The sequence below is a fragment of the Bergeyella cardium genome (assembly GCF_009914665.1).
GTDB classification, from domain to species: domain Bacteria; phylum Bacteroidota; class Bacteroidia; order Flavobacteriales; family Weeksellaceae; genus Bergeyella_A; species Bergeyella_A cardium.
In genome coordinates this window covers 57,672-115,342 of record NZ_CP029149.1, presented here as the reverse complement: position 1 = coordinate 115,342, position 57,671 = coordinate 57,672, and the positions used below count along the sequence as shown (strand labels likewise).

At 39.4% G+C, this 57,671-nt stretch carries 54 protein-coding genes and 1 tRNA gene (2 of these 55 cut by a window edge); 29 read left to right on the top strand and 26 right to left on the bottom strand.

The genetic code is table 11. The features are described from left to right. From DBX24_RS00535 to obgE, 4 genes are all read left to right on the top strand, one after another. Positions 1 to 199, top strand: the 3' portion of a protein-coding gene (locus tag DBX24_RS00535; protein WP_120488821.1) for a hypothetical protein. Its footprint begins 17 nt before the window's first position; 199 of the gene's 216 nt are visible here — the last part of the coding sequence; its start codon lies beyond the left edge, outside the window; its stop codon occupies positions 197 to 199. Then, on the top strand, positions 196 to 471 hold the full coding sequence (locus tag DBX24_RS00530; protein ID WP_120488822.1) for a Txe/YoeB family addiction module toxin: 276 nt from the start codon (positions 196 to 198) through the stop codon (positions 469 to 471). The genes DBX24_RS00535 and DBX24_RS00530 overlap by 4 nt, the downstream gene beginning before the upstream one ends. A 48-nt stretch (positions 472 to 519) precedes the next feature. After that, complete coding sequence (locus tag DBX24_RS00525; RefSeq protein WP_160223631.1) at positions 520 to 1,098, top strand: adenylate kinase; 579 nt, start codon at positions 520 to 522, stop codon at positions 1,096 to 1,098. Between the two features lie 152 nt (positions 1,099 to 1,250). Then, positions 1,251 to 2,237 (top strand): GTPase ObgE, encoded by a 987-nt coding sequence (obgE, locus tag DBX24_RS00520; RefSeq protein WP_160223630.1) that lies wholly within the window; start codon positions 1,251 to 1,253, stop codon positions 2,235 to 2,237. A gap of 84 nt (positions 2,238 to 2,321) precedes the next feature. Here obgE and DBX24_RS00515 read toward each other — a convergent pair whose 3' ends face one another. The 7 genes from DBX24_RS00515 to era form a co-directional block, all read right to left on the bottom strand. After that, on the bottom strand, positions 2,322 to 3,209 hold the full coding sequence (locus DBX24_RS00515; RefSeq protein ID WP_160223629.1) for a glycoside hydrolase family 25 protein: 888 nt from the start codon (positions 3,207 to 3,209) through the stop codon (positions 2,322 to 2,324). 18 nt (positions 3,210 to 3,227) lie between these two features. Further along, positions 3,228 to 4,082, bottom strand: coding sequence for a diacylglycerol/lipid kinase family protein (locus tag DBX24_RS00510; RefSeq protein ID WP_160223628.1), 855 nt, complete (start codon positions 4,080 to 4,082; stop codon positions 3,228 to 3,230). A gap of 160 nt (positions 4,083 to 4,242) precedes the next feature. After that, on the bottom strand, positions 4,243 to 4,443 hold the full coding sequence (locus tag DBX24_RS00505; RefSeq protein WP_221407566.1) for a YgaP-like transmembrane domain: 201 nt from the start codon (positions 4,441 to 4,443) through the stop codon (positions 4,243 to 4,245). A gap of 79 nt (positions 4,444 to 4,522) precedes the next feature. Beyond that, on the bottom strand, positions 4,523 to 7,744 hold the full coding sequence (locus tag DBX24_RS00500) for an efflux RND transporter permease subunit (RefSeq protein ID WP_160223627.1): 3,222 nt from the start codon (positions 7,742 to 7,744) through the stop codon (positions 4,523 to 4,525). Positions 7,745 to 7,780: 36 nt separating this feature from the next. After that, entirely contained in the window at positions 7,781 to 8,869 is a 1,089-nt protein-coding gene (locus tag DBX24_RS00495; protein ID WP_120488829.1) for an efflux RND transporter periplasmic adaptor subunit, read from the bottom strand. Positions 8,870 to 8,969: 100 nt separating this feature from the next. Then, positions 8,970 to 10,277: a TolC family protein gene (locus DBX24_RS00490; RefSeq protein ID WP_160223626.1), complete on the bottom strand. Its 1,308-nt coding sequence runs from the start codon at positions 10,275 to 10,277 to the stop codon at positions 8,970 to 8,972. Between the two features lie 361 nt (positions 10,278 to 10,638). Further along, the gene (era, locus tag DBX24_RS00485; RefSeq protein WP_160224667.1) at positions 10,639 to 11,514 is read right to left on the bottom strand and encodes a GTPase Era; all 876 of its coding nucleotides are present in this window, start codon (positions 11,512 to 11,514) and stop codon (positions 10,639 to 10,641) included. A gap of 138 nt (positions 11,515 to 11,652) precedes the next feature. On the opposite strand from era, the gene DBX24_RS00480 reads away from it, so the two are divergent. The 5 genes from DBX24_RS00480 to DBX24_RS00460 all read left to right on the top strand — a co-directional run bounded on the left by DBX24_RS00480 (position 11,653) and on the right by DBX24_RS00460 (position 15,109). Further along, complete coding sequence (locus DBX24_RS00480; RefSeq protein WP_160223625.1) at positions 11,653 to 12,816, top strand: iron-containing alcohol dehydrogenase; 1,164 nt, start codon at positions 11,653 to 11,655, stop codon at positions 12,814 to 12,816. A gap of 139 nt (positions 12,817 to 12,955) precedes the next feature. Then, positions 12,956 to 13,819 (top strand): BadF/BadG/BcrA/BcrD ATPase family protein, encoded by an 864-nt coding sequence (locus tag DBX24_RS00475; RefSeq protein WP_160223624.1) that lies wholly within the window; start codon positions 12,956 to 12,958, stop codon positions 13,817 to 13,819. Between the two features lie 144 nt (positions 13,820 to 13,963). Next, positions 13,964 to 14,037, top strand: a tRNA-Ile gene (locus tag DBX24_RS00470). A 74-nt stretch (positions 14,038 to 14,111) separates the two neighbouring features. Next, positions 14,112 to 14,723 carry a Crp/Fnr family transcriptional regulator gene (locus DBX24_RS00465; protein ID WP_120488833.1) on the top strand — a complete coding sequence of 204 codons (612 nt, stop codon included), beginning with the start codon at positions 14,112 to 14,114 and terminating at the stop codon, positions 14,721 to 14,723. 65 nt (positions 14,724 to 14,788) lie between these two features. Further along, positions 14,789 to 15,109, top strand: a complete 321-nt coding sequence (locus DBX24_RS00460; RefSeq protein ID WP_120488834.1) for a rhodanese-like domain-containing protein — start codon at positions 14,789 to 14,791, stop codon at positions 15,107 to 15,109. A 64-nt stretch (positions 15,110 to 15,173) separates the two neighbouring features. On the opposite strand, the gene DBX24_RS00455 is transcribed toward DBX24_RS00460, so the two are convergent. From DBX24_RS00455 to DBX24_RS00440, 4 genes are all read right to left on the bottom strand, one after another. Next, the gene (locus DBX24_RS00455) at positions 15,174 to 16,568 is read right to left on the bottom strand and encodes a leucine-rich repeat domain-containing protein (RefSeq protein ID WP_160223623.1); all 1,395 of its coding nucleotides are present in this window, start codon (positions 16,566 to 16,568) and stop codon (positions 15,174 to 15,176) included. A 176-nt stretch (positions 16,569 to 16,744) separates the two neighbouring features. Beyond that, entirely contained in the window at positions 16,745 to 17,791 is a 1,047-nt protein-coding gene (locus DBX24_RS00450) for a cytochrome-c peroxidase (RefSeq protein ID WP_160223622.1), read from the bottom strand. 90 nt (positions 17,792 to 17,881) lie between these two features. Further along, complete coding sequence (locus DBX24_RS00445) at positions 17,882 to 18,757, bottom strand: MbnP family protein (protein WP_160223621.1); 876 nt, start codon at positions 18,755 to 18,757, stop codon at positions 17,882 to 17,884. A gap of 385 nt (positions 18,758 to 19,142) precedes the next feature. After that, the gene (locus DBX24_RS00440) at positions 19,143 to 19,514 is read right to left on the bottom strand and encodes a hypothetical protein (protein WP_160223620.1); all 372 of its coding nucleotides are present in this window, start codon (positions 19,512 to 19,514) and stop codon (positions 19,143 to 19,145) included. Between the two features lie 247 nt (positions 19,515 to 19,761). Between DBX24_RS00440 and DBX24_RS00435 the strand changes: the two genes are divergently transcribed. From DBX24_RS00435 to DBX24_RS00395, 9 genes are all read left to right on the top strand, one after another. Further along, positions 19,762 to 20,658, top strand: a complete 897-nt coding sequence (locus DBX24_RS00435; RefSeq protein ID WP_221411195.1) for a bestrophin family protein — start codon at positions 19,762 to 19,764, stop codon at positions 20,656 to 20,658. Positions 20,659 to 20,737: 79 nt separating this feature from the next. Beyond that, positions 20,738 to 21,655, top strand: a complete 918-nt coding sequence (locus DBX24_RS00430; protein WP_120488839.1) for a ribonuclease Z — start codon at positions 20,738 to 20,740, stop codon at positions 21,653 to 21,655. A gap of 49 nt (positions 21,656 to 21,704) precedes the next feature. Next, positions 21,705 to 23,024, top strand: coding sequence for an FAD-dependent oxidoreductase (locus DBX24_RS00425; protein WP_160223618.1), 1,320 nt, complete (start codon positions 21,705 to 21,707; stop codon positions 23,022 to 23,024). Between the two features lie 7 nt (positions 23,025 to 23,031). Further along, entirely contained in the window at positions 23,032 to 23,814 is a 783-nt protein-coding gene (locus DBX24_RS00420) for a TIGR02757 family protein (RefSeq protein WP_160223617.1), read from the top strand. A gap of 13 nt (positions 23,815 to 23,827) precedes the next feature. Further along, positions 23,828 to 24,253: a DUF4268 domain-containing protein gene (locus tag DBX24_RS00415; RefSeq protein WP_120489686.1), complete on the top strand. Its 426-nt coding sequence runs from the start codon at positions 23,828 to 23,830 to the stop codon at positions 24,251 to 24,253. Positions 24,254 to 24,339: 86 nt separating this feature from the next. Continuing rightward, positions 24,340 to 24,993: a fructose-6-phosphate aldolase gene (fsa, locus tag DBX24_RS00410; protein WP_120488842.1), complete on the top strand. Its 654-nt coding sequence runs from the start codon at positions 24,340 to 24,342 to the stop codon at positions 24,991 to 24,993. A gap of 94 nt (positions 24,994 to 25,087) precedes the next feature. Further along, positions 25,088 to 26,548 carry a lipopolysaccharide biosynthesis protein gene (locus DBX24_RS00405; protein ID WP_160223616.1) on the top strand — a complete coding sequence of 487 codons (1,461 nt, stop codon included), beginning with the start codon at positions 25,088 to 25,090 and terminating at the stop codon, positions 26,546 to 26,548. A 361-nt stretch (positions 26,549 to 26,909) separates the two neighbouring features. Further along, entirely contained in the window at positions 26,910 to 27,170 is a 261-nt protein-coding gene (locus tag DBX24_RS00400) for an isoprenylcysteine carboxylmethyltransferase family protein (protein ID WP_245957173.1), read from the top strand. A gap of 17 nt (positions 27,171 to 27,187) precedes the next feature. Further along, positions 27,188 to 27,862 (top strand): DUF4377 domain-containing protein, encoded by a 675-nt coding sequence (locus DBX24_RS00395; protein ID WP_160223615.1) that lies wholly within the window; start codon positions 27,188 to 27,190, stop codon positions 27,860 to 27,862. 62 nt (positions 27,863 to 27,924) lie between these two features. On the opposite strand, the gene DBX24_RS00390 is transcribed toward DBX24_RS00395, so the two are convergent. Both DBX24_RS00390 and DBX24_RS00385 read right to left on the bottom strand, forming a co-directional pair. Next, on the bottom strand, positions 27,925 to 28,662 hold the full coding sequence (locus DBX24_RS00390; RefSeq protein ID WP_160223614.1) for a YggS family pyridoxal phosphate-dependent enzyme: 738 nt from the start codon (positions 28,660 to 28,662) through the stop codon (positions 27,925 to 27,927). A 7-nt stretch (positions 28,663 to 28,669) separates the two neighbouring features. After that, positions 28,670 to 29,380, bottom strand: coding sequence for an AAA family ATPase (locus tag DBX24_RS00385; RefSeq protein WP_120488847.1), 711 nt, complete (start codon positions 29,378 to 29,380; stop codon positions 28,670 to 28,672). 371 nt (positions 29,381 to 29,751) lie between these two features. Between DBX24_RS00385 and DBX24_RS00380 the strand changes: the two genes are divergently transcribed. Then, positions 29,752 to 30,354, top strand: coding sequence for a DUF2911 domain-containing protein (locus DBX24_RS00380; RefSeq protein WP_160223613.1), 603 nt, complete (start codon positions 29,752 to 29,754; stop codon positions 30,352 to 30,354). A 46-nt stretch (positions 30,355 to 30,400) separates the two neighbouring features. On the opposite strand, the gene DBX24_RS00375 is transcribed toward DBX24_RS00380, so the two are convergent. Next, positions 30,401 to 31,039, bottom strand: a complete 639-nt coding sequence (locus DBX24_RS00375; protein WP_160223612.1) for an alpha/beta hydrolase — start codon at positions 31,037 to 31,039, stop codon at positions 30,401 to 30,403. A gap of 36 nt (positions 31,040 to 31,075) precedes the next feature. Further along, a complete protein-coding gene (locus DBX24_RS00370; protein ID WP_120488850.1) occupies positions 31,076 to 31,465 on the bottom strand; it encodes a group III truncated hemoglobin in 390 nt (129 codons plus the stop codon). 121 nt (positions 31,466 to 31,586) lie between these two features. On the opposite strand from DBX24_RS00370, the gene DBX24_RS00365 reads away from it, so the two are divergent. The 4 genes from DBX24_RS00365 (at position 31,587) to DBX24_RS00350 (ending at position 36,125) form a co-directional block, all read left to right on the top strand. After that, positions 31,587 to 32,381 (top strand): thymidylate synthase, encoded by a 795-nt coding sequence (locus DBX24_RS00365; RefSeq protein ID WP_160223611.1) that lies wholly within the window; start codon positions 31,587 to 31,589, stop codon positions 32,379 to 32,381. A 48-nt stretch (positions 32,382 to 32,429) separates the two neighbouring features. Beyond that, positions 32,430 to 34,874 carry a replication restart helicase PriA gene (gene priA, locus DBX24_RS00360; protein ID WP_160223610.1) on the top strand — a complete coding sequence of 815 codons (2,445 nt, stop codon included), beginning with the start codon at positions 32,430 to 32,432 and terminating at the stop codon, positions 34,872 to 34,874. A gap of 124 nt (positions 34,875 to 34,998) precedes the next feature. Beyond that, complete coding sequence (locus DBX24_RS00355) at positions 34,999 to 35,448, top strand: PepSY-like domain-containing protein (protein WP_120488853.1); 450 nt, start codon at positions 34,999 to 35,001, stop codon at positions 35,446 to 35,448. Positions 35,449 to 35,654: 206 nt separating this feature from the next. Beyond that, positions 35,655 to 36,125, top strand: a complete 471-nt coding sequence (locus tag DBX24_RS00350; protein WP_120488854.1) for a glucosaminidase domain-containing protein — start codon at positions 35,655 to 35,657, stop codon at positions 36,123 to 36,125. Positions 36,126 to 36,185: 60 nt separating this feature from the next. Here the strand turns inward: DBX24_RS00350 and DBX24_RS00345 are convergent, their stop codons facing one another. The 8 genes from DBX24_RS00345 to DBX24_RS00310 all read right to left on the bottom strand — a co-directional run bounded on the left by DBX24_RS00345 (position 36,186) and on the right by DBX24_RS00310 (position 46,247). Continuing rightward, positions 36,186 to 36,515, bottom strand: a complete 330-nt coding sequence (locus DBX24_RS00345; protein ID WP_120488855.1) for a translation initiation factor — start codon at positions 36,513 to 36,515, stop codon at positions 36,186 to 36,188. 2 nt (positions 36,516 to 36,517) lie between these two features. After that, complete coding sequence (locus tag DBX24_RS00340) at positions 36,518 to 37,120, bottom strand: DUF4230 domain-containing protein (RefSeq protein WP_120488856.1); 603 nt, start codon at positions 37,118 to 37,120, stop codon at positions 36,518 to 36,520. A 7-nt stretch (positions 37,121 to 37,127) separates the two neighbouring features. Continuing rightward, complete coding sequence (locus DBX24_RS00335; protein WP_120488857.1) at positions 37,128 to 37,667, bottom strand: thioredoxin; 540 nt, start codon at positions 37,665 to 37,667, stop codon at positions 37,128 to 37,130. A 9-nt stretch (positions 37,668 to 37,676) separates the two neighbouring features. After that, positions 37,677 to 38,141: a pyrophosphohydrolase domain-containing protein gene (locus tag DBX24_RS00330; protein ID WP_120488858.1), complete on the bottom strand. Its 465-nt coding sequence runs from the start codon at positions 38,139 to 38,141 to the stop codon at positions 37,677 to 37,679. Positions 38,142 to 38,204: 63 nt separating this feature from the next. Then, positions 38,205 to 38,540 (bottom strand): zinc ribbon domain-containing protein YjdM, encoded by a 336-nt coding sequence (locus DBX24_RS00325; protein WP_160223609.1) that lies wholly within the window; start codon positions 38,538 to 38,540, stop codon positions 38,205 to 38,207. Positions 38,541 to 38,770: 230 nt separating this feature from the next. Next, the gene (gene polA, locus DBX24_RS00320) at positions 38,771 to 41,602 is read right to left on the bottom strand and encodes a DNA polymerase I (protein ID WP_160223608.1); all 2,832 of its coding nucleotides are present in this window, start codon (positions 41,600 to 41,602) and stop codon (positions 38,771 to 38,773) included. 152 nt (positions 41,603 to 41,754) lie between these two features. Next, entirely contained in the window at positions 41,755 to 43,200 is a 1,446-nt protein-coding gene (locus DBX24_RS00315; protein WP_160223607.1) for a RagB/SusD family nutrient uptake outer membrane protein, read from the bottom strand. Positions 43,201 to 43,211: 11 nt separating this feature from the next. Further along, positions 43,212 to 46,247 carry a SusC/RagA family TonB-linked outer membrane protein gene (locus DBX24_RS00310; protein ID WP_160223606.1) on the bottom strand — a complete coding sequence of 1,012 codons (3,036 nt, stop codon included), beginning with the start codon at positions 46,245 to 46,247 and terminating at the stop codon, positions 43,212 to 43,214. A 477-nt stretch (positions 46,248 to 46,724) separates the two neighbouring features. Here DBX24_RS00310 and DBX24_RS00305 point away from each other — a divergent pair, with 477 nt between their 5' ends. The 4 genes from DBX24_RS00305 (at position 46,725) to DBX24_RS00290 (ending at position 52,506) form a co-directional block, all read left to right on the top strand. Next, positions 46,725 to 49,232 carry a M1 family metallopeptidase gene (locus DBX24_RS00305; RefSeq protein ID WP_160223605.1) on the top strand — a complete coding sequence of 836 codons (2,508 nt, stop codon included), beginning with the start codon at positions 46,725 to 46,727 and terminating at the stop codon, positions 49,230 to 49,232. A gap of 162 nt (positions 49,233 to 49,394) precedes the next feature. Then, complete coding sequence (locus DBX24_RS00300) at positions 49,395 to 49,958, top strand: IS1096 element passenger TnpR family protein (protein ID WP_160223604.1); 564 nt, start codon at positions 49,395 to 49,397, stop codon at positions 49,956 to 49,958. Between the two features lie 463 nt (positions 49,959 to 50,421). Beyond that, positions 50,422 to 50,976: a BspA family leucine-rich repeat surface protein gene (locus tag DBX24_RS00295; protein WP_120488864.1), complete on the top strand. Its 555-nt coding sequence runs from the start codon at positions 50,422 to 50,424 to the stop codon at positions 50,974 to 50,976. A gap of 24 nt (positions 50,977 to 51,000) precedes the next feature. Continuing rightward, positions 51,001 to 52,506: a BspA family leucine-rich repeat surface protein gene (locus DBX24_RS00290; protein WP_160223603.1), complete on the top strand. Its 1,506-nt coding sequence runs from the start codon at positions 51,001 to 51,003 to the stop codon at positions 52,504 to 52,506. A 97-nt stretch (positions 52,507 to 52,603) separates the two neighbouring features. Here DBX24_RS00290 and DBX24_RS00285 read toward each other — a convergent pair whose 3' ends face one another. Next, positions 52,604 to 53,539 (bottom strand): NAD(P)H-dependent flavin oxidoreductase, encoded by a 936-nt coding sequence (locus DBX24_RS00285; RefSeq protein WP_120488866.1) that lies wholly within the window; start codon positions 53,537 to 53,539, stop codon positions 52,604 to 52,606. 86 nt (positions 53,540 to 53,625) lie between these two features. Here DBX24_RS00285 and DBX24_RS00280 point away from each other — a divergent pair, with 86 nt between their 5' ends. Both DBX24_RS00280 and trpB read left to right on the top strand, forming a co-directional pair. After that, on the top strand, positions 53,626 to 54,639 hold the full coding sequence (locus tag DBX24_RS00280; RefSeq protein WP_160223602.1) for a nucleoid-associated protein: 1,014 nt from the start codon (positions 53,626 to 53,628) through the stop codon (positions 54,637 to 54,639). Between the two features lie 24 nt (positions 54,640 to 54,663). Further along, positions 54,664 to 55,851 carry a tryptophan synthase subunit beta gene (gene trpB, locus DBX24_RS00275; RefSeq protein WP_120488868.1) on the top strand — a complete coding sequence of 396 codons (1,188 nt, stop codon included), beginning with the start codon at positions 54,664 to 54,666 and terminating at the stop codon, positions 55,849 to 55,851. 69 nt (positions 55,852 to 55,920) lie between these two features. On the opposite strand, the gene DBX24_RS00270 is transcribed toward trpB, so the two are convergent. Then, positions 55,921 to 56,532: an inorganic pyrophosphatase gene (locus tag DBX24_RS00270; RefSeq protein WP_120488869.1), complete on the bottom strand. Its 612-nt coding sequence runs from the start codon at positions 56,530 to 56,532 to the stop codon at positions 55,921 to 55,923. Between the two features lie 225 nt (positions 56,533 to 56,757). Further along, positions 56,758 to 57,671, bottom strand: partial view of an aminotransferase class I/II-fold pyridoxal phosphate-dependent enzyme gene (locus tag DBX24_RS00265; RefSeq protein ID WP_160223601.1) — the 3' portion only. Its footprint extends 361 nt past the window's final position; only the last 914 of its 1,275 coding nucleotides appear in the window; its start codon lies beyond the right edge, outside the window; its stop codon occupies positions 56,758 to 56,760.

Below are 57,671 nucleotides of genomic sequence, written 5' to 3'. Positions count from 1 at the left end.
GATAAAAGACAGAGAAAAAGACTTCATTTTAGAGTTCTTAAAACGAATGAAAATTGATTTTAAAACCTCTGAAGAAATAGAAATTCCACAGGAGAAAATGAAAAAGGAAATTGCTCTTGCGGAAAAACAATTGAAGCAGGGGAAAGTAACTCGTCTAAAATCAAAAGAAGAAATCAATGCCTTTTTTGAGAGTTTATGAGGTTTGATATTATCTTTTCAGATCTTGCAAAGGAGCAAATCTCTGAATTTAAGAGAACAAATCTTACCAGCTATAATAAGATTAAAAAACTTATTATGGAGTTAGGAGAACATCCCACAACCGGGACAGGAAAACCTGAAAAATTAAAAGGAGATTATTCTGAATATTGGTCTCGCAGGATTAATAAAAAAGACAGGCTTATATATAAGATAAATAATGATGAGGTTTATGTTTTTATTTTATCTGTATATGGTCATTATGACGATAAATAGATTAACGATTAAAAAAAAGAAAATATTTAAAATAAAGTATTTACAAAAATGATAAACATTGTACTCTTTGGGCCTCCAGGTAGTGGAAAAGGAACGCAGGCACAGAACTTAATCCAAAAGTTTAATCTGAAACAAATTTCCACAGGAGATTTATTCAGGTATAACATCAAAAATGAAACAGAACTCGGCAAACTCGCAAAATCTTATATAGATAGAGGGGAATTGGTTCCAGACCAGGTAACTTGCGATATGCTGAGAGAAGAAGTCCAAAAACCTACCGATACCAACGGGTTTATTTTTGATGGTGTTCCGAGAACTGTGGCCCAAACAGAAGCTGTAGAAAAAATAGTGAAAGAAGTCCTAGATTCCGAAATCAGCATCTGTCTCGCTTTAATGGTTGAAGATGAAATCTTGGTACAAAGACTTCTAAAAAGAGGAGAAACCAGCGGTAGAACCGATGATGCCGATGAAAATATCATCAGAAACAGAATAAAAGAATACTATGCAAAAACTGCCGAAGTAGCAGAGCTCTACAAGAAACAAGGGAAATATGTAGAGATAAACGGCGTAGGAGAAATAGACGAAATCTCCGAAAAGCTATACGCAGAAGTAGAAAAAATCAAGTAAAATTTATTCATTGTATTTATAAAAGAGTTGCTCATTTGGGTAGCTCTTTTGTTTATTTATCATCGCTTTATTTTTATATCTTTGCCCGCTTTAAGGCTGTAATTAATCTTAAGTCTGGGGGCTTTTGTTCTAATATCAATGAATAATTTTTTATGTCAAACTTTGTAGATTATGTAAAAATCCACTGCCAGTCGGGGCACGGAGGGGCTGGTTCAGCTCACCTAAGGAGAGAGAAGTATATTCCGAAAGGCGGTCCTGATGGTGGTGATGGCGGAAGAGGAGGGAATATCATTATGAAAGGAAATGCCCACGAATGGACGCTCCTCCCTCTCAGATATACTCGGCATATAAAGGCTGGAAGAGGGGAGAATGGCGGTAAAAGTCAGCTCACAGGTGCTGATGGCGAAGATGTCTATATAGAAGTGCCGATTGGTACCATTGCGAAGAATGAAGATGGAGAGATATTAGGCGAAATAATGGAAGATAAGCAGGAAATCATCTTAATGAAAGGTGGGAAAGGCGGCTTGGGCAATGAGCATTTTAAATCTGCAACTAATCAGACCCCTCGTTATGCGCAACCTGGGCTTCCGGGTGAGGAGGGATATATTACTTTTGAGCTTAAAGTCCTTGCGGATGTAGGTTTGGTCGGTTTTCCTAATGCTGGTAAATCCACGCTCCTGTCGGTTGTCTCTGCGGCTAAGCCCAAAATTGCAGATTATGCTTTCACTACCCTTACACCTAATTTGGGCATTGTAAATTACCGAAATTATAAGTCTTTCGTGATGGCAGATATCCCTGGTATTATAGAAGGAGCTGCCGAAGGCAAAGGGCTTGGGCATCGTTTTTTAAGGCATATAGAAAGAAATTCGGTACTCTTGTTTCTCATTCCTGCCGATGCCGAAGATCATTACCAAGAGTTTAAAATTCTGGAAAACGAACTTAAAGAATACAATCCCGAACTCCTACATAAGGATTTCGTTATCTCTATTTCTAAAGCAGATTTACTCGATGACGAGCTAAAAAGAGAAATCTCCGCAGAATTTCCAGAGAATAAACAGCCATTATTCTTTTCGGGGGTTACAGGCGAGGGGCTTACGGAGCTTAAAGATGTCCTCTGGAAAACTTTAAACCAAGATTAATTTCATTTTATGAGAGAGGCTTAGGCTTCTCTTTTTTAGTAGTAGTAGCTTAATAATTGAAGCCGTGTTACCAGTGTTAAGAAGCTACTTATTGCTAAATTTTTTAAGCTCTTGGAGGGAGCCGTTGAAGACATTGAGATCTACTTTTGTATTAATGCCATAGACAATGCCCTTTTCGGAGAATTGCCAGAACTCCCAGTGGTCGGTAGGGGAAGGCTGGAGTACATTGTTATAATTGGCAAGCCAAAGGGGATAACCTTCAAACTCGCCACGCAAAAAGTCCTTATAGTAGTAATAATAGGTGTAGATGATGGGCTTCTTACCGTAGTGATTTTCTATAATATTGCACCATTTCTTGAGGTCGGCAATGAGCTGTTCTTTTGATCTCCTCCTTGGGATTTTCTCTATATCGAGCACGGGAGGGAGGTCATCTGCTTCAAGGTGAACCGTAGCAATAAAGTTTTTTGCCTGCTGGGCAGGGTCTTCATCGGCGCGGTAGAAGTGGTAAGCACCGCGGATTTTGCCGTGCTGTTGGGCTTTCATCCAAAAATCAGCGAAGTGTTTATCGGTACTGGCATTGCCCATCGTAGCCCTTAGCACAACGAAATCAATCGAAATAGCTCCGCCCGCAATCGTCATACTGTCCCACTCAATGTCCTCTTTTCTTTGATAATGAGAAATATCTATTCCGAAGACTTTATCGTGATGTTCAGAGATGATTCTCTCCATTCTCATCGTTTCATACGGGGTGTTTTTGAGTACAGAATGCTCTTTTTTAATCCTAAAATAGGAGGAATAATAGTACCCGAGGGTCGTTCTGTAATAAAATCCGATAGAGAAAAGCCCAATGAGCAGAAACACTAAAAGGAGGTGTCTTTTCTTCCAAAAGCGTTTGTTTTTCTTATTCTTTTTTCGATGGGTAGAAGGCTTTTTAGCACTTGTCTTTTTCCTCTTGTGGGCTGTTTTCTGCATATTTATCCTGTGATTTTTTTATTGCAAAATACGAAGGCTTTGTTTGGAAACTTTAATGCTAACGGGGGAGGAAATACTCACCGCATCACCGTCTATATGCCAGAGATCGGAGGAAGCATTTATCTCAATTTTTTCTGTACAGAGGTATTTGATGTAGCGGTTGCCCCTCAGTTTTTTGGTGAAAAGTTGGCAGGCGAAGATAGGCGAGTACCAGAACGGAAACTTCTTGACGAGTGCAAGGTCTATCTTACCGTCATCTATCATCGCCTGCGGTGCGATGTAGGCATTGTTCCCAAACTGACGGGTGTTGGCAATATTGAGCATCATATAGCTGCCACTGAAGTTCTTAAAGTGGGAATCTGAAAAGGAAACCTCTACGCTTTTAAACTGAAAATAGGTCTTGACCGTTGTTTTTATATAGTTGAAAAATCCCCGTGAAGTCTTCTCAAAATTATGGGCCACAGTGCTGTCGAGCCCCACACCAGAGACATTGATACAGAAATAATCATTGATTTTTACCGTATCTATTTTCTTTGAATTGCCTTTTTGGAGTTTTTCTATAAGCTTTTTTAGATTGGTATTGAAGCCATTTTCTCTTGCAAAGCCATTACCCGACCCCATTGGATAGACCGCGAGGATTTTCTCGGAATTGACCAGTTGCTGCGCAATGGAGGAGATGGTGCCATCGCCACCAGCAGCTACAAAAATATCAATATGCTCCCAGTTCTCAGAGATGAAGCGCTCTGTATCCTCTTTTGTACGAGAAATAAGTACGGTGGGTTGGTCTATGCGTTGGTTGATTTCCTTTAAAAAAGGTTCGTATTGTCCTTTCGAGGAATTGGGGTTGATAATAAAAGCGACTCTGCTAATCATAGCGACAAATATAGGGATTTTTGGAGAGGCATTGTTTAATATTTTTAGGAGTATAATATGGATATAAAGAGGCTTAAAACAGGGGGGGGAGCCCAAAGCCACTCACAATACTGTAAGTGGCTGAAAAAATTAAAACTTTAAAATTAATTTTATACAGAACCTAACTGCATTTTCCGTCTTTCTTCACACCCAATTTATTCAGAATCATATACATCATACACCAGTTTGTGGTAGCGTGAATCAGCATATTAAGCCCTACAAGTCCTATGAGCCAGAACCCGTTTGGGTTTATGAAAATTCCTAACAGGAGGCCGATTAAGATTAAAGTTCCTGCAATGGCATGTACAATTCTTGTTTGCATAATGTTTTGTTTTAAAGTTTAATTTTAAAAATATATAATTGAAGGTTATGAGTTTTAGATTTTAAGTTTTCAAGGTTAGTTATTCTTCCGATAGGTCGCATTCTTTTTTGGAGGTACTCTTCCATTTTTTGCGTTCTACCATATAATATACCAGTGGGACTACAACTAAAGTAAGCAGGGTAGAGACAATAGCTCCGAATACTAATGAAATTGCCAGTCCTTGAAAAATAGGATCAAAGAGAATAATCATTGCACCGATGACAACGGCTCCAGTTGTGAGCAAGATAGGAGTAGTTCTCACGGCTCCTGCTTCTATGATAGCTTGTTTCAGCTCCTCACCTTGCTCCAAGCGAATTTCAATAAAATCGATGAGTAATACAGAGTTTCTTACCATTACTCCTGTAAGGGCAATCATCCCAATAAATGAAGTTGCAGTAAAGAATGCATCTAAAAGCCAATGGCCGAGTACAATTCCAATAAGTGAAAGAGGGATAGCAATCATCATTACAAACGGGGTTTTGAAATTCTGGAACCAACCGACAATCAGCATATAAATAATGATAAGGACTACGGCAAAAGCTACAGCAAAATCACGGAAAACTTCGAGTGTAATTTGCCATTCTCCATCCCATTTTATGGTATAGTCAAAATCGCTATTGGGCTGCCCCATATACAGTTCATTTAGTTTATAACCATTGGGGATTTTAATGTGTTTGAGCTTTTCATCCATTCCGAGAATAGCGTATGCAGGGCTTTCTAATGCTCCCGCCATATCTGCCATTACATAAACTACGCGTTGCTGGTCTTTGCGGTAAATACTTTTTTCTACTTCTTTCTCTTCTATTTTTACTAAATCCGAGACGGGAATCATTCCTATTTGTCCTTTTACTTTTAGGCTGGTTATATCCTGAATATTGGCCTTGTCGGCATCATTAAGCCTCATAACGATATCAATCGGATAAACAGATTTTTCATCGTACAGATTTCCAATAGGATATTCTCCCATTAAATAGGTTATATTTCCTACAATCTGCTGAGGAGCAACTCCGTTTAACATTGATTTTTCCTTATCAGGAATTATTTTGAACTCTTTCTGACTGTCCTCAATTCTCGTATCAATATCTACGACATCATCGGTTTTTTGGAGGATTTTTTCAATCTCTTTTGCTATGCGCATCTGCTCATCGTAGTTTGGTCCATAAACTTCCGCAACGATGGTTGATAAGACAGGTGGTCCTGGGGGAACTTCTACGATTTTTACATTTGCATTGTATTTTTTTGCAATTTTTTGAATCTCGGGGCGAATATTTTTTGCAACATTGTGGCTCTGCTCTGAGCGCTCTTCTTTTCCTTTTAAATTTACCTGAATATCTGCTGTATTACTTGCTCCTCGCATATCATAATGGCGAACCAAACCGTTAAAGGTAATCGGTGCTGATGAACCTACATAATTTTGATAATTCACTACTTCTGGAACGGTTTTCAGATACTGTGCAATGTCTTTGGTTAAGGCATTGGTTCGCTCTAAAGTGTTCCCTTCGGGCATATCAATAACCACTTGGATTTCATTTTTATTATCAAATGGAAGTAGTTTTACGGCTATCCATTTCGTAAAAAATGCAGATACGGAAACCAGTAATAAAACAGCGGTAATCCCCAGCATTAGCCATCTTTTAGATGTGGAGTTTAAGAGTGGGAGCTCAATCTTTTTATAGATTTTGTAGATTTTTGAAGTTTCCAGACCTCGCTCTTCTTTATGCTCCTGCTCATCTTTTACTCGGAGTAAATGATAACCTAAATAAGGAGTAATGGTGAGTGCTACGAAAAGGGAAAGCATCATCGCAATAGATGCACCGATGGGCATAGGAGACATATAAGGTCCCATCATCCCAGAAACGAAAGCCATTGGTAATATTGCTGCAATTACAATAAATGTTGCTAAAACAGTTGGGTTGCCCACTTCGTTGATTGCATAAATAGCTGCCTGCTTAAACGGGAGTTTCTTCATATGAAAATGCCGGTGCATATTTTCTGCAATGATGATACTGTCATCTACTACAATTCCCACCACAAAAACAAGAGCAAAAAGAGTGATTCTATTGAGTGTATAACCGAGGATGTAGTAACTGAAAAGCGTGAGAGCAAATGTTAGTGGAACGGATAAAAATACTACCAGCCCACCTCGCCAGCCCATCGCCAGCATTACCAGAACAGTAACGGCAATAATGGCAACACCAAGGTGCATTAGAAGTTCAGAAACTTTATGTGAGGCGGTTTCTCCGTAATTTCGTGTTACTTCTACATAGACTTTATCAGGAATCAGTGTTTTTTTGAGGTCATCTACTTTGGAAATGATGCGTTTAGAAATTTTCATTGCATCGGCACCCTTCACTTTGGAAACAGAAAGCGTTACTGCGGGGTATTCAGACTTGAATTTCTTCCCATTTTGGGTAGCATTTCCATAACCAAAACTCACATAGTTTACAGGAGCTGAAGCGCCATCTGAGATTTTGGCAACCTGTTTTAGATATACAGGCATATTTTGTGAAGTCCCTACCACGAGGTTTTCTACATCTTCCTGAGAATAGAGAAACTGCCCTGTTGTAAGCATAAATTCTGTATCCCCAGAATTAAATTTTCCAGATTGAGAACTTCCATTATTTGCCTGAATCATTTGCATAATGCCTAGTGGGTCTATGCTTAGCTCTGCCATTTTATCCTTATCCAGTGTTACAGAAAGCTGTCGGTTTCGTCCACCGATTACATTGGTCTGGGAGACATCCTTGATTTTTTTGATTTCGGAAGCTACTTCTTCTCCAATCTGTCGAAGTTCGTAATCATTATATTTATCGCTCCAAAGTGTGAGCCCTAACATTGGCACATCATCTATAGAGCGGGTTTTTACCATTGGAGGCATCACTCCTTTCGGGAAAATATCCTGATGTTTCATCAATTCATCATAGAGTTTTACATATGAGCGCTCTGTATCTTCACCTACCAAAAACTGAACGATAATCATTCCCTGTCCATTCATTGCCATAGAGTGTAAATGCTCTACACCTTTGATGTTGGAAATAATCTTTTCCAAAGGTTTAATCACACGGTTCTCTACTTCCTGAGGATTAGCTCCAGGGTAACCGACCATAACATCTGCCATCGGAATTACAATTTGAGGTTCTTCTTCTCTGGGAATTAAAGTTGAGCTATACACACCGATAATCATCAGTGCTATCATCAGCAAAATCGTGAGTTTTGAATTGATAAAAAACGCGGCAATACGTCCTGAGAATCCTTTTTCCATAAAAAAAAATTTTTAGTATTTAATAAGGTAGTTTGATTATTTCAATTCTACTCTTGCTCCGTTAAACAATCTCCCATTGGAAGTGAGAATATAGGGTTCATCAGCCTTTAATCCAGAAAGTATTTCCACTTGCTCTCCGAAAGTTTTGCCTACTTTTACCCATCTTAAAATTGCGGTATTTTGGGAGCTTAGTACATAAACTCCAGTAAGCTGACCATTTTCTACCAAAGCAGATTTAGGTATCTGTATGCTTTCCTGAAAGTCTTGATTGGCTTTTCCGGAATATTTAAAGGGAAATTCTACATTGACAAACATTCCAGCCAAAGCATCCGATGAATCCATAATATTGATTTTAACCATATACTGTCCGCCTGTATTAGCTGAAGATTTACTGATTTCTGAAACTTTCCCCGAAATTCTTTTATTCAATGATTTTAATATCACCTGAACCTGCATTCCATTCGTAATCTGATTGATGTTCTGCTCAGAAACCAATACTTGAGCCTGTAAAGACGAAGGTGATTCTATCGTTAAAAGTGGCATTCCAGGATTTGCCATATCGCCCTGTTCCACATATTTTGCGGTAATAATCCCTGAAATTGGAGCGGTAATATGAGTATAGCGGTATTGAGCATTCACTTCATTTTTCATTTGATGGACAGCATCCAGACCAGCTTTTGCCATTTCGTAGCGTGCTTTCATATCGTCAACTTCCTTTTGTGAGGCACTTTGTGTCTTATAAAGATTTACAAAACGCTCATAATCTTTCTTTGCAATATTATAACTCGCTTGGGCTTGAGAAATCTGAGCATTAATCTGACCACTCTTAGCCTGAATATCGCTCGCATTGATGGAGACTAATAACTGCCCAGCACGGACATTTTGCCCAATCTCGGCTCTCATTCCCGTAATATATCCCATCATTCTGGTAGAAACATTTACTGAGTTTTTGGCAACGAGTTTTCCACTTGCTGTGGCATGGGAAGTTCCATTACTTGTGTTCGGTCTATTTACCGTAACACTAATGGGTTTGTCATTAAATGCTGCATTTTGTTTTTTGTCGGTGGTGCAACTCTGATTGATGAGCGCTCCTAAAATAATTGCGGTATAAATGTATTTTTTCATAGTAGATTTTTTTTATTTCTTAGACGGTTTCCCTCTAATAATGATATTTAATAAAATGAATTAAATATTAATTTTTTATGACTAAATCTTTATAATGGTACTATTTTTTCAGAAATTCCAGATAGGCAAAGGCAGTGTTATACTCAAAGATCGCTTGCTGATATTCCAATTCTTTCTGAGACATTAAGGTTTCAGCAGAGAGGAGGTCGGCCGATTTTTCCAGCCCCTGCTCATAGCGATTTTTTCGGATTCTGTATGCTTCCTTGCTTTGCTCCCAGGCTTTTTGGGTAAATATGATTTTAGAATTCGCATCTTGCACAGCACGACTGGCTTTGGAGAGTTCCAGCTCACTTTGTTTTGTGTATTGCAAGAGTTCAGCCTGTGTTTTTGAGACTTCAGATTTATATTTTTCAGATTCGGATTTTGATTTTAATCCATCAAAAATATTCCACGATAGCTGTAGCCCGACCAAATATCCATTAGCATCAAATTGAGCGAATTTGTTATCGTAGATTTCCCAGCTTCCAAAGGCATTCAGACGAGGGAGGAATTTAGATTTTGAAGATTTGATAAGCCATTTATAGGCTTCCAGAGATTTATTGTATGCTTCCAAATCCTTCCGATGAATATTGAGTCTTAAATCCTCAGAAATTAGCCCTTCTTGATATTTCAGAGGTTCTGTTGGTTTAAGAATCTTGCCATTAGAATTTTCGTTTAGAAGGAAATAAAGATAGTCGGAAGCATTTTTTATGTTAGACTTCGCTATTTGAATCTGGCTATCAATCTCACTGAGGCGTACATCCACATATAAGATTTCGGACTTCTGAATCATTCCATTTTTGAAATAATTATCCATCATTTTTCTATTGGCGAGTGTTGTAGCTCTTGCATTCTCCAATGTTTTGAGCATTTTGTAGGCAAGCTGGAGCATCATATAGGATTTTCTTAGCTCATACTGGATGTATTCTTTGGTGCGCTCCGCTTTTATTTTTAGTATATCGGCTTTTACCTTTCCTGCTTTCTTCTGAAGTATTGCGTCCATATTAAAAATCGGTTGTTCTATTTCCACTTTTGTCCCAAAGTTAGAGATACTTTTGGGGTTGTTAAGTTTCATAGGGTCAAAATCCATTGCGCTGACTCTCTCCTGATTTAGTTTTGAACCAAAAGCCATCAGAGGGTTATTGGTATTAATAAATGTATAGGATGCTGTGATATTGGGAAGATACATTGCTCTTGTTCCTAAAAGTTCGGTCTGTGCTATATCTGCTTCTTTTTGTGCCAGTTTTATTTGGAGGTTTTCATCTAATGATTTAGCTTCAATTTCTGATTGTGAAATTTGAATAGTGTCCTGTGCCTTCCCCTTAGAATAAATACTTAATGCTAAAACAGAGAAAAGAATATATTTCATTTTTCTTAATTTTTAGCAAAAGTATACTGGTGAAATCTCCTGTACAGTGATAAATGTTACATAAGAATGACTCCTCCTCGCATCTGTATGAATAATTTATGTTGAAAAAAAACTATTGTTATTGTCTATGTAATAGCCTGAAGAAAAATGTAGCGAACTTACTGGAGAAAAAAGGCAGTGGAGACCTTGCAAATATGGCAATTTATGACTTTTCTGAAAACAGCCTATTTCTATCTAAGTAAAAAAAGAAAACTTTATTAAAAAGTTCCAGTTAGGCTGAATCTCTGCAAAATGAATAAAACCCCTCGCTTATAGAAGTGAGAGGTTTTTAATTTTAGACTGAGGGTGAATAATAATGATACTACCTATACCCAAAATTCTTTAAATCTCGATCACTTTTGCGCCAATCCTTCTTCACTTTTACAAAGAGATTAAGGTGTATCTTCTTCGCAAAGAACTTCTCAAGGTCAAGCCGTGCCTCCGTACCCACTCTCTTAATCGCTTCACCCTTATGACCAATCAATATCCCCTTCTGCGTCTCCCGCTCTACATAAACAATAGAATCTATGAAGATAATCCCTTCCTTTTCCTTAAAAAGCTCCGTAACTACTTCTACCGAATACGGAATCTCCTTCTCATAATTCAGTAAAATCTTCTCACGAATCGCCTCATTTACAAAAAATCGCTCAGGTTTATCCGTAAACTGATCCTTATCATAATACGGCGGGTTCTCTGGAAGCATCGTCTTGAGCTTCGGGAGGATAATCTCCGTATTAAAGGCATTCAACGCCGATATCGGGAGTATCTCCGCCTTCGGAATCCTCTCGTGCCACTCCTCTACGAGCCTCTCAAGCCGCTCCTGATCGGTCTTATCCACCTTGTTCAAAAGAATAAGAACAGGAACAGGAATTTTATTCAGCTTTTCAATAAGAAACTCCGATGCAGGAGCCTCATCCGTAACATCTATAATGAAAAGAAACACATCCGCATCCTGTAGCGAGTCCTTCACAAAATCCATCATCCTCTCTTGCAGCTCATACTTCGGATCCAGCACACCAGGCGTGTCAGAAAACACAATTTGTACATCCTCTTCGTTATAAATCCCAAAGATTCTGTGCCTCGTCGTCTGTGCTTTTTGGGTAACAATCGCAAGTTTCTCGCCCATCAATTGGTTGAGAAGGGTAGATTTCCCCGCATTCGGCTTGCCAACTATATTTACAAATCCTGCTCTGTGCATATCTTTAAAATCTAAGGTAGCAAAGGTAATGAAATTATCATATTCCCCCCTCAAATACCAATATTTCTGATTAAAATACCTCAAAATCTTTCCCAAATACTCAATAATAAACCCTATCTTTGAACGAAAATTTATATTATGCTGAATTTTGAATTTAAAAACCCTACAAAAATTATATTCGGACAAGGCGAAATCGCCAAACTCTCTACCGAAATCCCCAAGGGAGCAAAAATCCTGGTGCTTTATGGCGGAGGGAGCATAAAATCAAACGGAATCTATGATGAGGTGATGAATGCACTCTCTGGTCGCCAAGTTTATGAATACGGAGGTATCCTCGCAAACCCTGAGTATGAGGTATTATTAGGTGCGTTGGAAATCATTAAGGATAAGGAGATTAGTTTCCTCCTCGCCGTAGGCGGAGGCTCCGTAATCGATGGTACAAAATTCCTCGCGGCAGCCGCTAAATATGATGGAACCCCTTGGGACATCCTCTCAAAACCTATTAGAACATTAGAGGGAGAGGCTTTGCCTTTCGGTACCGTGCTCACCCTCCCTGCAACAGGCTCCGAAATGAATTCTGGCTATGTAATCTCACGAAGAAAGACCAACGAAAAGCGCTCATCTAGTGGTCCTGGCTCTTTCCCCGTCTTTTCTATCCTCGATCCGAATGTGGTTAAGTCCATACCCCAGCGCCAGCTCGCCAATGGTATCGCCGATGCCTATACTCACGCATTAGAACAGTATATGACGGTCATTTCTGATGCTGATCTTCAAGATAGATTTGCCGAAAGTGTCCTCATTAGCCTTCAAAATACCGCCCCTAAGCTCCTACAGCAAGATTTTGACTATCATACTGCGGCCAACTATATGTGGTGCTGCACTATGGCGCTCAATGGGCTCCTCCAAAAAGGTGTGGTAACCGACTGGGCTGTACACGCCATAGGTCACGAGCTTACGGCATACTTTGGCATAGACCACGCACGCACTTTGGCGATTATCGCCCCTTCTCACTACCATTATAACTTTGAATATAAAAAAGAAAAACTCGCTCAATACGCCGAAAGAGTCTGGAACATCACCGAGGGCAGCCTCGAAGACAAAGCAAAACTCGCCATCGAGAAAATGGAAGCATTTTTCCATAGCTTGGGCATAAAAACCAAGCTATCAGACTATACCAAAGACTATAAAGGCACCGCCGAAAGGATAGAACAGGCTTTTATAGACAGAGAATGGCTCGGCATTGGTGAGTTTAAGCGCATCACTCCACAAGATGTAAAGAAAATCGTGGAGATGTCCTATTGATTTAATTATCGTCATTTTATTTAATAATTGGGAGTGTTTTATTAGAATGATAAAACGCTCCTTTTTTACTCATAATAGAAGAAAAATTTAAAACTTCTACTTATCTTTGGCACATTAGCTTATAAAAATACTTTACATAATGATACTTTTGGTAGATAGTGGCTCCACAAAATCAGACTGGGTATTCCTGAGCAGGAAGGGAGAGATGATTGCGAAAACCAGCACCCAAGGGATGAACCCCAATGTAATAAATGTACAAAATATCCCCTCAGATTTATCCCAAAACGAGGTCTTGATGAGGTATAAAGATGGGGTTTCTTATCTCTTTTTTTATGGTTCAGGCTGCGGAATCGTAGATAATCAGCAAAAAATGAAAAATACCCTACAAAAATTCTTCCCAAAAGCACTCATTGAGGTGAAAGACGACCTAACAGCAGCCGCTTACTCTGCTTACAGAGGAAATCCCGCAATAGTGGGCATACTTGGGACAGGCTCAAACTCCTGCTTCTTTGATGGTAAGAATATCGAGGTAAAACTGCCTTCCCTCGGGTATATCCTCAGCGATGATGGCGGGGGAGCTGCCTTAGGTAAAGCCATTCTGAAACACTTCTTTATGAAAAAGCTCCCCACAGATTTAGAACGGGACTTCACAGAGATCTACCACCTGAAAATTGAGGACTTTATTAAAAATATCTACCATAATCCGAAGGCAAATGCCTACCTGGCAGGGTTTAGTAAGTTCCTGCACGAGAAAAAAGAGCATCCTTTTATTCAAAAACTCTTAAAGCAGGAGTTTTCTAATTATTTTGAATTTCAAATATTGCCCTATCCAGAGGCTAAAACCTGTGAAATCAACTTCATTGGTTCTATTGCCCATTATTATGAGGATATTCTAAGAAATATTGCGAGAGAACATAGGCTAAACATCGGTCAAATTGTGCAAAAGCCTATCGATAACCTTATAAAATATCATAAGGACTATATTTTTGGTAGATTAAATTAATCTTTTCATCATAATTAAGCGACTGTAAAAGATAATTTTATAAAATAATCACATAAAAAGTATAGATTTTTTTTTGAAATAAGGGGAAAAATACTATTTTTGCACCACAATAAACGAAACAGAGCAGAAGAATGTTAGTTTCGAGGTCCTATAGCTCAGTTGGTTAGAGCACCTGACTCATAATCAGGTGGTCCCTGGTTCGAGCCCAGGTGGGACCACTTTACAATCCAAGTGTTTATGTATCTACATAAGCACTTTTTTATTTTAGAATACGAATCCTTTATTATACTTGATGATGAATATTGATGAAATAATAAATTCAGAGTTCAGGAGAGAAATGGAACAAAATGGCGAGATAAAATCATTCCCAGCAGGTTCTGTTATTCTCAATGTAGATTCGTATGCTCATTATATCCCATTGGTGCTTTCAGGAAGCATAAAGGTAATCCGAACCGAAGAAGATGGTAGAGAAATTTTACTCTATTATATTACACCTGGCGAGAGCTGTATCGTTTCTATCCTTGCGGGGATGAGGCGGGACAAGTCCAAAGTAAAGGCAGTAATAGAAGAAGATGCGGAGATTTTAATGCTTTCTCAACAAAAGGCAAAAGAATGGATTAAAAAATATCCAGAATGGACGGATTTCGTTTTTAATTTATATCACAAACGCTTTGAGGAGCTTTTAGAAGTGGTAAATTCCGTTGCTTTCCAAAAAGCAGATGCCAGGATACTGAGCCTGCTATATCAAAAATCACAACTTTATAAATCAAAAGAACTCTCCGTAACGCATCAGCAGCTTGCAGATGAGCTGGGAATCACCCGTGAAGCCGTTAGCCGCGTATTAAAGCAAATGGAAAACGAGAATCAAATCAGTCTCTCCCGAAATAAAATCACATTATTGTAACATTCATCACTTATCCACTTTTTAAGACACAGTAAATTTGCATTATAATTTTTAATTCAGCAATTATGATAAATGCAATAAAAGGTCTTTTCAATTGGGAAAAAACAGATTTTTCAGAACTTGTGAAAAACGGCGCTATCATCCTTGATGTGAGGAGTGAGGGGGAGTTTAAATCTGGACATATCAAGGGAGCGATGAATATCCCTGTTACTTCACTTGCAAATAATCTTAAAAAATTGAAAGATAAATCTAAACCCGTTATTACCTGCTGTGCTTCTGGCATACGAAGTGCCTCTGCGAAAATGATTCTCAAAAATAATGGCTTTACACAAGTTTATAACGGCGGTAGCTGGATAAGTCTTAATAATAAAATTTTACTTAAATAGGCACAAAGCAAAAGGGGAGCTTATAAAACTCCCCTATAAAATGTATAATAAATAAAACTTTTTATTAATTTTTCTTTTCTACCAGTTTGTTTGCATATTCTTTCCAGCCATCAACATTTTTATATCTTCCCAAACTTCCTGCAGGTATATAGATATTTTCGAGTGCAGTTCCGTCAAAGCTATGGTTTTTCTGTGTTGCAGATTTTGTAACCATTATTGGTGGATATGCTCTCTCACAGTGTACTGTTTTTAGCTGGGTACAGTTCATAAATGTCTCAAAGAAGATTTCTTCCACACTTGCAGGTATTGTTATTGTTGTTAGATTGCTACAGCCTTTGAATGCTTTTGCACTGATTCTCTTTAAATTTTTTGGGAGTACTACACTGTTCAAGCTTGAGCAGTCTTCGAAAGTAGAAGAATCTACATCATTTAAATTATCAGGTAATACGATATTTTCCAATGAGGTATTACCATAAAAAGCCATCAATCCAATATGTGTTATATTATTTCCGAGGCTTATATTTTTCAGATTATTACACTGGAAGAAAGCGGAATCTCCTATAGAGGTTACTCCAGCGGGTATAGTTATGCTGTTGAGCCCATAGCACCTTCTGAAAGCTCTGTTTCCAATTGTTTGTAAGCTATTCGGAAGAGTTACTGTGTTTAATTTTGTACAGCCGTTAAATGCTGAATTTCCAATTTTTGTTAGATTTTCGGAGAATACAATTTTTGTTAGGTTTTCGTGTAAGTTAAATGCGTCCTCCCCAATTTCTGTAACGAATTTTAAGGCATCTACAGCATTGAAATCTATTTCTGTGGTCTGGCTGTTGGTCCATTGTAGTAGCACCCGTCCGTCATCACTCAGCTTATAGTCTGGAGAAGAGGAGGGTACATTTACTTTTATATTGAGGTTAAGAGATTGATTTCCTCTTTTATCTAAAATTGTAATATTTTCCAAACCTTGAGTATGTCCAGTAATCTTTAGAGTTTGTTTATCCTCCGAAAGCTCCAGTGTCGCTATATTGCTCGTCCCAATTTCATATATACCGTTTCCGCTAATTTTTACAGTAGCAGATTTATTTATATTAATCGTTACTTCGTTGGGGGTTATACTGAATTCTTTTCCAGTTACTTCTACTTTTATACTTATTGTAGTATTTGCTTTTTTATCTGTGATTTTTATGCTTGTACTTCCTACACTTATTCCCTTTAAGTGAAGCTCATCCTTTATCAGTTTTGTTTCTACAATGTTCATACTTTCATCACTTTGATTAATTTTGTAGTCCCCATTTCCTGATATCTTTATTATTTGTGTCTCATCTAAGTTTAGATTTACCGTAGATGTATCTACATTAAAATCTTTTATAACTTCTTGTGTGTTATTATCTTCTCTTGAGCAACTTACTATTGCAGATGAGCTAATCAATAATCCAAGTACTAAATAAAATAACTTTTTCATTGGTTCTTTACTTTAAATATTAATTAAATTTTTTTTCATTTAAATACTAATAATATCTTTTTTATAGAAAGAGAGTCTTGTTCTTAAAAAGAAAACTGTGTTTCTTGTATTCAAAACATTTGAAATAATAATGTCTTTATAAAATGAAACACAGTCTCTGTAAAAAAGGATAGTTCTTATTCTCTTAGTGTAAATTTTGTATCGCTCAGCGTTTTCATAAAGGCGATAAGGTTGGTTTTCTCTTCCTCGGAGAGGGGGATTCCTACTTTTCCTGTGGTGGTAGTGTATTTCCTCATCTCTGGGTCAAGGTTTTTTTCATTAAGAACACCATTGTCAAAGTAATCGAGTACCTCTCTAAGGGTTTTAAACTGACCAAAACTTCCGTAAGGAGCGGTATATTCTATATTCCGAAGGGTAGGCACCCGAAAAGCCATAAAGTCTTCGTCTTTTCCGGTTACCCTAGCTCTTCCTGCCTCTTCTACTGTATCTGGATGCAGTGGGAATCCGATATTTCGGAAGGTTTCATCTGTTTGCAGGGCTCCAGAGTGGCAAGATGCACATTTGTTTTGGAATGTCTCATATCCTTTCTTTTCAGTCTCGGTAAATGTTACTCCTTCATTTCTCATCACTTTATCATACTTCGAGTCCGAAGAAATCAGGGTATACATAAATTGCGCTAAGCTGTTGAGGATTCTCTCGCGATCTATGGTTTCATCGCCAAATGCTTTTTTGAAGGCTGTTTTGTAATCTTTATCGTCTTTAATTTTATCTATTACCTCGAATATTGTGGAGCTCATCTCTTCGTGAGTGATAATCGGAGTAATGGGTTGCTCTTTAAGGTTATTTACCGCACCGTCCCACATATATTTGTAGATAAAAGCCATATTTTGGATAGGAGGAGTATTTCTGAGACCTATTCTTCCCTCTACACCTACTGCTCTAGGCTTATTATCTGCGTAAGCAAAACTTGGGATGTGGCAAGTGGCGCAGGAAATCTCATTGCCTTGGCTGAGTCGTGGGTCATTAAATAATTTTTTTCCCAGTTCTACCCCGTATTTTGTAGGATAGGCTTGGTTGATAAAGCTGTTTAGCTCGGGGAAGTTACTTGGGATTTTAATCTCCAGTTTGGGATTCGTATCGTTAATCGGCTTTTCTGAATTATCGCTACAGCACGAGCTTGCGAATAAGCAGAATGTACTCAGTACTAAAAAAGTATTTTTCATTGTTAAGAGCGTTTTAATCGTTTCGTTTCAAAAAAAGCCCAACCTGAGAAAGCTGGGCTTTATATAAAATTTTAGTTAATAATGAATATATTAATGTTCTACCTTGGAAACAGAGAACATACCCATATAGTTGGCGTCTACATAGCTGCCATCTAGGTTTCTTCCTTCACCAGCCAAGTTATTTACCACAGGAATCATACTCTGCGTATGGTGGATAGTTGGGATCTTACCAGATAGCGTAATCTTAGTTTTACCATTTAATAATTTGTCCCAGTCTGCATTAATAGTAATAGTAGGAGAAGATTTAGGTGTTACATTCATTTTAGATGGTAATTCTAATGTAACATCTCTAAATGCATCTACACCAGGTACATAAGTTCTTGGATCATCTCTTGTTCCTTTTACAGTACTTCCTGTGTGTATGGATAGTGGTTTATTTTCATCTCCATAAGTTCCTTCTAATTTAGTAAATCTATAACCATTACCCCATTCCCAGTGCATTTTTGTATCGTTAGCACCAGCAGCTGCATAGAAGTTAGGGAATTTCTGTTGATCCAATGTATTGAGTGAGCTTTTTACACCAAAACCTAAGATAATTTTGTTGTACTCTCCTAATTCAATACCTTCTAATACATAGCTAAGGGTCTCAGATTTAGCTAAATTTACTACCGTAGCACCTTTATCAAGGTTATCTACATTATAAGGAACCTTTGTACCATCAGATTTTACTAAATAGATATCACTGATGACATACTTAACCTCAGTAAATTTAATTTTCTGATTGTTGGAAGTATATTCTGTTCCTAATGCAAGAGGAGTACTTCCCATTACATTATTAAATTTCAGAGTAACATTATTTGATGATTGCTGAGGAGGTGCTGGAGAATCATCATTGTTACTACCACCACAAGCAACTAATGTCGTTGCTACAAAAGCACCCAGAAGGATTTTCTTAAAATCTGTCATTTTACTTAAAAATTTAATGTTATATATAATTTTCTATTTACTTACTCAAGGATATTGAATATTTATTTTTTCTTTTTTTGATATTAAAATATAAATTGTGATTTTGAGTGATTATTGATTTTGGTTTTTAAAAAGAAAAGAGTATGAATATCCAAACCGATACTTGGTTAGTTCTTATTTGTTCATCTATGAATGTCGCTTTATAAGGATATTCATACTCCAATCTCTTACTTTTAGATAGATACCTAAAAGAAAATTGAATAAAATTTATACTTGTTTCTATGAAATTTTTGGATATATTATTTGATATAAACCTCCAGAATAGAGCTATTTGGCTAGAATAAATCTATTGGGCATACAAATAATACACTTAGGAAAAAATGAATTAAATAGAAGTAGGTGGGCGTAGATCCCTTTTAATGAATAATTTTGAGATAAGTCTTTCTTTATAGAAAGGAATATTTTTTTGTTCAGAAAATTTAGGATTTAGGATTTTAAAATCATCATCAGTAGAAGGGATGATAAGTTCAATCGTTTTATAGATACTGATTTTTTCAAGATTGTCATCAGCAGTATTGCTAAGCTCTTTTTTTAGATGGCACTGCCCGTGGCAATTGAGACTTGGCTTGGATTTATTAACGCAATACTCCTTTTCTATATAGTCTTGGTTTAGCTTAAAGTGTATAACAACTAAACCTCGCTGGAAGGTTACCAGCAAGATTAGTGCAATCATCAGTATGCTAAACAGTTTTTTCACGCCCCAAATATATAGAGTTTTATTTTATCTGAAAAATGATAATAATCATATATATCTTTTGAAGATGTTATTAGAGAGTTAAATATGAATAAACCAATATAGCTTTTTCTTTTGTTAAAAAGACTTCTTAAAATTCTATTATTTTTAAAAAGCTAGCCAAAGATAGGGTTTTAGCCCTAATAAAATGTATATTTGTTGGTATTTTTTTAGAGAGATGATTATAAAGAAACCTAATAGTTGGATTAGTTTGCTGTTTATCTGGAGGGGATCTATCCTTAGGAAAGTATGGAAGAGATTGTTCGTTATTACACTGTTTGCGGTGATTGTCCTTTATTTTCGAGGGCATATTTATGATTATAAAGTACATCTTAACCCTACAATATTCACGCTTATAGGTCTGGCATTAGCAATATTTATGGGCTTTTGTAACAGTGCAAGCTATGATAGATTCTGGGAAGGGAGAAAGCTATGGGGAGCATTGTTAAATGATACCCGCTCCCTTACCCGACAGGTTTTAGGCTATATAAAAGAGGAAAATGAGGTAGATAGAGAAGAGAAAAAAGCATTTATAAAAATGATTTCTGCCCTTTGTTGGGCATTAAACTATCAGTTACGGAAAAAGGAGGCTAGTCATACGCAGGAGCTTCAAAGGTTGCTGAGTAAAGAGGTATATAATGAGATACAAGAGAAGAGATTTAAACCCATTGCCATAATGGATATAATGGCGAGATGGTTATATAAAAAATATGAGGAGGGGAGAATAGACAGTATTGTTTTGGCTCAGATGGACAGGCAAATGAATGAGTTTTCTACTATTATAGGAGGTTGCGAGAGAATCTCAAATACGCCCTTGCCTTTCCCTTATCGATTGCTCCTGCACCGTACGGTTTATCTTTATGCTTTTTGGCTACCGTTTGGGCTTGTAGATGTTGTAGGACTAATGATGCCTGTCATTGTATTGCTTATCTGCTATACTTTTGTAAGCCTTGATGCACTGATACAGGAGATTTCAGAACCCTTTGGAGAAGAGGAAAATGACCTTGCATTGGACAGCATCTGCCAGACTATTGAGTTTTCTATAAATGAACAGATCGGAATAGACCAAACTCATCAGCCAGAGAATAATGACTATTTTGTGAAGTAGAGAGAAGGCAAAAGCATTTTAATTAAATTTGTGAGAAAAAATTTATAAACCTTAGAAAAAAGTTTTTTACTGAAACATAATGACAGCTTTTTTAACGATATTAGGATTTAATTCGGCTATACCTACCGCAAATTCATTTCCCACAGCCCAGCTTCTGGAGATGGCAGATCGCAGCTTTCTCATCGATTGTGGGGAAGGAACCCAAGTACAGCTCCGAAGGGCAAAGGCTAAATTCTCAAAGATTAATCATATTTTCATCTCTCATTTGCACGGTGATCATTGTTTTGGGTTGCCGGGGCTCATCGCCTCGCTTCGCCTGCTCGGTAGGGAAACTCCCCTCTATGTCTATGGGCCCAAAGGCATCAAAAAGATGCTCGAAACCATCTTCAGTATTACCGAAACTCATCGCGATTTTGAGGTCATCTATACCGAATTAGAAGCTCATCATTCACAAAAAATCTACGAAGATAGCAGGGTAGAAGTTTATACTATTCCGCTAGACCACAGGATTTATTGTAATGGATACCTCTTCCGAGAGAAACCAAAACCCCGCAACCTGAATATGGACGAGATAAGGAAGTATGATGAAATAGAAGTCTGCGATTATCAAAACTTAAAAAACGGGAAAGATTTCCAGCTAAAAGATGGATATATCCTGAAAAATGAAGTCCTCACCCTGCCGCCGAAACCGCCCCTCTCTTATGCTTTTTGCAGCGATACCCGATTTAAGGAAGATATTATCCCCATCATCAAAGGCGTAGATTTACTTTACCACGAAGCTACATTCCTCAAAGACCTGAAAGAAATGGCGGACTACACCGGGCACTCCACCGCCGAAGAAGCCGCAACCATCGCACAAAAAGCAGGGGTAAAGAAGCTCCTGCTTGGGCATTTCTCCAACAGATACTCCGATTACTCCGTATTTACAGACGAGGCGAGGGGCATTTTCCCAGAAACCTACCTCCCAAAAATGCTCGAAAGAATAGAAATTGGATAACTTGTTTATAATAAGGAAAATATAATTAAATTATATAAAATCAAGAATAATGAATATTAAAAACTTAATTATAGGATTTGGTAAGGCAGGAAAAACCCTTGCTTCATACTTAGCAGATAAAGGTGAGGAGGTAGTACTCATAGAAAAATCAGAAAAAATGTATGGGGGGACTTGTATCAATGTAGGTTGCATTCCGACAAAGACTTTGATTAGTCAGGCAGAGAAAAATATCCCTCTTTCAGAAGCTATTGCCCGTAAAAATGAACTCATTACTTTCTTGAGGGCTAAGAATTTTGAGAAATTAGATAATCACAATAAGGTAGAGGTAATTACGGGCGAAGCTCGTTTTGTTGGGGCAAAAACAGTGGAAATCATTAGCCCCGAAGGGAAGTCTATTGCAGAATATACAGCAGAAAGGATTTTTATTAATACAGGTACGAAGTCCTTTATTCCTCTTATTGATGGGGTAAATGTTTCAGGAATATATGATAGTACTTCGATAATGGAGCTGGAAAATCTCCCTAAAAAATTGTGTATAGTGGGAGGAGGTTTTATAGGATTGGAGTTTGCCTCTATGTTTGCAGATTTTGGTAGTGAAGTGGTTATCCTTGATAATGGAGAAATATCCCTCCCAAGAGAGGATAGAGATATGGCAGAAGCTATTGTGCAGAGTCTTTCAAAGAAGGGTATTGATATTATTAATAAAGTTGCAGTACAGAAATTTGAAGAAAAAGAAAATGGCGTATTGGTAAAGTATAATGATACTGAGCTCTATGCAGATGCGGTTTTAGTAGCCACTGGTCGTATTGCCAATACTGAGAATCTGAACCTTGATAAAGCAGGTATAGAAACCGATACAAGAGGTTTTATAAAAGTAAATGACCAGCTTCAAACGAATATAGAAGGAGTATGGGCGTTAGGAGATGTAAATGGAGGCCCTCAGTTTACTTATATCTCTCTCGATGATTTTCGTATTATTAAAAATCAGTTGTCTGGAGGTAAGTACAATTCCAGACAGGAGCGTAAAGACTTTGCATTTTCCGTATTTATAGACCCTCCTTATGCTCATATAGGGCTTAAAGAGAAAGATATAGATTTGACCAATCCTTATATTAAAGTACAGAAACTTCCTGCAGGGGCTATTCCAAAAGCAAGGGTACTCAGCAAGACCGATGGACTATTAAAAGCAATCGTAGATACTCAAACTGAAAAGATCTTGGGTTGTACGCTTTTCTGTGCTGAGGCTCACGAACTTATTAATACAGTAAAATTGGCTATGGATAATGAGTTGAGCTATAAAGTGCTTAGAGACCAAGTGTTTACTCACCCCACAATGTCTGAGGCTCTTAATGATTTATTTAATATATAAAGTATAAATGAACGAAAATTTAAGTCTTGAAGAGCTAAGGGATTTTTTAAACGAAAAAGTCGAAAAATATAACTGCCCTAAGTTTGTAGAGACCGATCCAATACAAATACCTCACCGCTTTGAGCTGAAACAAGATATAGAGATTTCAGCTTTTTTGACGGCGATAATTACCTTTGGGAAACGGAGCTCCATTATAAAATCTGCTGATAAAATGCTCGATTTTATGGGGAATTCTCCTTATGATTTTGTGATGGATTTTACGGAAGAGAATTTAGAGAGAATAGGGAATAGAGCTATTCACAGGACTTTTTCAATGGAGGATTTTCGGTTTTTCTTGACTTCTCTTCGGAGGATTTATTCTGAGAATGAGAGCATGGAAAATTTATTTTTGCTAAAAGAGGGCGAGACGAATTTCTATCACGCTTTGGAGAGATTTAGATCTAATTTTTTTGGTGGAGATTATTCGCATAGAAGTACGAAACACATTGGCTCCACTTATAAAAATTCAGCAGCAAAGCGACTGATGATGTTTCTGCGCTGGCTCGTACGAAAGGATAATAAAGGTGTGGATTTAGGGATTTGGAGTGCACTTCCTCAGCGGTATTTATCACTTCCGTTTGATGTGCATGTGGGGAATATTTCCCGACAACTCAGAATTTTAGAACGAAAACAAAACGATTGGAAAGCGGTGGAAGAGCTCGATAAAATCATTAGAACCTTTGATGCTAAAGACCCCGCGAAGTACGATTTTGCGCTGTTTGGATTGGGAGCAATGGAGGATTTTAATTAAAAAAGAAAAAACAATGTTTAGCAAGGAAGAATCGGCAAGGATGAGGCAGGAGTTTTGGACTTCTTTTGGGAAATCTTTTCCTCGAAAATGGATTTTATATAATACTAAAATCAAGGGTTTTAGTTTTAAATTTCATTTTGACACCAAAAAAGCGATGGTTTTAGTTGTGATAGAGGGGAATTTGGAGCATCGGATTCGATATTTCGAGAAAATGCAGTCTTTGGAAAATCTTCTAATGGATTACTGGGAGGATGCGGTTTTTTCGGATAGTTTTGAGCTGGAAAACGGAAAGGAAATCTCCTGCGTATTTGTAGAAAAATATGGTGTATCCATCCATAATAAGTCAACTTGGCAAGAGACGATGAATTTCCTTCACGAAAAAATGCTGAAATTGGAAGAATTTTGGCTGGAATATGAGGATTTTTTCAGAGATGAATAATCCTTATCAAAAACAAAATATTTTGTTTGGCGTGTTTATATTTTCTATCTTCGTCCCTTAGATTAAAAAAAGTAAATTATCATACAATGAAATTCTTTATTGATACTGCAAATTTAGAGCAGATTAAAGAGGCAAGAGACCTCGGTATTTTAGATGGCGTTACGACTAATCCGTCCCTTATGGCAAAGGAGGGTATCAGCGGGAAAGATGCTGTAAAAGCCCACTATAAAGCGATTTGTGAGCTTGTAGATGGAGATATCTCCGCAGAGGTTCTTTCCACTACTTACGATGAAATGATTGCAGAAGGGCAGGAGCTTGCAGCAATACACCCGAATATTGTAGTAAAAATCCCAATGACCAAAGACGGAGTAAAGGCTCTGAAATATTTCAGCGAGAAGGGGATTAAGACCAATTGCACACTTATTTTCTCCCCTGGTCAGGCTCTTTTAGCGGCGAAGGCGGGGGCTACTTATGTCTCTCCATTCCTCGGCAGGTTAGATGATATCTCTACCGACGGGCTTGCATTGATTGAAGACATCAGGATTATTTTTGATAACTACGGATACAATACTGAGATCCTAGCGGCATCTATCCGCCATTCTATGCATATTATCAACTGCGCGAAGATAGGTGCAGATGTAATCACTTCGCCTCTTGCACCGATACTCTCGCTCCTTAAACATCCCCTTACGGATAATGGACTGGCACAGTTCATCGCAGATTCTAAGAAATTAGGGTAGCCTATAGCGATTGGCTTCTGGCTTTTAGCTATTAGCCAGAAGCTACTTATTGCCTAAAGCTAAAAACTTTATCTTTGCCCAATAGTTTTCAGGTATGAGTGTAGTTGCGAGGCAGAGTTTTAAATATACTTTAATTGGTTATTTTGGATTTTTGTTGGGGACTTTTTCAGCAGTTTTTGTCTTCAATAGAGATTTTGAGTTCTATGGCAAGCTACGCTTTATAATGAATTCTGCGGAGTTTATCGCACCATTTATCATATTAGGTGTGTCTTATTCTAATGTAAAATTCTTCTACCACGCCCATAAAGACGGCAGGCACCATAATATGCTTTCGCTTTCTTTGGTAGTTGTCTTCATCAATTTTTTTATTTTCCTGCTGGGGGTAGGCTTAGCGCCGATTGCATTTCCAAAAATAAAGCAGCTTGAGTTCTGGAATTACAAATTCTACATTCTCCCCCTCGTGCTGATGCTCTCAATCAGCCCCGTTTTCAATAAGTTTATCTCCAATTACAAAAGAGTCGCCATCAGCAATGTTTTTGATAACCTGTTCCCAAAAATCGCTAATCTTCTGGCGTTTTCACTCTTCTTTTTTTGTGGTTTTTCGCAGGTTATTTCATTTACAACCTTCCTTGCGGTTTTCTTTTTTTCTATGATGGGCTATGCACTCTATGCCCAAAGATTAGAACCGATTCGTCTGGATTTTTCAACCGATTATTTTAGAAAAAACCATCTTTGGAAGGACTTTTCAAGCTATAGTTTTTTTGGTTTCTTGGGAACTTTTGGTAATCAGCTCACGATAAACAATCAAATGGTAGGCGAATTTCTCGGTATGGAAGATATGGGCGTTTATTCCATTCTCTATTCGCTAATTTCCCTCGTCTCAATCCCTCAGCTTGGGCTCTTCAATGTATCCGCACCGATGATCAATCAATATCTTAATGAAAAAAAATACAAAGAGCTCGATGCCTTTTATAAAAAATCCTCGTTTTATCTCTTCTTTTCGGGTGCGGTGCTTTTCTCGTGCATCGTTGTGGGGTTTCCCTTCCTCGCTTTGCTGATGAAAAATGGAGCTCTACTGCTTTACTACCAACCGGTGGTTTGGATCTGGGGATTGGCTGTTTTATTTGACCTTGCAACGGGCTTTAATGGCAACATCATCTCCCTCTCTCAATACTACAAGTTTAATATCGTGGTAATGATTCTTCTCTCAGCGCTTACGGTGAGCCTCAATCTCTATTTCATTCATTACACGGAGCTAAGGCTGGTTGGTGTAGCGATCTCCACAGCGATTTCCCTCACAATATATAATGTCATAAAAGTAGCATTTAATTACTGGAAGTTTAAGGTTCAGCCTTTTGGTATAGAGATGATGTATGGTACGATTATTTGTACAATTTCGATGAGTGTGGTAATGATTTTACCTAATGCAACTCACGATTTCATTAATCTCATCTACAAGCCTAGCCTTGTTCTCATCTTTATCTTCATTGGTAATAAGGTACTTAAACTCATCCCGATGGATGAGCTTCTAAAGAAATTTCAGAGGAAGAATTAAACTTTAAGAAAAAAATAACAGTGAGTATTAAGGTGCATACATTATAATGCTTTATTTTAGCGGTTAATAAAACTAATCAACCATAAAACTTAAATACTATGTTTGCAAACATTTATCCAGTAACGATTGTTTTTGTTATTTTTTTTGTTTAAGGCTTGTTTCTCTTTTTATTTCCATACGAAATGAGAAGAGAATAATAAGAGAAGGAGGTGTTCAGTATGGGAAGTTTAATTCTTTATTGCTTACCAGTACTCATATTCTCTTTTATTTTTCGTGTCTTTATGAGGCTTATCAAAAGCAGAATTTACAAATTAATACTACTTCAGAGGTCGGTATTGCTGTTCTTACCTTCGCTTACCTAATGCTTTTTTATGTCATTTATCAGTTGGGCAGTGTATGGACGCTTAAAATCTATATCCTTAAAAATCATAAGATAAAGACTTCCTTTCTTTTTAGGTATGTGAAACATCCTAATTATTACCTTAATATCATTCCAGAATTAATTGGTATTGCTCTTTTGTGTAGAGCTAATATCAGTTTTGGCATACTTTTTCCGATTTATTTAATTATTCTGGGGATAAGAATTTACCAGGAGGAAAGAGCAATGAAAAATTTATACTAACTATAATAACTAAACAAATGAAAAATTTAAAAGTTTTTAGCTTGATTTTAATGGCAGTAATGCTGTTTCAGGCGTGTGGAAGTTCAAAGACAAGTGTATATTGGGTAGATGCTTATAGGGCAGACTGCTCAGGAGTGGGTAAAATGCAGTGCTTGAAAGTCTATAAAGGAAATGATTTAGATAAAGCCCAATGGGAGCTCATCTATTCACCTATTGAGGGCTTTAAGTTTGAGGAAGGTTTCTTTAAAAAGATTGAGGTAAGGGAAGAAAAACTCAATCCTAAGGATGTCCCAGCAGATGCTCCTTCTGTACGATATACTCTGGTGAGAGAATTGGAAAAAGTAAGCGATTTTAAAACTCAGTTGGAGGGTCAATGGCTTTTAGAGGCTGTTAATTCTAAAAAATTAGGAGATGATTCTATGTTCCCGATGAATATAGACCCTTCCCAGAACAAAGTTAATGGCTCCGATGGTTGTAATCATTATATGGGAGGCTTTAGCAAGCTCAATTCCCGAGAAATGGTATTTAGTCCGCTGGCTACTACATTCCGACTTTGTGAAGATATGCAGATTCCAGATGCTTTTTCACAGGCTATTACTCAGGTGGCAACCTATAAAGTAGATGGACTCACCCTCCATATGTATAATAAACAAGGCAAAGAGGTTCTCAGATTCGGAAAGGTAACAAGGTAAGTACTTCAGCGATGAGATGTACAAAAAAGAGGAATAATCGGATTATTCCTCTTTTTAATTTTTCAGGCTTGCTTGCCTTCGTTCCAGTAATAGGAGTCTGGATAAATCCTCTGCCCAAAAATCGCAGTACCCACGCGTACTATCGTTGCACCTTCTTCTATTGCGGTTTCCAGGTCGCCACTCATTCCCATAGACAGCTCATTCATTTCTACATTTGGGAGGTTAAGGGCAATGATGTCTTGCTGTATTTTTCTCAGCAGTTGGAAACATTTTCTCACCTCTTCGGTTTCGGCGCTGAAGAGCCCTATGGTCATTAGCCCCTTTATTTTAAGGCGAGGGAGTGCTGCTACTTTTTTTACGAGTGCTATGGCTTCGCTTGGGTGCACACCGAATTTACTCTCCTCATCAGAGGTATTTACTTGGATAAAAACCTCTATCGTTTTGTCTTCAAACTCTAATCTTTGCTGGAGTTTCTCTGCAAGGTCCAGCCTGTCCACAGATTCTACGCAGGAGATGCCATAGCGAAGGATTTCCTTGATTTTATTCGTTTGCAAATGCCCGATGAAATGGCTGGTGTGGGGGGTATCTTTCAGGGCTTCGTATTTTTCTTTTACTTCTTGCACTTTATTTTCTGCAATGAGGGTTTGCCCAGCTTGTAGAGCGATTTTTATCCTCTCTGGGTCTACTGTTTTTGTAGCGAGGAGGAGTTTTACTTCGCTTGGGTTTCTTCCTGTTTTCTCACAGGCGTTTTTTATTCGGGTAAGGATAGCTTCGAGGTTGTGTAGTAGGTCTTCTTTCATTGTTTATTTAATTTTTTTCGTTTTCCCATTGGTTGATGAGCAGCCCTTTCACTAAGGTCAGGGTATAATCTTTGGCTTCGGCGTAGGAGATTTTGTATTTCCTCTCGATGTTCTGAAAGTCTTTGGGGAAAGGCTCCAGTAGTGTGTCATAGTACCGATTTAATAGCTCATCCGAAGGCATTTCAAACTTGATTTTTAGCTGAAATCTCCTCAGCAGGGCTATGTCTATAATCTCTGGGTGGTTGGTCGCGCAGATGAGCAGAGCCTCTTTCGGGAAGTAGTCTATGAGCTGGATGATGGTATTTACCAATCGCCTCATTTCCCCTACATCTTTATCATCGCTGCCTCTGGCTTTGCCTATTTGGTCAAATTCATCGAGGAAGAGTATTGCTTTTTCCCTTGCCGCTTTGTCAAAAATCTGCTTAATATTCTGCGAAGTCTCCCCAATCCGCGAGCTCACGATATTGCTCAGGTTCAGGATGAGAATCGGTTTATTTGTAGCGGTGGCTATTGCTTTTGCCGTCATCGTTTTTCCGCAGCCTGAGTGCCCAAACAGGAAGATTTTATTATTAATCGGTATGCCGTATTCGCTCAGTTTATCGGCGTATTGGTGCTCCTTAATCAGTTGGTTTATCGTCTCTTTATTTTTATTGCTAAGGAAGACTTCATCGAGGTCAATCTTCTCCTTATCGTCTATCAGCAGGTTAAAAATATTCATTGTTTTGTTTTACTGCGGCAATTTACTAAAAAAAGCCCATTAGCCCAATTGAGCTTGATAGCCATCGCTCAAATTTTGACTCTCATCGCATTAAATCAGTGCGCCATCGCATTAAAATAGACCGTTATCGTATTAAATTAATGCGTCATCGCATTAAAATAGAGGTCTGAGGCATTAAAATAGAGCGTTATCTTATTAATCTTACTAAGAATTGTAGTGATTTTGATGAAAATCGGTATTAAATACGCCTTTTATTTATTAAATTGATAATTTAAGAAGGTGGATTACTCAGCTAAGGCATTAAAGTTTTAATCAGGCCGCCCTTTGGAGGATTTTTGATTATTTAATACCTTTGAGGAAAAATTAGATTAATGAAAAAAGCAGCTTTAATAGTCTTTGTAGGGGCGTTTTTATCCCTCTCAAATGCACAGACTTACTCCATTCCCGCAGCCAGCCCAAGGCAAGTAATAGATCAGCAGTTCTCCATCTCAAAAATAACGGTAGATTACGGTAGACCAGGCGTAAAGGGGAGGAAAATCTTCGGAGATTTAGTGCCTTACGGCAAAGTTTGGAGGGCAGGAGCCAATTCGTGTACAAAAATCAGCTTCGGGCAGAATGTAATTTTCGGCGGTAAGGAGCTCAAAGCGGGTACTTACGGTCTTTACATCATCCCGCAACCCAATCAGTGGCAGGTGGTTCTCAATAAAGATTTCCAAAGCTGGGGTGCTTTCTCCTTTGATGAAAAACTCAATGTACTGGAGACTGTCATCCCCGTAGAAATCACAAAAACACCCACCGAGTGGTTTACGATAGACTTCCTACCCAATGGAAAAGAAGGAATGCTGATGCTGATGGCTTGGGAGAATGCTAAAATTTCTGTCCCGATAAAAGTTTCAAACCCAGAAGTGGTCTCCAAAATAGAGGAGAAGCTCGGTGAAGCCAGAAAAATTGAAAGAGAAGGCAATAAAAATTAATGAATACACAAAAATACCTCTGAAAATCTCAGAGGTATTTTATTTTTTACTTGGCGAAGAACTTCATTAGGTCTATGTAGTTCTTTTGGTTGATTCCGTGCCCGCTGATGTACTCCCTAAATGTGAAATAGCAGCTGAGGTCGTAGAGCAAATCGGCTCCCTTCCTCGCCCATTCTATGGGGATTACCGCGTCTTCCGTACCGTGAGACACAAAAAACGAAAGGTGGGCGAATTTCTTTTTGTCTTCCTCTATATTCTTCAGAATTTTGGTCTCTGGATAAGTGCTCAGGCAGGCGATTTTGGAGAATTTGCTCGGATGTTTCAGGGCAAGGGCATAAGCGAGTACGCCTCCTTGGCTGAATCCACATAAATGGCTCTTCCCTTCGCCAATTCCGTAGGTATTTTTAATGAGCTGTATACTGCTGAGTATCGCTTCTAATGATTCCTCTGCCTGAGGTATATTGATGAACTTCTCTGCATTGATAAAGTCTATATCATACCACGCAAAGCCATCGTATGGAGTGTTTCTTGGTGCTCGGAAGCTCACCACGAGCCAGTTTTCTGGTAAATCGGGTACGAAGGAGAATAAATCCTGTTCATTGCTCCCGTATCCGTGAATGAGAAAGAGCACAGGCGTCTCAGCGTTTATTTTTTCAGGGGCTCTTACGATATAATTCAGTTCCATAATGGTTGGGTTTTATGTGTTTCAGGGGTGTTTTTTTTATACCGAGAAGAGTGAGCGCCTTTCTATGTTAACCAGCATTAGCCTTGCAATATTTGATGCTCTGGCTCTGGCTTCGTCGGCTACTTCACCCTCGAAAAGCTCGTCTATCGTAGAGAAAAATACTTTTATCCACTCGGTAAATTCTACTTCTGTCATTGGGGCAATCTGTGCGAGGTCAATATGCTTTTTCATTGGGTTTCCACTGAAACTCTTCTCGCCAAGAAGTATGCTCGCCCAGAAGGAATACATTACAGGGAGGTGCTTAGACCAATCTATCTTTGCAATATCATCGAAGATATAACCGAGGATTTCGTTTTTCTTCACTTTATCATAGAAAACATCCACTAGCTTGATGATATCCTCCCTTGTTTCAATATCTTTTTTCATAAGTTTCTGAATTAATGGGTAGCAAAGATAAAGATTAATTAATTTATGCTTTAAGCAGCTAATAGCTATTAGCCAATAGCTCATTGCTAATTGCTATATTTGTGCCTTAATCTTTATTATTATGCAAAATTATTTGGCTCTCTTGCAGCATATATTGGATAATGGCTCGGATAAAACTGATCGTACAGGTACAGGCACAAGGAGTATCTTCGGATATCAGCTGAGGTATGATTTGTCCAAAGGATTCCCCCTTGTAACGACGAAAAAAGTACATTTAAAATCCATCATCTACGAGCTGCTTTGGTTTCTAAGAGGTGATACCAATATAAAATACCTAAATGATAACGGCGTAACGATCTGGGACGAGTGGGCAGATGATAATGGTGACCTCGGGCCGGTCTATGGTGCACAGTGGAGAAGCTGGAAAGGCGCCGATGGTAAAATCATTGACCAAATTTCTGAAGTTATTGAGCAGATAAAGACTAATCCTGACAGTAGGAGGCTTATCGTCTCCGCTTGGAATACTGCCGAAATCCCTAATATGGCACTTGCTCCCTGCCATGCGATGTTTCAGTTCTATGTAGCCGATGGAAAACTCTCGCTTCAGCTCTATCAGCGCTCTGCAGATGTATTTCTCGGTGTGCCATTTAATATTGCGAGCTATGCCCTCCTCACAATGATGGTAGCACAGGTCTGTGGCTTGGAGGTGGGGGATTATGTGCATTCCTTCGGAGATGTGCATATCTATAATAACCACTTTAAGCAGGTGAAAAAGCAACTCGCACGAGAGCCAAAAGTGCTCCCAACAATGAAACTAAACCCAGAGATAAAAGATCTATTTGATTTCAAATACGAGGATTTCTCTTTGGAGAATTATGAGCCCCATCCTGGCATCAAAGCCCCAGTGGCAGTTTAGTGATTTTTATTTTTGCAACCGAAAATCCATATCTAAACCCTATTAGCATTGACTTTTGCACAAGTTATTCTTCCATTAAATCTGAAAGGAACTTTTACTTACAAGATTCCCGATGCCCTAGCTGATGAAGTTGAGGAAGGAAAACGCGTCTTAATTCCTTTCGGTGGGAAGAAGATTTATACAGGCATTGTGCAGTCATTACACTCAAATGCTCCTGAGGGTTTTATTCCAAAGGAAATCATCAGTGTGCTGGATGAGGTTTCGTTGCTCCCACAGGAGCAGCTCCGCTTTTGGGAATGGCTTTCGGGCTACTACCTCTGCAATATAGGGGAGGTCTACCGCTTTGCCTTCCCCGCATCTCTTAAATTAGAAAGCGAGACTTATCTAAAACTTCGCCCCAATGCAGAGATAGATTATCAGATTTTAGAGGCTAATGAGATTTTCCTCATTCAGGCTTTGGAAGTGAGGCAAGTCATCAACCTGAAAGAAACAGAAGCATTTATCCCCAAAAAGGAAATTATAAAAACAGTAAAATCCCTCATAGACCTGCAATATATAGAGATAGACGAAAAGGTCTCCGAGAGGTATAGAGCTAAGGAAGTGGCCTATATTAAGATAAAGGAAGGAATTCTAAAAGACGACCTCACACAGATATTCACCAATTTAAAACGCTCAGCAAAGCAGAGAGAGCTACTGATGCACCTCCTCTCGCTTTATTCTGCAGCGCCAGACGCTCCTCTCCGCAAATCTGATGTTTTGGAGAAAGGAACATTTACTCCTACACATCTAAAAGGGCTTATAGAAAAAGGCATCGTAGAAGAGTATTACCTTACCAAAGACAGGCTCACCTTCTACGAAGGGGAAATGGAGAAAGTAGAGCGGCTAAGCCCTACCCAGCAAAGAGCAAAAGATGAAATAGATGATGCCTTTGCAAACCGACAGAATGTACTCTTGCACGGAGTTACTTCCTCTGGGAAGACGCATATTTTCCTCCAAAAGATAGATGAAGTAGTCTCCAAAGGAGGTACAGCGCTCCTCCTCCTCCCCGAAGTCTCCCTTACAAAACAGATGATACTAAGATTAGAAAAGAAATATGGAAAGGCATTGGGGTATTATCACCAAAAACTTACCGACTTTGAGAAAGTAGAGGTCTGGAAAAAGGTAAAGAATAATGAGCTTAGCGTAGTCATTGGAACGCGGGCTGCTCTTTTCCTGCCCTTTCAGAGTTTAGGGCTTATCGTGGTAGATGAGGAGCACGATTCTGCTTTTAAACCGAAAGAAGTCAGCCCCTTTTTTAATGGGAGAGATGCCGCACTTTACCTCTCCTCCCTCTACAATGCTCCAGTTATCCTCAGCTCGGCTACGCCATCGGTAGAGGCGTATTATCTTAGCCAAATCGGTAAGCTCAAATATGTATTCATCGGAGAGCGATATGCAGAAGTGGCACTTCCCAAAATGGAGGTCATTAATTACAAGGAAGCTCAGGATTTGAAAAATGTAAGCGGTAATTTCAGTCATCAGCTTCTCGGTGAGATAAAAAAGGTATTGGATGAAAAGCACCAAGTAATGATACTCCACAACAAGCGAGGCTATTCCAATGTATTGGAATGCGAGGCGTGTGGCTATGTGGCCTACTGCCCAAATTGCGATGTGGTACTCACTTATCACAAGGCATCTCACGAGATGAAGTGCCACTACTGTGGCAACCGAGCAGCTCGCCCTATCGCTTGCCCCAAGTGTAAATCTAAAAACCTTAGCGAGCGTGGCATAGGGGTGGAGAAGATGTATGAAGAAATCCAGAAGCATTTCCCCAATGCGGAAGTAGATAGAATGGATACCGATGCTATGCGGAGGAAATTTGCCTACGAAAAGCTCTACGAAAAGCTCGAGGAAGGCAAGACTGATATTTTAGTCGGTACGCAGATGATTGCTAAGGGGCTGGACTTTGACAATATAGAACTCGTAGCCGTCCCTCGAGCCGACCAGATGCTGCACATACAGGATTTCCGAGCAGAGGAGCGCGCATATCAGCTCATCACCCAAGTATCTGGAAGGGCTGGCAGGAAGTCGGGACAGGGGCGCATCATTCTTCAAACCTTCAATCCTCAGCAGCCTATTTTTAGGTTGATTAATAAATCCCAACCCTCCGAAATCTACCGCTATCTATTGGATGAACGGAAGAAATTCCACTATCCACCTTATACAAAATTGGTTTTAATACAGCTCAAACACCGAAAAGAGGATAAACTCGAGCGAGCAGCAACCTTTATGGGGAATATCCTAAGAAAATACCTCCCTTCAGAATGTGTTTTTGGCCCCGAAAAGCCTCCCATTTCGCGAATTAATACCTATTATCATTACCAAATAATGCTCAAACTTCCTCGTGGCAAAAGCTACAAGCGATATAAACAATTCATAGAGCACAGCCTCCACGAATTCGACCAAGTAAAAGCCTACCACTCCATAAAACAAACCGTCTTTGTAGACCCTTAGTTGGCAGGTAAGTAGGCTTTAAGTATAAATACTTAGTTTATCAATCGAATATCATAAACTTATAAGCCTTCCTAAATCTTTCCCAAATTTGTTTATTTCTTTGCATCAGTAAAATTTTATACAAATGAAGACAAGACAAAGTTTAAAAATGATTTTAGCTGTATTAGCTTTATCAACAGGTGTATTTGCAAAGGCTCAAGATGATGTAGTTATTACTTCCTCTCAGTTGCCAAAGACGGCTCAGGCATTTATTAAAAAGAATTTCAGTAGCCCAATTCTTCAAGCAACGAAGGATTATGACTATGGTATCATCTCTGAGTATCAAGTCTATTTAGAAGACGGTACGAAGTTGGATTTCAATAGAAGTGGCGTTTGGAAGGAGATAGAGAATAAACATATGGGGATTCCTTTCTCAGCAGTGCCAGCAAAGATAGCTGCTTACATTAAACAGAAATTCCCAGGTACAAAAGTCTTAGAAATAGATAAAAAGCGCTATGGTTACAGTGTGAAAATTTCTAATGGTTTGGAATTAGAATTTAGCTCAAGCGGAGCTTTTCTAAGAATTGATGACTAAAACAAGACTTACCAACAAAAGAGTTGAGATACAAAATATCTCAGCTTTTTTATTTTCCCTTTGGCTATATTTTGAGGTATAAATGTTAATTCTTTTAACATCTACCTCCTTGTTTTTCTGACAAAATGGCTGAAACCGCGTTAAAAAGTCTAAAAAGTTTTAGTGAACCTCCTCACAGAGATAGCTTTGCCAGCAAATAATAATGTATGAGACATTTTAAAAATCTTAAAACTGTTGTCATAAGTATTCTTTTGGTTTTGTCTTTCTCCTCAGTAAAGGCACAGAAAAAACACTCGTATATAGAGAAGCATAAAGAGATTGCAGCTCAGCTCTCTCAGGAATATGGAATCCCCAGCACAGTAATATTGGCAGTAGCCTTTGTAGAATCTGGAGGAGGAACGAGTAAAAACTCTCAAATCTTAAACAATCATTTTGGTATTGTGGGAAAAAATACAGTCAATAAATCCAGATACAGAAGTTTTTTATCTACTCAGGACAGTTTCAGGGCGTTTTGCGACCTGCTATCGAGAAAGAAGTATTACCAAAGACTAAAAGGCAACGATGACCACTCCGAATGGGTAAAGGCAATAGCCAAAGCGGGATACTCCACTCAACCACAAGAATGGATGCGAAGGATAAACCTGATGATTAAGAAAATTGAACCACAATTAGACTAATAATTAATCTAAAAAAGAAAAAGAGACAATGTTGATTGTCTCTTTTTTTATAATGTGGGCTTATCCGCCAACTCTTTTGGTTTTATATCCCATATCTTTTAGAATTTGCATTACTTTATCTCGGTTGTCTCCCTGTATAATGATGACGCCATCTTTTTCCGAACCTCCAATTCCCAGCTGGGTTTTGAGTCTTTTTGCAATTGCTTTTAGTTCATCAGTACTACCTTCAAATCCTTCTATAAGGGTTACGGGCTTTCCATTTCTGCCTTTCTTTTCGTACTTACAGATGAGCGGATTGCGCTGTTCAAATACTTCTCTCTCTTCGGGAAGTTCAAAGTCTTCTTCTATATGGTCTGGGAAGAGGTTTTTAAGCTGATCTCTTAAATCCATTGTTATAATTTCAAGGTTTTCGTATCATCTTCTATGCTATATCCGAGGACTTGGGCTAAGACAAATATTTGTTCCAAATTCTCTATAAGCTGCTTTTTACTATTGCTAATGAGCCTTTCCTGATTCACACTTTTGTAGGCTTTGTCTTTAGCACTTTGGGTAATTTTCTTTATTTCCTCTTCGCTGAAACGGCTGAGGAAAGAATCATCCATCGCTTGTATTTCCACACTTGGGAGGATGCGAACCTGTGGCTGTGGGAGCTCGCGAATGATGAGTCGCTTACGAGTAGAATCTACCTCTATATTCATTTTATTGAGGTCGTAGCTTACCTGCACATTGGTTTTGGTAAAGGTGATGATGGATTTCTCCGTACCTGGGATTGTACCTCCGAAGAGCTCTCGGGTGATTTTTGTGCGTTCCATAGAGGAGAAATCCTGCTCTACAACCACCATTTTATTCATCTTTTGAATTTGATTGGTGATGAGGTAGTAATCCGATTTTTCATTTTGACCGCCCTTTATCGTGAAGAAATAAACCGCAAAGGAGACGAGTACCGAGAGCAGAAAGCCCATCAGTAGCCCGTCTTTAAATCTTACTTCTTTCATACTTTATTTATTTTTTGTTGAGTACCTGTACTAAATCCTGCTCCAGCAACCCTGTCTTGGGGTTTCCTACCAGCCTTCCGAGTACCTTGTCATATTTTCTAATGATAATCGTAGGGAGTTGGTGGATGTTATTAGCGGCTTCTTCGCCTGCGGGAGACTCTTTCTTTCGGTTGAGCGCAATGATTTCCAGCTTTGCTTTTGGATATTTCATCACATCTAAAACTTTGATAAGCCTTGAAAACACCCTTTGGCTATCGGTATCCCAAGTACCTATAAATACGCTTATTCGGGTGGAGTTAATCCCTGCTTTTTTTAATGATTTAATAGCTTCCGAGTGGGGAGTATAGTCTGAATACTCCTTTGCAAACCAATCTTTAAAAGGCTCTTTGTGGAACTGGTCAAGGGTCTGCCTGCCGAGGAGTAAAGCTCCGTCTTGCGAAGATTCTACCTGCCGATTCACTACGATTTTCTCACCGAGACAAGAGGTGAGCACCACCGATACGAGCCCTACAACTGCGATTGTTAAAAAGCGTTTCTGCCTCATCATCGGATCTTCTTAGCCTAAGAATTTCTTTAAATCTGCTGGCGAGTAGTTAATGCTCTTCAAGACTTTGTTATCGGCTTTTCGGTGAACATTAAACTTATCTCCCGACTTCTCAGAATAGGCTTCCACGCCTTTATTGGCATAGAATGCTATTGTGGCATCGGCTTCCTCCTGAGTAGTACAGGCTTTGGACATATTGGAGCGCTGCACTTCATCGAACATCTCTACGAATTTCTCGCCCATCCCAAACTCCAGCACCGCTCCGCTGAGCACATACTGCAAGTCGCAGAGGGCATCAGCCACCTCCACAAGGTCATTGTTTTCTATTGCGGCTTTCAGCTCGTCCAGCTCCTCTTGGAGGAGCTTCAGTCTTAGCTCTGCTCTATCAGCAGAGGGGATTTGTGGGGCGTCCAGAATCGGGGCATTAAAGGTCTTGTGAAACGCTGCCACTTGGTTTAGGGCGTCTAATTTTTCCATCTTTCAATAGGTTGGTTTAATGATAAGAAACCACGCCAGGGTAGCTTCAAGGGGTGTTAATACTTATGCTTTCTTTACAAATTCGGATTTAAGAGCCATTGCTCCGAAGCCGTCTATTTTGCAGTCTATATTATGGTCGCTATCGGGTCTCAGGCGTATGTTTTTCACTTTCGTGCCTGCTTTCACGGGTTTTGGGGCTCCTTTTACTGGGAGGTCTTTTACCACGACTACGGAGTCTCCATCTTTCAGTTCGTTTCCGTTAGCGTCAAAGACTTTATCTTCGTTTCCAGCCTCTGCGGGGTCCCACTCGTGGAAGCATTGGGAGCAGACCATCAGGTGGTCTTGTTCGTAGGTGTAGTTGGAGCCACATTTTGGGCAAGTCATAATCGTTTCGCTCATATTTTTTATTTTTCGCAAAAGTACATTTTTTAATTTTAACATAGAGTTAGCTGTAAGCAGTGTATGCTTAACTTCTGGTTATTGGATTTTAGCTTACAAACGAATAGCCAATGATGCTTCATCCTAAAAGTATTCCCCACGCCAGTGAGTGCCTTATCGGCTATGGTGTGTGGGGAGCATTTAGTAATAATTATATCACCTGCAAGGTGTTTTTGGTGCTAAGGGAGGAATTAGTGGGCTTCGAGCCAGTTGTTGCCAATGCCTACCTCTACGAGGAGGGGTACGGTGGTGGGTACGGCGGACTCCATTAGTTGCCTGATGAGGGGAGCTACCACTTCCAGCTCGTCCTCAGGGGCTTCGAAGAGGAGTTCATCGTGTACTTGGAGGAGCATTTGGGTTCTTAAATTCTGCTCGTGGAGGGCTTTATCGATATTAATCATCGCGATTTTAATAATATCGGCAGCGCTCCCTTGTATCGGTGCGTTTACGGCGTTTCTCTCGGCGTGCCCTCTTACGACGGCATTGTTAGAATTGATATCCTTTAGGTGGCGTCTTCGCCCTAAGATGGTTTCTACGAAACCGTTTTGCCTTGCTTTGAGGACTTGCTCGTTCATAAACTCCTTCAGCATTGGGTAGGTCTGGTAGTAGGAGTCTATCATTTGTTTGGCTTCGCTGCGGGAGAGCCCAGTTTGCTCGGATAGGGTGAAGGAGCTTTGCCCGTAGATAATCCCGAAATTGACTGCCTTAGCTTGGCTTCTTTGGGACTTAGTTACATCGGTTATGGGGACTTTGAAGAGTTTGGAGGCGGTAGATGCGTGGATGTCTTCGCCATTCTGGAAGGCTTTAATCATATTATCCTCGCCAGAAACTTCGGCGATGAGCCTGAGCTCGATTTGCGAATAATCGGCGGAGATGATTTTCTTTCCCTTATCGGCTACGAAAGCCCCACGAATCTGCTGCCCCCTGAGGGTTCGGATGGGGATGTTTTGGAGATTAGGGTTGAGGCTGGCGAGGCGTCCAGTGGCCGCTGTGGTTTGTGAGAAATGGGTGTGCACCCTTCCGTCTTTGGGCTGAATCTCCTGCGGGAGGGCGTCTACATAGGTAGATTTCAGTTTCTGATAGGTTCGGTACTCGAGGATATGCCCGATGATGGTGTGCTTTCCAGCGAGCTTTTGCAAGACTTCTTCGGAGGTGGAGTATTGCCCTGTTTTGGTTTTCCTCGCTTTTGGGTCAAGGTGGAGCTTAGCGAAAAGGATATCGCCGAGCTGCTTAGGGGAGTTGATATTAAACTCCTCCCGAGAGAGGGCGAAAATCTTCTTTTCAAGCTCTCGGAGGTCGTTTTCTAAATCGAGGCTCTCTTTGGATAGCCAGTCGGTATCCAATGCTACCCCTGCAAGCTCCATCTTTGCCAAGACTTTCATCAGGGGCATTTCTACATTATAGAAGAGGCTTTCGAGGTTCTCCTTTTTGAGCTGTGGGGCGAACTTCTCGTAGAGCTGAAAAGTGATGTCTGCATCTTCGGCGGCATAGTTGGTTTGCTGCTCGAGGCTCACAGATCTGAGGGTTTTCTGGTTTTTGCCCTTCTTCCCGATGAGGCTCTCGATGGGGATAGGCGTGTAGCTGAGGTAAATCTCCGAGAGGTAATCCATACCGTGCCTGCCGTCAGGGTTTAGGAGGTAGTGGGCAATCATTGTATCAAAGCAATTTCCTCTGATGCTGATGCCGTATTGGGTAAGGACTTTTAAATCATACTTGAAGTTATGAGCGATTTTAAGGATATCTTGCTTTTCAAAAAAAGGTTTGAAGATTTGCAAGGTCTCCAACGCTTTTTCTCTGTCCTCCGCAAGGGGGATGTAGTAGGCGAGCCCTTTCTGGTAGGAGAAGCTAAGCCCGATGAGCTCTGCTTCCAGCTCGTTGAGCGAAGTGGTTTCGGTATCAAAGACTACCGCCTTTTGCTTGAGGAGATTCTCTACTAATATCTGCTGCGCTTTGGGCGTATTTACGAACTGATAAAGGTGGTCGGTATTCTCTATCGTAGCTTTATTGGTAATGAGGAATTCCTGCTCTTCGGCTTCAAAATCCGCAAAGAGGTCGAGCTGTCTTGTGAGCCCCGTAGGTAGTTTTTGTGCGGGTTCTGGGTTTTTAGGTTTAGCCTTCTCCATATTCAAAGGCTCGTTAAATGCTCTGTACAGGTTTTCGTATAATCGTTTGAATTCAATTTCATCAAATATCTTCTGGATTTTCTCAAAGTTTGGCTTTTCTACATCGTATTTCTCCTGTTCAAAGTCTATTGGCACATCGCAAATAATCGTTGCTAATTTTTTGGAGAGTAGTCCTTGCTCAGCGCTGGCTTCTATTTTTTGCCTTAGCTTACCCTGAATTTTTGAGGTGTTTGCGATCAGGCTTTCAATAGAACCGAACTGCTGAACAAATTTAAGGGCAGTCTTCTCTCCCACCCCTTGCAGACCAGGGATATTATCCACCGCATCACCCATCATTGCGAGAATGTCTATCACTTGTTTAGGATGCTTGATGCCATACTTTGCCTTGACTTCCGCTATGCCGATAATCTCAACATCTCCACCCTTTGATGCGGGTTTATAGATTTTAATATTATTGGTTACGAGCTGACCAAAATCTTTATCAGGGGTAACCATAAAGACAGTGTAGCCCTCCTTTTCTGCTTTATGGGCGACTGTCCCTATCACATCATCTGCCTCATAGCCTTCTACTCCTAGAATGGGGATTTTCATTGCCTCTAAAATTCTCTGGATATAGGGTACACCTATTTTTATTGCCTCTGGAGTTTCGCTTCTGTGGGCTTTATACTCGGGGAATTCCTGTGTTCGTATATTCTCTTTTCCTACATCAAAAACTACGGCAAGGTGGCTTGGCTTCTCTCTTTTGATAAGGTCAATAAGGGAATTTGTAAAGCCAAATATCGCTGATACATCAAGCCCTTTGGAGGTGATTCTCGGGTTTCTGATAAGGCCATAATAGCCTCGGAAAATCATTGCATACGCATCAATGAGGAAGAGTCTTTTATCGGATGAATTTGCCATTTTCTCGGTTTAAACAGGGCTCAAAGGTAGCAAAAATTATATCGGAAGTATAAGGATTGCAGATTTTAAAATTTTTCTTTCATCAGTATGGAGAAAAGAAAAGTACCAAAGAACTTAATCTTTGATACCTTCCTAATATGAGGGTTAATTAATTATAAATTAGGGTTGTTATTAACTTCCTGTTGAGGGATTTCAAGAGTGAGCTTGCCATCATTGTGAGCGAATGATGCACCGCCATGGAATTGATGATTTCTTGCTCTGGTAATGGTTGCTTTGTTTCGCTTCATAGCTAAGTAACTCTTACCTTCGCCCCAGAATTCAATTCTTGTTTGGAGATAGATTTCATCTGTAAGCCCGGTTCCTGTGAGACCATCTATATAAGACACATCAGCAATTTTTATGTATTTATCATTGCCATTGTTTAAGAAATTTTTCAGGATTTGTTTAGCTTGGGCTTCTTTACCCTGTTTAGCAAGAGCTTCGGCAGCCAGCAGGTGAAATTCATCTACACGCATATAGACATAGTCATCAGTAACGATTCTTTGTCCGCCAATTTTCCTTGCAGCTTTAGCCGCAGTATTATAAAATTTCCCTGTAGCGAAGTACTTGAAGTTTTTATAAGTACCGTTAAATTGCTCTTTTCTGATGTCATCGGTATGGATGGAATTATACAAGCCTTCGTCCATAGTTTTAAAATCGCCTACAGAAGCATAGCTATAAGTATAGAGGTCAACCTGTCCCCACCAGCTAATGAGGTCTAAACCGTTTTCTGTTGTGATGTCAAAACCCCACATCCAACTTGGATTTGTTGCCAAGTTATTAAATCCACCTAATAAATTCTCTCTTGTGGTAATGTTTAATCCACTATTGTTAATGATATCCATAGACAGTTCTTCAACTTTAGCATAATTATCCATAGCGGCATAGACATAGGCAAGGAGTCCTTTGGCTACATATTTATCTATCATACCTTTATGTGCTCTATCAAAATTATCAAGCAGGGTAATGGCCTCGGTAAGGTCATCTATAATTAGTTGATATACCTGTGCTTGGGTAGATTTTGGTTGAGATTCCTGTGCCGGATTTGTATAGATAGGGATTGCCTTTTCGTTAGGAGCATATTCCTTATTATAGAGTTGCATTAGATAGAAATAGGCATAGGCTCTTAGTGCTTTTGTTTGTCCTATAATGTGCTTATCAGTGTCACTATTACCATCTATATTTGTTAAAATATCATTGGCGCCTATAATTACTCTGTAATAATATCTCCAAGGGATATAATTAAAATCATCGGTAAAATCTTCTGTGGCACTGAGATTGGCAAGTCTTAGATATCTGTTATAACTATTTTTAGCTAATGCCATATCTGAAGATAGTAAATCCATAATAATATCATTGCCTTTTTGTCCAAAATCTTCGTGTCTGGTTGTACCGCCGGTTCTATCCATTACCATCATCACATATAAGCCATTAAGTTTATATTCGTTAGGTGCATTAGGAATTGTTTCCGTAGGTGAAGTATCCAAAAAATCTTCATTGCAAGATATGAGTGATAAAGTTGTAGCTATTGATAAGGCTACTATTACTAATTTTTTCATTTTAATTCATTTTAGAAGTTAGCTTTTATTCCTATTGTAAAAGTAGATAGAGGTGCATATGCATATCTACTGGATTCTCCATTCTCCGAAGTAGAAGGGTTGAAGCCTTTTCTCTTAGACTTTATCCAAAGATTATCACCAGATAAGGATATGGTAAGCCCATCAAGGCCAGTCCCTCTTAGAAAATCTCTATCAAATGTATAAGCTATATTAACATTATTTAGTATGAAATAATCTGTTTTTGTAAGGAAACGAGAAGACTGATTAGAGAAATTTCTATCACCACGATTGGAGTTGGACAATCTTGGTACATTAGTGATATCACCGGGTTTTTGCCATCTGTTGTGAATGTCTTTATGCCAGTTTGCATTTCCAGCAGTAGGGTTGGTCATAAAGGTAGCATAGGAGTAGTCTATTGCATAGCCACCAATGCTGTAAAGCATTTGAGCTCCTAATGAGATATTTTTATATCCTACCGATAGATTAATCCCTCCTCTTAGATCTGGTATTGCAGATTTGCCTATGAATTTCTGAGTGGCATCTGCATAGGACTCAGTAAGGGTTTGACTGATTACAGCGCCAGGATTGTTTTGTTGATATTCATAAAGGGAGTTTATCGCTTCATCTCCTGTATCATATACTCCGTTTTTATTTACATCTACATAATGCATCGTCCATTGTGCAGCACCTGTATTGGGGTTTACACCAGCCCATTCTCTTAGATAGTAGTCGTATATAGAGTAGCCTTGTGCTCTACCAAACCCAGATTCTGATAAATCAATGACTTTAGGTCTTCCTGTTACAGGGTCAATCGGCATTTTTGTAAGCTTATTTCTCAAGATTTCTCCATTTACAGATAAATCCAAGTAGAAATCATCTTTTTTAATAATATGCCCAATGAGGTTAAATTCTATACCTTGATTTACGAGTGCTCCACCATTGGTTTTTTCAATAGCATTACCTTGAGAAGGAGCGAGCCTTCGGTCAAATATTAAGTTATCGGTTGTTTTATTATAATAATCTATACTTCCTTCTAATCTTTTGTTTTTAAAGATTGAGAAATCCAGACCTGTTTGGAATATTCTCGATTTCTCCCAAGTAAGGTCTTTATATCCTTTTCTATTGTAAGAAGCACTTGGCGCATCCATAAAGTTTCCGATGTCATAAACATCATATCCAGGATAGTAGCCTACACCTGCCTGGTCTCCTACGGTACCATAGCTTGCTTTGAGCTTCATATTAGAGAAGAAAGAGTTCTCTTTCAGGAAATTTTCTTTTGTTAGTACCCAACCTAAACCAAGGGAGTAGAATGTACCCCATTTATGCGTACTAAACCTTGATGAACCATCTCGTCTAACAGATGCAGATGCTAAGTATTTGTTTTGATAGTCATAGCTAACAGAACCGAAGAAACTCTCCAGCTTGTAATTTTCTATATAAGAGTTAAGCGCAACGGTTTTAATAGCATTATTAAACTCTCCGGTATAAGGGTCTACTAATCCTGTTTTGTCTCCTCCAAGATATTTGTATTCGTAATCATTAGCCTCGTGAGCTGCGAATGCTTCCAATCCGTGATTTCCGAATTTGTTTTTATATCTTAATAATTGTAGGAAATTCCAGGTAAATGCTTCGTGCTTTATTTTAGATATTGATCCTCCTGAAGATGCCATACTACCATAGTAAGGGTTTTTATAATTGTCTCTACTATTATTAAAGTATTGACCGCTCAAGCGAGTTTCAAAGGTTAAATGCTTTGTAATATCTGCTTCTAAATTAAGGCTTGCATTCAGTTCATGCTTAGTATTGGTAAGCTTGTCATAGGTGGCATCTGCTATCGCATTGGTACCGAAACCAAAGTTCCTACCATTGTAGCCATAGTCGTATATATATCCTCCTAATGTAGTTTCAGGGATTCTGTTTCCATTGGCGTCCCTTAAGAAAAGAGGGTAGATGGAAGGAATGCTGTCAGAGAACCAGAATACACTTCCAGAGTCTGAAGTCTGTCCATTGTTTTGAGATTTTGTAAAAGCATATCCCATATTATAGGTTCCTCTTAACCAGTTTTTGGGTTGGAATCCTAAATTGAGCCTCGTAGAATATCTCTCAAAATTGGAGTTTATAGAGTAGCCGCCATCTTTTAAGTAACCAAAACTTGTATAGTAAGTAGTTTTATCGCTACCACCGCTCATACTAAGATTATGTTCTGTTCTTAGAGCTGGTTTATAAGCATAGTCTTGCCAGTTTTCTGGAGTGTATTTTCTGGTTACACCGTTTCTTACTTGTCGGGTAACAGGGTCTATTAAATCTTTACCTTCCACATTCCATAGATTATATAAAGGTGTTATACCATAATCACTGAATAGGATATTATTAGCATATTCTTCAGCGGTTCCAAAACCATACTGAGCTAATATAGCAGGGTTGATTTTTCCTTGATTATAAAGACCTTCCCAAACTAATGAAATGTATTCTTCTGGAGATTTTATTACTTCGTAGCGAGGAAGTAAGGAAAGGTTCATCCCTATTTTAGATTCAAACTGTATGCTTGAGCGATTAGCTCTCCCTTTTTTTGTATTGATAACTACAACACCATTGGCCCCTCTTGCACCGTAGATAGAGGTTGCCGTTGCATCTTTTAAGATGGTCATAGTAGCAATATCATCTGGATTGATTACAGAGATGTTCCCCTCGTATGGCATACCGTCTAAGATGTAGAGAGGGTCTCTATTACCATTTACCGAGCCGAAACCTCTAACCCTAATTTTAGCCGAAGTACCTGGTTGTCCAGTAGTATTAATCACTCTTACCCCTGCTGCTTCTCCAGCAAGAGCCTGAGAAACGTTAGACACAGCTTTGTTGTCAATAGACTTTGTGTTGATCTGAGTAGCTGTACCCACGAACTCATTTCTGTTCACTTTGCTATACCCTACGAGAACCAATTCATCTATGTCTCTTACGGTATCCTTTTTTACTTTTTGTGCCGTAGCTACTTGGCTCCCGAGGAAGAAAAGCACTCCAGCACTCAGTACATTAAAATTTAACCTCATATCAATTAAGTTTTTGTTGTGACAAATATGTTAATAAATATTAAACCTTGCAAGTTTTTATTAAAATATTGTTTATTTAATTAAATAAATAAGGTAAAAATGTGTATATTTTAATATTTGTGAAAATTTAAAAATATAATGATATTTTTGAGAATAAAGTAAGAGCTCATATAAAAAGGACTTAAGGTATTCGTAATTTTAATCTATGTATTTTTTGTTTTATTCAAAGGAGAAAAATCTTGTTATAACTAAGATTTTTAACATTTTACTATACTGAAATTTTATTCTGTTTGAGATGTTTTATGATTTATTCAAGAGATTTTTTTCCAAAAAAAGAGAGATGGATAAAGCAAAATGGAAAATTTTAATTCGGATAGAGGGAAAATATAACTTTATATTGATTAGTGAAAAGCTCTGAATGGGAGAAAAATTTAATCCAAATTTCCTTACATTTGCTCGCATTATATATCAAATAGAATGAAAAAGATTTTTATCACCGTACTGGCACTCGGTGTTTTTTTTAGTGCCAATCATCTGAATGCGCAGACCGAGACTTCAGGGAGAGAGAGCCTATACCGAGCTACACACACAAAGACCACAGAGCTGAAACACACAAAGCTGAAAGTAAGTTTTGATTACGAAAAAGAACAGATGAAGGGAGAGGAATGGCTCACCGCATCGCCGTATTTCTATCCTGCGGATTCGTTGGTGCTCAATGCAAAAGCAATGCTCATACACGAAGTAGCCCTTGATAAAAAGGGGAAGAAGTCTCCATTGAAATACGATTATAAGGATGATATTCTCAAAATCAATCTCGATAAAACCTACAACAGAAATGAGGATTATACTCTATATATAAGATATACCGCCCGCCCGAATGAGGTAAAAGGTGAGGGAGATGCTGCTATTAAAGATAATAAGGGCTTGTATTTCATCAATGCACAGGGGAAAGATTCTCAGAAGCCCATCCAAATTTGGACGCAGGGAGAGACCGAAGCCAATTCGGTATGGTTTCCTACTATTGATAAACCCAACCAAAAGACTACACAGGAGCTCTTCATCACTGTGCCAGAGCAGTATGTTACCCTCTCTAATGGTATCCTGAAATCATCTACCAAAGAAAGTGGTGGGCTTAGGACAGACCATTGGGTAATGGATAAAAAACACGCACCCTACCTCTTCTTTATGGGAGTGGGGGACTATGCCGTAGTGAAGGATAAATGGCGAAATATTGATGTGGATTATTATGTGGAGAAAGAGTATGAGCCTTATGCAAAGGATATTTTTGGGCTTACCCCAGAGATGATTGAGTTTTTCTCTAAGAGGGTGAATTATGACTTCCCTTGGGCGAAGTACTCCCAGATTGTAGGACGAGACTTTGTAAGTGGTGCAATGGAAAATACCACAGCGGTAATCCACAGTGAGATGGCAAATCAGAAAGAAGGAGACCTGATAGATGAAAACCGTTGGGAAGCAGTGATTGCCCACGAGCTCTTCCACCACTGGTTCGGAGATTTGGTAACTACCGAGAGTTGGAGCAACCTTACCGTAAATGAATCCTTTGCTAATTACTCAGAATACCTGTGGTACGAGTATAAGTATGGCAAAGACAGGGCAGACTACCATTTGATGGATTCCGTAGGAGGCTACATTCACAATCCGGCGAATTTTAATAAACATTTGGTTCGTTTTGATTATAAATCTCGAGGTGATATGTTTGATGCCGTGAGCTACAATAAGGGAGGAGCCATCCTCCATATGCTGAGGAATTATCTTGGAGATGAAGCTTTCTTTGCTGGCATTACCGATTATCTTAAAACCAATGAATACAGTACTGGGGAGGCGCATCAGCTTCGTTTATCTATGGAGAAAATCAGTGGTAAAGATCTCAACTGGTTTTTCAATCAGTGGTATTTCGGTAGTGGGAATCCTAAGCTCAGCTACTCCTATTCTTATGAGCCTGTGAAGAAAGAAATCATCGTTAGTATTCATCAAAATGAGGAATTGCCTTTTCAGTTCCCTCTCAGCATAGATATCTTTGAAGCTGGGAAGCCTAAGAGGGTTAAAGTCTGGGTAGAAGCAAAGCAAAAGAACAATTTCTCGTTCTCGGTAACTAAAAAACCAGACTTCCTCAACCTAAACCCTGATGGAATTCTCCTTGCACAGATTACTGAAGATAAAACCCCAGAACAGTACCTCGCACAATATACCCAAACTAAGGATTTTCATAGTAGATATAATGCAGTGAAGGCAGTGGGTGAGCTATCTACCAAGAATGATGCAGCTTTAAAGACATTGGCCTCTGCACTCAAAGACCCGTTTTTCAGAATAAGGATGAAGGCGTTATCAAGTCTGGACTTATCCGATGCTAAACAGGCAAAAATCCTCCTCTCGGAAGTGGAGAAGCTCGCTTCCAAAGACCCTAAAACGCTGGTTCAGGCAGCGGCTATTTCAGCATTGGCTAAAACTAAAAATACTAAATACCTTCCTCTATTTGAGAAAGGGATAAATGCGGTTTCTAATGCGGTAAAAAGCTCATCACTGGCAGCTATTGCCTCTTTGGAACCCCAAAAAGTAGTAGGTATATTAGACAGGGTAGAGCTGACCAATGCCTCTGAGGATACCATTATAAAACTTCTCCCTATTATCGTGGAGCACAAGGTAGCAAAGCACAGGGAGGCTATCGGAAGTATGGTTGCTTTTTATCCGTTTATCAAGTTTCAAAATCCAGAGCTTGGGGCTACTGCTGAAGCAGGATTTAACTGGATTATGGAGTCCGATGACTTGCCGGCTACCCAGTCCATCACCAAAGTCCTCTCCCAGATAAAAGGAGAGATAGATAATCCACAGGTAAAAATGATGATTATCGATATGCTGAAAGAGGGATTGCAAAGAAAGATGCAGGTTCTTAGAAATCATCCGAACAGCCTAACGCTCAATACTCAGATTGATATCTTAAAGGAGACGATAGACGCTTATAAATAGAAAATCAAGTGTCCTAAAAACAATGAACAAACGCCCTATTAATGGGCGTTTTTTTAGAATGAAAAAACATTTATCCTTTTTTGTGGTAAAAATTTTTTCGATTTATCAATTGTTTTATATTTGCACCCAAATCAACCAGAAGAAAAGCAATTAAAGAAGAAGATGGTATATAAGATTCGAGTTATTTTAGATACTAAAGAAGACATTTTTAGAGACATTGAGATTAAAGGTAAGCAGACGCTCTGGAATCTGCATTTGGGAATTAAAAGTGCATTCAGTCTGCAAGGTGAGGAGCTCTCTGCTTTCAATCTTTTGGAGGAAGACGGTACTGTCGTAAAATCTGTTCCGCTTGAAGATATGAGCGATGATGGTGAGGGTGAGATAATGTCTGATATCTATATAGATGAGGCATTCGAGCAGGTGGGCGACAAGGCGCAGTTCCAATACGGTTTCCTCGATCTATGGGAGTTTTTCTGCGAACTTATTGCGATTGAAGACGAAAAGCCGTCCGTAAATTACCCTATCACCGTGTATAGATTTGGTAATGCACCGCTGAAAGCACCTGCTAAAACAAATGGTGTTGCGGCTAAGAAACCAAAATCCGCAGTCTTGGAAGATGAGTTCAGTTTTGAGGAGCATTTTACTGCTGATTTTTCAGATGAAGATGATTCTTTTGATGATGATGAAGATACAGGCTACGGAGACGACCTCTTTGATGACGAATAAATTTTAAAAAGATATCTCATAATATGGCTTCCGAACCCCAATCTTGGGGTTCGGAAGCTTTTTTTTCTGCCTAATTTATCTATCATTTGGGTCAGAGACCCCATCGTTTAGGTTAAAAACGCGAACGATTAGGTTAAAAAGCCCGTTGTTTAGGTTGGTTACCGTATTCAATTAGGTTCTTAACCTAAAATTTTAGGTTAGGAACCAGGAGATTTAGGTCAATAACCTAAAATATGACAAAAAACAGCTGTTTTTTTTATTAAATTAATAATTTGAGGTGCTACATTTGCCGAGTTTGTGGGTAGAGTAGCCCCTTTTCATTCTTACGAAAAACTCACTTGCTGATTTAAATGAGGAGAGGAGGCTTAGAAAGAGATAGGCTGTTCTGCTAAAAATAAATTTAACAGGGAGAAAACCGAAAAATCCCAATAAAAACCGAGTAATATTTCTTAAATGATAAATTATGAAAAGAATTTCAATTGTATTTGCATTACTAATCTCTCTAATAGTATATGCACAGAGGCCTTTTATAGGCAAGTGGGAAACTACAGATGGTAAAATTATTCTGCCCACAAGAGGAGATTTTGATTATACCTATCAGAAAGAGAATGACCCGAGCATTACGGGCTCTGGAAAAGGTACTTATGCTAAAAATGTAATTGATGTAAGTGAAGCTGGGGCGTATATTATCTCCATCACACCTAAAATTAGCCTCGCTTTTGATTATGGCAAAAGTAATGTGCTCCCCTCAGAAAGAGCCCAGTTTAAAGAACTAAAACAGTGGGGAGATGTAGTCTGGATGATGGTTATATTGGGTAGCTTTAGCGGTTGCTCTGAGCTTAAAGTAACTGCTACAGATGTCCCTAACCTCTCTGAGGTAAACTTTATGCTTGAAATGTTTAAAAACTGTACCTCCATTACCGAAATCCCGAATCTAAACCAATGGAATCTCAGTACAGTTAGGAATATGAACTTTATGTTTGAAGGAGCTTCTTCTTTCAACCAAGATATTTCTTAGCTGAATGTGAGCAATGCGAAAGAAATGAATGGACTGCTCAAAGGAGCAACTGCCTTTAATCAAAACTTAGGGAGCTGGATAATAAAGGGAGGAGCGCTTCTTAATGATATTTTTAGCGACTCGGGGATGGACTGTGTAAATTACAGCAATACCCTGAAAGGCTGGGCAGGAAACCCTAAGATGGGGAAATTTGTAAGGCTCTCCTCTAATATTAAGTACGATAAAAGTGCAGCTACTTCTAGAAAAAGCCTTATAGATACAAATGGTTGGTATATTTCTGATGATATAGAGGTGTCTAACTGCGCACCCGTTGCCCTACCTTTCTCAGGTGTATGGCAGGCAACAGCCGATGGGAAGATTACTCTACCAACAGATGGTGCAGACTTTACCTATGAGTATAAAAAGATAGGAGACGATACTAAAACAGGCTCTGGAAGTGGGAGCAAAGGCAAAACAATTATAGATACAGGAGATTCGGGCGAATATCTCATCACCATAACTCCTTCCGATGGCTTTGCCTTTTTCTATGGAGATAAGGACATTACCCAAGAGATAAGGGCTCAGTTTAAGGAATTACGACAATGGGGAGGAGGGAAATGGCTTAGCAATTTGGCAAGTAGCTTTTCTGGGTGTTCTAACCTTAAAATAACAGCTACCGATATCCCCAACTTCTCTGCTGTAACCAATATGAACCATATGTTCAAAGACTGCTCCTCAATAGAAACTATACCGAATATATACCTATGGGATGTAGGAAGTGTTACTTCCTTAGCAGGTATGTTTAAAGATGCTAAGGAATTTAATACCGCACTTTCTAACTGGAATGTGGGTGAAGTCAGCAGTATGAATTCTATGTTTGAAGGAGCTACTAAATTCAACCAAGATATCTCCAGCTGGGTCGTAAGTGAGGTTACCGATATGGAGTCTATGTTTTCAGGGGCAGCAGCATTTAACCAAGATATCTCTGGCTGGAATGTGAGCAAGGTTAGCGATATGCAGTATATGTTCTCCAATGCTACTGCCTTTAATCAAAACTTAGGCGCTTGGCTTATAAAAGAAGATGATGCCTCCCTTACGGATATTTTTACAAACTCAGGAATGGACTGTAAGAATTACAGCAATACCCTAAAAGGCTGGGCAGAGAATCCTAACATAGGTCAATATGTTAGCCTCTCATCTAATCGTAAATACGGTGTAGGAGCAGAGGTGTATAGAGATAAACTTATGAATGATAAGAAATGGAGCATCTCTGGCGATACCTTTGACCCATCTTGCAATCCAGGTCTCTCCACAGAGGATATCACTCGGGCTAAAACAAAAATCTTCGTCCTCAATCCTGTAAAAGACCATCTGCATATCCAAGGTCTTTCAGGTATTACCAGCATAGAGGTGTATAACCTCAGCGGTCAGCTTGTGAAAATCCTCTTCCATACGGATAGAGACCTCACCGACCTCACCAAAGGAACCTATATCCTTAAAATCAATACTCCCAATGTGAGCATTACAGAGAAGATAATTGTAGGCTTCTAGCTTATGGCTATTAGCTATTAGCCAGAAGCTAAAAGCTAGAAGCCAGCTACGGTGCCCACTAGCGTGGGGAGCAATTGTTTTCTAAGTGCCTCACCGGCTACGGTGCTACGGTGTATTGGGTGAGGAGGTTTTGGAAGACTTGTTTTACGGGGAGGATTTCATTGATAAGAGCGGAGGATTGCCCGATTTCGAGCTCGCCATTGTCTAAATCTCCTTCAAACATTCCTTTTTTTGCTCTTGCTCTGCCGAGGAGCTGGTCTAGGGCTTCGGCATCTCGCCCTTTGTTGTAGAGTTCTTCGAGTTCGTAGAAGAATTTATTTTTTACGAGGCGTGCAGGTGCGAGCTCTTTTAGGGTGAGGAAGGTATCTCCTTCTTGTAGGGTGGTGATTTTTTGTTTCCAGTTTTCATCAGCGCTAGCTTCTGTGGTGGCAGCGAAGAGGGAACCGATTTGTACTCCTTCGGCCCCGAGAACCATTACGGCCTTCATCTGTGAGCCAAGGGCTATTCCTCCTGCGGCTATCAGGGGTTTAGAGGTATGTTTTCTCACATTGGGAATCAGGCAGAGGGTGGTAGTTTCGTCTCTACCGTTGTGCCCACCGGCTTCAAAGCCTTCGGCAACTATGGCATCTACGCCTGCTTCTTCGCATTTTATAGCAAATTTGGTTGAAGAGACCACATGAGCTACGGTTATCCCTTCCTTTTGGAGCATCTCGGTGTAGAGTTTTGGGCTTCCTGCGGAGGTGAAGACGATTTTTACCTTTTCTTCTAATATAATGTTGATGAGCTCCTGTATATCGGGGTAGAACATTGGGATATTCACTCCGAAAGGTTTTTGTGTAGCGGCTTTGCACTTCTGTACTTGTTCTCGGAATACATCGGGGTACATACTGCCGGCACCCAAGAGCCCGAGCCCACCGTTATTAGACACTGCTGATGCCAGTTGCCACCCCGAATGCCAGACCATTCCGCCTTGTATGATGGGGTATTTTATCCCGAAGAGTTGGGAAACTCTGCTTTGTTCTAATGCTTGCATATTCTTAATTTTAGGGGTAAAGATAGGTATTTATTTCTATTGGTAGTCGTCTTTTCATTACCTTTGTCTGCCTTAATAAATAGATTATGTTTTCAAAGATTATTGCACATAAAGTGGGGAATAAAGTCAATCAAGATTCTTTGATTCTCTCTCAAGATGAAATTAACCTTTCCGAGGATATGAATGAGCTGCTGACGGATTATCTGCTCAAGTCTTTTAAGTCTCCCGAGCAGTTTCAGTTTTATAGTGATTCTTACCTTGCGAATAATCCAGTCTATGCTTCGGTTGCAGAGATTTTTGAGGATAATTCTAAGTTCGTACAAGAGTCTGAGAATATTGCTAAGCACCTCTACGAGATTACCGAGAACCCAAGAATACCCAATGGAGAGCTCTTTATCGTCTATATAGAAGGGGAGGAGACCGAGTTTGGGAAGATTGACCAAATTGGGATTTTCAAGACCGAGAGAAAGGAGCCTTTCCTTAAAATATATCCAGAGGGCACGAGTATGGAGCTGGAAAAGGACTATGGCATCGGGCTTTCAAAGATTGATAAAGCAGCACTCATCTACAATAATAATAAGGAGGAAGGCTATGTGGTATCCGTAGTAGATAATAATAAAAACGGTGATTTGTACTATTGGTTTGAGGACTTCCTAAAAGTGAAACAAAGGGAAGATGATTACTTCCAGACTCAGGAAACGCTCTCTCTGTATAAGGATTTCATCACCAATGAGCTTCCGAAGGAGTTTCAGGTTTCAAAAGCTGACCAAGCGGATTTCCTCAACCGCTCGATTAATTTCTTTAAGGAGAAAGACCAGTTTAACCTCGATCAGTTTACGAATGAAGTGCTGGAAGATGCTAATGTGATAGAGAATTTCATCAATTATAAAACCGATTGGGAGCAGGATATGCAGGTATCCATAGCAGAGGAATTCCCCATTAGCGAGCCTGCCGTAAAAAAGCAGAGCCGAGGTTTTAAGAGCATCATCAAGCTCGATAAAAACTTCCATATCTACATCCACGGAGACCGGCAGAAAATAGAGCAGGGCGAAGATGATAAAGGGAAATTCTACCGTCTCTATTATGATGATGAGAGGTAAATCCGATAATAAAAAAATAATGATATGAATTTTCAACATCCTGATGAAAACGGCTACTATGGTGAGTTCGGTGGAGCATTCGTTCCAGAGGCACTTTACCCCAATATACAGGAACTCCAGCAGATATATTTAGAAATTATGGAGTCTGTGGACTTTCAAAAAGAATTTCAGAAGCTATTAAAAAACTATGTAGGGAGAGAAACGCCGCTCTACTACGCCGAGAACCTGAGTAAGAAATACAGTACGAATATCTATCTGAAAAGAGAAGACCTTAATCATACAGGGGCTCATAAGATTAATAATGCCATTGGGCAGGCACTTATCGCGAAGAAATTAGGTAAAAAGCGAGTAATAGCAGAAACAGGAGCAGGGCAGCACGGTGTGGCTACAGCTACAGCTTGTGCATTGCTTGGCTTAGACTGTACCATCTATATGGGAGAGGTAGATATGAAAAGGCAAGCTCTAAATGTTGCGCGAATGAAAATGCTCGGAGCAGAGGTGATACCTGCAACATCTGGTTCTAAAACCTTGACAGATGCCGTAAATGAAGCTTTGGAGGCTTGGATTAACCATTCACAGACTACCCATTATCTCATAGGAAGTGCTGTAGGTCCTCATCCTTATCCGGATATGGTAACCCGATTTCAGTCCGTTATCTCTAAGGAGATAAAGCAGCAGCTCTATGAGCAGACAGGTAGAGAAAATCCAAATTATCTTATTGCCTGCATAGGTGGAGGGAGTAATGCTGGAGGAGCATTTTACCATTTTCTGAATGAACCGGAAGTTAAAATCATCGCTGCCGAAGGAGGTGGCTTGGGCGTGAGTTCCGGTAAAACTGCGGCAACTACTGCTTTGGGGAGTCTCAGTATCTTGCATGGGAGCCAAAGTCTCGTTATCTTAGATGATGAGGGGAAGGTGATAGAGCCTTATTCTATTTCTGCAGGTTTAGATTATCCTGGTATCGGTCCTCTCCACGCTCATTTGTTTAAAAAGGGAAGGGCAGAGTTTCTTAGCATTAATGATGATGAAGCCCTGAAAGCAGCTTTCCAACTTGCCCAAATAGAAGGGATTATTCCAGCATTGGAATCGGCGCATGCTCTTGCTGTATTAGATAAAAAAACATTTTTGGAGAGAGATGTGGTAGTTCTCTGCCTAAGTGGTAGAGGAGATAAGGATATGGAAACCTACCTCGCAAATATGAATAGTCAATAGAATTGATAGACCTGAAAAAGGCTATTCAGAAATTCTGGATAGCCTTTGATTTATGACAAAGCAGGGAGATTATTCCCCATACTTGTTGTGATAATCTTTTTGAGATGCAGCGATTACTTTCTTCGCGTGTTCTACACCATATACCTCTTGTATTCTGCATTTGGCAGGCTCCGTAGGCAGGTTTTTATAGGTCAGGAAGTAGTGCATCAGTCTTTTTACTTCGGCTTCTGGCAGGTCAGCAATATCTCGGATATGCCCAAAAGCGTGGTCGCCCACGAGTACTGCAATGATTTTATCATCCGCTTCGCCTTTATCAATCATTTTAAATCCACCGATAGGAATAGCTTCGAGGAGTATCCCTCCCATTGGGATGTTGTGAGAGCTGAGTACGCAGATATCCAGTGGGTCATTATCTCCCATTGTAACATCATCGGCACCCATTTCTACTGCTAATTTCTTCACTTCCTCATCACAATAGGTTCTCGGTATAAATCCATAAAGCGCTGGGATAATATTTGAGAATACTTGTGGACGGTCAATCATCAAATGCCCTGTCTCTTTATCGATTTCATATTTAATCGTGTCTGATGGTACGATTTCCACAAATACATTTACCTTCTCTGGAGCATTCTCCCCAGCAGATATTCCGTGCCAAGGATGTGCTTGAAATGTTGGTTTCATTCTATTATTGTTTTATTAATTATTAAATTTAAGGACGCCAAAGATATGAAATAAAAAATTAAGCGGTAGGTAGGTTTTAAGCAATAAGCAGTGTTTGTTATTAGAATAAGAGGCACATATTTAATCCAGAACCTATAAGAAGTACAAAAAGAGAAACCTCCGACTTTCATAATGAAATCGGAGGCTATCTCTTAAAATCAATCTATATGAAAACAAAAATTTACTTTAAATCTCTTTAAAAGCTAAACCTTGCTCGGTGAGGAGCTTCTCGGCTGCTTTTTTATACTCACCAGAAACGAGCTTCTCGTGTATGGCTTCAAATGCGGCAAGGGTTTCATTAATCTCCGCATCGGTGTGGGAAGCGGTTGGGATGAGCCTGAGGAGAATCATACCTTTTGGAATCACGGGATAAACCACTACGGAGGTGAAAATACCGAAATTCTCACGGAGGTCTTTCACCAGAAGCGTTGCTTCTACAGGGCTGCCCTCCATAAATACTGGCGTTACACAAGTATTGGTATCCCCGAGATTGAAGCCTCTCTGACGGAGACCCGATTGGAGTTTATTCACATTCTCCCAGAGCTTGGCTTTTATCTCTGGTCGGCTCCTTAGGAGTTCCAATCTCTTCAGCCCACCAATAACCATAGGCATTGTGAGGGACTTTGCAAAGATTTGAGAACGGAGGTTAAACTTCAGATATCGGATAATCTCTTTATTCCCCGCTACGAATGCTCCAAAGCCTGCCATAGACTTGGCAAAAGTAGAAAAATAGACATCTATCTGGTCTTGGCAACCTTGCTCTTCGCCAGCACCGGCACCCGTTTTACCGAGCGTACCAAAGCCGTGGGCATCATCTACCAAGAGTCTGAAATCGTATTTCTTTTTGAGTTCGCATATTTCTTTTAGCTTGCCCTGCTGACCTCTCATTCCGAAAACGCCTTCGGTAATGACGAGGATACCGCCACCGTTTTCCTCCGCTACTTTGGTTGCTCTTTGGAGGTTCTTTTCAAGGCTTTCAATATCATTATGTCTGTAGGTAAATCTCTTCCCAGAGTGCAGGCGAACGCCATCTACGATACAGGCATGGGAATCTACATCGTATACAATCACATCATTTCTGCTTACCAAAGCATCGATGA

What these genes read in the sequence shown, in the direction of transcription:
- DBX24_RS00530 (WP_120488822.1), top strand. Translation starts at nt 196, where the DNA reads ATGAGGTTTGATATTATCTTTTCAGATCTTGCAAAGGAGCAAATCTCT.
- DBX24_RS00525 (WP_160223631.1), top strand. Translation starts at nt 520, where the DNA reads ATGATAAACATTGTACTCTTTGGGCCTCCAGGTAGTGGAAAAGGAACG.
- obgE (WP_160223630.1), top strand. Translation starts at nt 1,251, where the DNA reads ATGTCAAACTTTGTAGATTATGTAAAAATCCACTGCCAGTCGGGGCAC.
- DBX24_RS00515 (WP_160223629.1), bottom strand. Translation starts at nt 3,209, where the DNA reads ATGCAGAAAACAGCCCACAAGAGGAAAAAGACAAGTGCTAAAAAGCCT.
- DBX24_RS00510 (WP_160223628.1), bottom strand. Translation starts at nt 4,082, where the DNA reads ATGATTAGCAGAGTCGCTTTTATTATCAACCCCAATTCCTCGAAAGGA.
- DBX24_RS00505 (WP_221407566.1), bottom strand. Translation starts at nt 4,443, where the DNA reads ATGCAAACAAGAATTGTACATGCCATTGCAGGAACTTTAATCTTAATC.
- DBX24_RS00500 (WP_160223627.1), bottom strand. Translation starts at nt 7,744, where the DNA reads ATGGAAAAAGGATTCTCAGGACGTATTGCCGCGTTTTTTATCAATTCA.
- DBX24_RS00495 (WP_120488829.1), bottom strand. Translation starts at nt 8,869, where the DNA reads ATGAAAAAATACATTTATACCGCAATTATTTTAGGAGCGCTCATCAAT.
- DBX24_RS00490 (WP_160223626.1), bottom strand. Translation starts at nt 10,277, where the DNA reads ATGAAATATATTCTTTTCTCTGTTTTAGCATTAAGTATTTATTCTAAG.
- era (WP_160224667.1), bottom strand. Translation starts at nt 11,514, where the DNA reads ATGCACAGAGCAGGATTTGTAAATATAGTTGGCAAGCCGAATGCGGGG.
- DBX24_RS00480 (WP_160223625.1), top strand. Translation starts at nt 11,653, where the DNA reads ATGCTGAATTTTGAATTTAAAAACCCTACAAAAATTATATTCGGACAA.
- DBX24_RS00475 (WP_160223624.1), top strand. Translation starts at nt 12,956, where the DNA reads ATGATACTTTTGGTAGATAGTGGCTCCACAAAATCAGACTGGGTATTC.
- DBX24_RS00465 (WP_120488833.1), top strand. Translation starts at nt 14,112, where the DNA reads ATGATGAATATTGATGAAATAATAAATTCAGAGTTCAGGAGAGAAATG.
- DBX24_RS00460 (WP_120488834.1), top strand. Translation starts at nt 14,789, where the DNA reads ATGATAAATGCAATAAAAGGTCTTTTCAATTGGGAAAAAACAGATTTT.
- DBX24_RS00455 (WP_160223623.1), bottom strand. Translation starts at nt 16,568, where the DNA reads ATGAAAAAGTTATTTTATTTAGTACTTGGATTATTGATTAGCTCATCT.
- DBX24_RS00450 (WP_160223622.1), bottom strand. Translation starts at nt 17,791, where the DNA reads ATGAAAAATACTTTTTTAGTACTGAGTACATTCTGCTTATTCGCAAGC.
- DBX24_RS00445 (WP_160223621.1), bottom strand. Translation starts at nt 18,757, where the DNA reads ATGACAGATTTTAAGAAAATCCTTCTGGGTGCTTTTGTAGCAACGACA.
- DBX24_RS00430 (WP_120488839.1), top strand. Translation starts at nt 20,738, where the DNA reads ATGACAGCTTTTTTAACGATATTAGGATTTAATTCGGCTATACCTACC.
- DBX24_RS00425 (WP_160223618.1), top strand. Translation starts at nt 21,705, where the DNA reads ATGAATATTAAAAACTTAATTATAGGATTTGGTAAGGCAGGAAAAACC.
- DBX24_RS00420 (WP_160223617.1), top strand. Translation starts at nt 23,032, where the DNA reads ATGAACGAAAATTTAAGTCTTGAAGAGCTAAGGGATTTTTTAAACGAA.
- DBX24_RS00415 (WP_120489686.1), top strand. Translation starts at nt 23,828, where the DNA reads ATGTTTAGCAAGGAAGAATCGGCAAGGATGAGGCAGGAGTTTTGGACT.
- fsa (WP_120488842.1), top strand. Translation starts at nt 24,340, where the DNA reads ATGAAATTCTTTATTGATACTGCAAATTTAGAGCAGATTAAAGAGGCA.
- DBX24_RS00405 (WP_160223616.1), top strand. Translation starts at nt 25,088, where the DNA reads ATGAGTGTAGTTGCGAGGCAGAGTTTTAAATATACTTTAATTGGTTAT.
- DBX24_RS00400 (WP_245957173.1), top strand. Translation starts at nt 26,910, where the DNA reads ATGCTTTTTTATGTCATTTATCAGTTGGGCAGTGTATGGACGCTTAAA.
- DBX24_RS00395 (WP_160223615.1), top strand. Translation starts at nt 27,188, where the DNA reads ATGAAAAATTTAAAAGTTTTTAGCTTGATTTTAATGGCAGTAATGCTG.
- DBX24_RS00390 (WP_160223614.1), bottom strand. Translation starts at nt 28,662, where the DNA reads ATGAAAGAAGACCTACTACACAACCTCGAAGCTATCCTTACCCGAATA.
- DBX24_RS00385 (WP_120488847.1), bottom strand. Translation starts at nt 29,380, where the DNA reads ATGAATATTTTTAACCTGCTGATAGACGATAAGGAGAAGATTGACCTC.
- DBX24_RS00380 (WP_160223613.1), top strand. Translation starts at nt 29,752, where the DNA reads ATGAAAAAAGCAGCTTTAATAGTCTTTGTAGGGGCGTTTTTATCCCTC.
- DBX24_RS00375 (WP_160223612.1), bottom strand. Translation starts at nt 31,039, where the DNA reads ATGGAACTGAATTATATCGTAAGAGCCCCTGAAAAAATAAACGCTGAG.
- DBX24_RS00370 (WP_120488850.1), bottom strand. Translation starts at nt 31,465, where the DNA reads ATGAAAAAAGATATTGAAACAAGGGAGGATATCATCAAGCTAGTGGAT.
- DBX24_RS00365 (WP_160223611.1), top strand. Translation starts at nt 31,587, where the DNA reads ATGCAAAATTATTTGGCTCTCTTGCAGCATATATTGGATAATGGCTCG.
- DBX24_RS00355 (WP_120488853.1), top strand. Translation starts at nt 34,999, where the DNA reads ATGAAGACAAGACAAAGTTTAAAAATGATTTTAGCTGTATTAGCTTTA.
- DBX24_RS00350 (WP_120488854.1), top strand. Translation starts at nt 35,655, where the DNA reads ATGAGACATTTTAAAAATCTTAAAACTGTTGTCATAAGTATTCTTTTG.
- DBX24_RS00345 (WP_120488855.1), bottom strand. Translation starts at nt 36,515, where the DNA reads ATGGATTTAAGAGATCAGCTTAAAAACCTCTTCCCAGACCATATAGAA.
- DBX24_RS00340 (WP_120488856.1), bottom strand. Translation starts at nt 37,120, where the DNA reads ATGAAAGAAGTAAGATTTAAAGACGGGCTACTGATGGGCTTTCTGCTC.
- DBX24_RS00335 (WP_120488857.1), bottom strand. Translation starts at nt 37,667, where the DNA reads ATGATGAGGCAGAAACGCTTTTTAACAATCGCAGTTGTAGGGCTCGTA.
- DBX24_RS00330 (WP_120488858.1), bottom strand. Translation starts at nt 38,141, where the DNA reads ATGGAAAAATTAGACGCCCTAAACCAAGTGGCAGCGTTTCACAAGACC.
- DBX24_RS00325 (WP_160223609.1), bottom strand. Translation starts at nt 38,540, where the DNA reads ATGAGCGAAACGATTATGACTTGCCCAAAATGTGGCTCCAACTACACC.
- polA (WP_160223608.1), bottom strand. Translation starts at nt 41,602, where the DNA reads ATGGCAAATTCATCCGATAAAAGACTCTTCCTCATTGATGCGTATGCA.
- DBX24_RS00315 (WP_160223607.1), bottom strand. Translation starts at nt 43,200, where the DNA reads ATGAAAAAATTAGTAATAGTAGCCTTATCAATAGCTACAACTTTATCA.
- DBX24_RS00310 (WP_160223606.1), bottom strand. Translation starts at nt 46,247, where the DNA reads ATGAGGTTAAATTTTAATGTACTGAGTGCTGGAGTGCTTTTCTTCCTC.
- DBX24_RS00305 (WP_160223605.1), top strand. Translation starts at nt 46,725, where the DNA reads ATGAAAAAGATTTTTATCACCGTACTGGCACTCGGTGTTTTTTTTAGT.
- DBX24_RS00300 (WP_160223604.1), top strand. Translation starts at nt 49,395, where the DNA reads ATGGTATATAAGATTCGAGTTATTTTAGATACTAAAGAAGACATTTTT.
- DBX24_RS00295 (WP_120488864.1), top strand. Translation starts at nt 50,422, where the DNA reads ATGAAAAGAATTTCAATTGTATTTGCATTACTAATCTCTCTAATAGTA.
- DBX24_RS00290 (WP_160223603.1), top strand. Translation starts at nt 51,001, where the DNA reads ATGAATGGACTGCTCAAAGGAGCAACTGCCTTTAATCAAAACTTAGGG.
- DBX24_RS00285 (WP_120488866.1), bottom strand. Translation starts at nt 53,539, where the DNA reads ATGCAAGCATTAGAACAAAGCAGAGTTTCCCAACTCTTCGGGATAAAA.
- DBX24_RS00280 (WP_160223602.1), top strand. Translation starts at nt 53,626, where the DNA reads ATGTTTTCAAAGATTATTGCACATAAAGTGGGGAATAAAGTCAATCAA.
- trpB (WP_120488868.1), top strand. Translation starts at nt 54,664, where the DNA reads ATGAATTTTCAACATCCTGATGAAAACGGCTACTATGGTGAGTTCGGT.
- DBX24_RS00270 (WP_120488869.1), bottom strand. Translation starts at nt 56,532, where the DNA reads ATGAAACCAACATTTCAAGCACATCCTTGGCACGGAATATCTGCTGGG.